Raw genomic sequence first — 41,179 nt, 5'->3', positions numbered from 1 at the left:
TCCAGCCTTTCAATTCTCGTCATGCTGGCTGCGGCGATGGCCTCGCTGTTTCAGCATCCATGGACTGAGCGTTCGTCCAGCGCGGCGCTTGAAGAAATGGCGGACCATGGATCCTGAAACAAGTTCAGGATGACGATGCCAGAAATGTCGTGCTTCGGTCGGAACCGGTCATTCCCTCATCCGTTCGTGTCGAGCGAAGTCGAGACACCCATCGACCTCACGTCACGCTAACGGGCATCTCGACTTCGCTCGATGTGAACGGCGCAAGTTAGGATCGCAACCGGCCGATCGCCGACGCCATTCCCTATCCGATATGCTTGAAGATCCAGCCGATGCTCGCGCCGCCCGCCGGCGCGATGCCGGTGACGACGAGCTGTTCGGTCGGGTGCGGACGGCCGTCGCCATCGACCCACAGGCTCTCCTCGACGTCGAGCGTGCCTTCGGAGGTGCGGAACTGCCACAGCGGCCCGCCGCTGATGCGCAGCAGCGCGCCGAGCTTGTCGGCGGTCAGGCTGGCCGAGATGTTGCGGCCGAGGTGGAAGCGCAGCGTATAGGGCTTGTCGCCCTTGCGCCGGGTACGCGGGGCCGGGAGCAGCATGTCTTCGCCGCGCAGCTCGCGCCCGTTCGGCGACAGGATCAGGAGGCGGCGGTGGATCAGCCCGTGGCGGCGCGCATAGCCGTCGTGGCTCATCTCCAGCCGGCTGCCCTGCGGCGTCTCGCGCCGGTCGAGCTCGACCTCGGTCACCCCGCGGCCGAGCAGGCCGCTCGCAAGGATCGCGGTCGAATTGGTGTCGCCGATCGTCAGCGTCGAATGCGCCGCGGTGGTGCGCAGCCCGCGCGCGAGGTCGGCGGGGATCGTCGCGCCGGTGAGCGCAGCGCCGCCGCAATTGACGACGATGCGCTCGTCGCCGTCGCTGAGTTCGAAGGCGAGGGTCGAGGCGCAGCCCGCCTCGGTCACGCGGGCGATCGGCGGCGGCGCTGCGTCGGCGAGCAGGACGACGCGGTTGGCGACCATCCGTTGATAGCCCCAGTCGCGGGCCTGCTTGAGCGGACGCGTGCGCACCCCGCTTGCGGCAACGACATATTGGATGTTGAGCGCCGAGGTCGCGCCGCTGCCCTGCCAGCTGCCCATGCCGCCGTCGGCGTGGACGAGGCCGAGCAGCGCCGGAACGGTGCGGGCAAGCGCCTCCTGCAGGAAGGGCGGGACCTCCATGCGGCGCATGTCATAGATGCGCGCGAGCATCGACAGCGCCATGATCGCGTCGAGCTGCGCCTGCGGCGCGCGCGCGATGTTGCCGCCGTCGGCATAGAAGCTGGTCTCGATCACCTTGCGCAGCCCCGCCTCGCCGAACACCTGACGCGGCTCGCCGCCGGGCATGAGGAGCGAGGCGGCGACGATGCCGATCCAAGCGACGAGCTGTCCGGTGCCGGGACGCGTCTTGTCGGCGACGCGGTCGAGATGACGCGCGGCGCGCGCGAGATGGTTGAGCACCGCCGAGCGATAGACGAGGTCGCTCGACGACAGGATCAGCGGCGCGTGCGCGGCCCAGAAGAGGATGCGCCAGCCGGTGTTGTCGGCTTTCCACGCGGGCTCGCTCACCGCCTCGCCATGGACGGCGAGCCAGTGGCGCACGACCGCCTCGGCGATCGGGGCGCCGTCGGCGCGGGTGCCGGTGGCCGCGAGGTCGCGCAGCCAGGCGAAGCTGTGCAGATAGTCGGCGAAGGGCGGCGAAACGTCGAGCGCGGCGAAGTCGAGATTGCCGAGCGAGAGCTTCAGTCCGCGATGGAGGAAATGGCCGGCGCGGATCGCGGTCCCCGCGCGCATGTCGCCGGGGACGGGATCGGCGGGGACGCCGAGCAGCTTCAGGGGAAAGCGGCCCTTGAGGCGGAAGGCGTGCAGCGGGGTGCGCCAGGTGAGGCGAGTGACGTAGTTGGCAACCCGGTCGCCAAGCGACAGCCCCTTGTCGTCGGGCAGGCGGATCAGCCGCTTGCCGGGTTCGATGCTGTCGTCGATGGGCGGCGCGTCTTCGCCGGCGTCGGGAATCGGACTGGACGGGGCAGAGGTCAATGGTCTCCCCTCCACCGGTTACGCGCCGCCGCGCAGGCGCCGGATATTGTCGGCGTAGGCGCCCGGCCCACCTTTGAAGGTCGCGGTGCCGGCGACGAGGACATCGGCGCCGGCGGCGATCGCCTGCGGCGCGGTCGCGGCGTCGATGCCGCCGTCGACCTCGAGCCGGATATCGCGGCCCGATTTGTCGATCATCTTCCGCACCGCCTCGATCTTGCGGAGCTGGCTGGAGATGAAGCTCTGGCCGCCAAAGCCCGGATTGACGCTCATGATCAGGACGAGGTCGATATCGTCGATCAGATAGTCGAGCATCTTCGCGGGCGTTGCGGGGTTCAGCGACACGCCCGCCTGCTTGCCGAGCGACTTGATGTGCTGGACGCTGCGGTGGATGTGCGGGCCGGCTTCGGGATGGACGGTGATGATGTCGGCGCCCGCGGCGGCGAAGGCGTCGAGGAAGTGATCGACGGGCGAGATCATCAGGTGGACGTCGAAGGGCAGGGTCGAATGCGGCCGCAATGCCTTTACGACCATCGGGCCGATCGTCAGGTTCGGCACGAAATGGCCGTCCATCACGTCGATATGGACCCAGTCGGCGCCCGCTTCCTCGATCGCGCGGACCTCTTCGCCCAGCCGCGCGAAATCGGCGCTGAGGATCGAAGGGGCGATGCGGACGGAAGGTACGGCGGCGGTCATGGGGACCGGCCTTAACCATCTAGAAGTTTTGGAGCAAGCGCGCCGGGCCTGCTATCGGCGGGTGTCCACAAATATTATCGCAGGCGCCTATCGCCAGCGCCAGCCGCCTTCGGTCCTGGCACGATAAAGCGGCATCGGCAGAAGCCCCGCGAGGACCACCGCGATCGTCATCATCCACGGCCGGTCGCGCAGCCACACCGTCACGCCGGTGATCAGCGCGATATGGACGAGCAGCATCACCCAGCCCTGCCAGGCGATCGGCAGGCCGGTGCCATAGCCGCGGCGCTTCGGGCGGAACCAGGGGCGATCGCCCCGCAAAAGATGCAGCATGTCAGCTCTCCTCGGTCTTCGGCGGTCGGCCACGTTTGGGCGCTTGCGACCGTTTGACGCCGACGCCGCGGCGCGTGAGCGCCTCGCGCAGCAATATTTCGATCTCGGCATTGGCGCTGCGCAGCTCGGCCGCGGCCAGCCGCTCGATCGCGGCGTAGAGCGCCGGATCGAGACGGAGGGCAAAGGCTTTCCTCGAGGACGCAGTCACCGGACGGACTCAGTAAAGCGACCCGGTGTTGACGACGGGCTGGGTGTCGCGCTCGCCGCACAGGACGACCATCAGATTCGACACCATCGCCGCCTTGCGTTCGTCGTCGAGGTCGACGACGTTTTTCTCGGACAGGTGCTGGAGCGCCATCTCGACCATCGTCACCGCGCCCTCGACCAGCTTCTTGCGGGCGGCGATGACGGCTTCGGCCTGCTGGCGGCGGAGCATCGCCCCGGCGATTTCCTGCGCATAGGCGAGGTGCGTCAGCCCGCATTCGTCGACGGTGATCCCCGCGACCTCGAGCCGCTCGATCAGCGCCTTCCTGAGTTCGACCCCGACCTCGTCGTGATTGCCGCGCAGCGTCACTTCCTGATGCTCGATATCGTCATAGGGGTAGCGCGAGCCGATCGAGCGCACCGCGGCCTCGATCTGCGCCATCACGAACTCCTTGTAATCCTCGACGTCGAACAGCGCCTGCGCGGTGTCGGTGACGCGCCAGACGACCTGCGCCGCCATCTCGATCGGATTGCCGCGCAGATCGTTGACCTTGATCTTGTCGGATATGACGTTGTTCGCGCGCACCGCGATCTTCTTGCGGGTCAACCACGGCAGCACCCAGCGCAGCCCCTCCTCGCGGTCGGTGCCCTTGTACGCGCCGAACAGCTGGATCGCCGCGGCCTCGTTCGGGTTGATCAGGTAAAAGCCGCAGAGGATGATCCCGCCCGTGATCGCCGACGCGATCAGTACGCCCCATTTCCAGGCGACCTCGACGCCATTGATATTGGTGATGACCGCCCACGCGGCGACACCGGCGAGCAGCAGCCAGACCAGCAGCATCAGATAACCGCTCTGCGTCGCGGCCCGCGTCTCGCGGCTGCGGTTCAGCGCCGGCGTTGCACTCTCGACCATGTTTCCCTCCGAATCAGTCGATATAAAGATGATATCATATTTATATCGTATTCGGTCGCAGTCAATCGGGATTTGGGTCGAAGTTCCGGATATCGGATCAAGGATGACGGCCGGCCGGACCGGGATCGAAAAACGGGATGGCTGGCAAGCGGTCGCCGGGATAATGTCCGGACATGGCGATACCGGTCAGCGAACTTGCCGAGAAGTTGGGGATGCATGGCGTCCTGCGATTTCGCGAAGGCGCGGATTGCGCCTGTACGGCCGACGGCGACGTGCTGAAGCTGTTCCAGCCGCAATCCCTCAGGCGCCTCGGTGGCCGACCGGGCGACCGAAGACTCGGCGGAAATATCGGTCTTGTTCTGCGGTCCGACCTGCCGGTGAAGGGGCGCCCGTCGTGGCGGGCGCCGCCCGTTTCGCTTGCGATGTGCCCTATCGCGAATTTTCCGTGGCTGTCAGCCCATTCGGCGCTGTCCAGCGAAGATGTTTCGCCGGCCTTTGTCCAAGGTTTACAGCAGCTCATTCAGAAACTTCCCCGAACGGTGCCTGAAATCGAGCGAGATCTGGGGTGCGATTTTATGAATGTGCCGGTAATCGACCAAGGACAGAGGCTGATCCGCCTTTTGCGCGAAGTCCGGTCCGTCTGAAGCGGCGCGTGACAGGGACAAAACAAAGGGGGCGCGGTGGCCCCCTTTGCTCCCCGGTTGACTCAAGAGATCATTCGGTCGGAAAGCCGCGCTTGCGCAGCAGCGCCTTCACGTCGGGATCGCGGCCGCGGAAGGCGCGATAGGCTTCGGCGCGGTCGGTCTCGTTGCCGGTCATCAGCAGGATGGTGCGGAATTTGTCGGCGACGGTGCGGTCCCATGGTCCGCCGGCTTCGGTGAAGGCCGCCCAGGTGTCGGCGTCCATCGTTTCCGACCAGAGGTAGGAATAATAGCCCGCCGAATAGGCGTCGCTCGAGAAGAGGTGGCCGAACTGCGGCAGGCGGTGGCGCATGACGATTTCCTTCGGCATGCCCATCTCTTTCAGCGTCTCGCGCTCGAACCGGTCGACGTCGGTCACCGGCACCTTGCGGTCGTGCAGCTTCATGTCGACGATCGCGCTCGACAGATATTCGACGGTTTCGAAGCCCTGGTTGAACTTGTTCGACGCGAGGATCTTGTCGACGAGCGCCTGCGGCATCGGTTCGCCCGTCTTGTAGTGCGTCGCGAATTTCGACAGCACCTCGGGCGTCATCAGCCAATTCTCGTTCACCTGGCTCGGATATTCGACGAAGTCGCGCGGCACGCCCGCGAGCGCCGGGTAATAGACGTGCTGCAGCAGATAATGGATGCCGTGCCCGAATTCGTGGAACAGCGTTTGCGCGTCGTCGAGGCTGACGAGCGTCGGCTCGCCCTTCGCGCCTTCGGTGAAATTATTGTTGTTCGACGCGAGGACGTTACGCTCGCCGCCGAGGCCCTGCTGGCTGCGATAGGTCGTCATCCACGCGCCCGAGCGTTTCCCGTCGCGCGCGAAATTGTCGAGATAGAGGACGCCGACATTTTCGCCGGTCTTGAGATTATAGACCTCGAAGGTCTTCACCTTGGGGTCAAACACGGGGATCTTGCCCGTATTCTCGCGGAAGCCGAGGTCGTAAAGCTGCCCCGCCGACCAGAACATCGCGTCGCGCAGCTTGTCGAGTTGCAGGTAGGGCTTCACCTCGCTCTCATCGAGGTCGTATTTCGCCTTGCGGACCTTTTCGGCGTAATAGCGATAATCCCAGGGCTCGATGGTGAGCTTCGGTCCCTTGCCGGCCCTGGCCTCGGCATCGGCGATCGCCTGCATGTCGGCGACCTCCTCATGCACGCGCGCGACCGCGGCGGGCCAGACCTTCATCATCAGCGCCATCGCATTCTCTGGCGTCTTCGCCATCGTGTCGGCCATGCGATAATGGGCGTGCGTCGCGAAGCCGAGCAGTTCGGCGCGCTGCTGGCGCAGCTTCAGGATTTCGGCGATCGTTGCATTGGTGTCGTTCGCATCGCCATTGTCGCCGCGACCCACGAAGGCGCGCCACACCTTCTCGCGCAGTGCGCGGTTGGTGGCGTTCTGCAGCACCGGCTGCGCCGACGAGCGGGTGTTCTTGATCGCCCACTGGCCGGGCTTGCCCTGCGCTTCGGCGGCGTCGGCGAGCGAGGCGACGAAGCCGGGGGCGAGCCCCGCCAGTTCGGCCTTGTCGGTGACGAAGGTGTAGAGCTTTTCGTCGCCGAGCAGCTTCGACGAAAAGGCCGAGAACAGGCCTTCGAGCCTGGCATTGAGGTCGACGAGCTTCGCCTTGTCGGCGGCCGACAGGTTCGCGCCGTCGCGCACCATCTCGTCATAACTGCGTTCGACGATGCGGATCTGCTGCGCGTTGAGGCCGCTGGTCAGCCGCTTGTCGTACACCGCCTTGTAGCGGGCGAAGAGCTTGGGCTCGAGGAACAGCTCGGTATAGAAAGTGGTGAGCTTGGGGCTCCATTCGGCGTCGATGTCCTCGACGCGGTCGTTCGACTTGTTCGAGGTCTGCACGCCCCACAGCGCGAAGACGCGCTCCATCGATTCGCCCGCGAGCTGCATCGGGACGTGGGTGTTCTCGAAGGTCGGCTCGGCGGGGTTGTCGATCACCTTCTGTACCTCGGCCTTCACCTCGGCCATGCCTTTGGCGAAGGCGTCGGGGAAGAGTTCGGGGTCGAGCTTGTCCCACGGCGGCACCCCTTCATAGGGGCCGGTCCACGGCGCGAGCATCGGGTTCGTGTCCGCCGCGGCGGCGGGTTTCGTTGCGGTGTCGGCGGCAATCGTCATCGGACTATAACCCATCAATAGGACGGTCGATGCAAGCAGCGACAAACGGACAAAGGGCTGCGCGCGGCGCGGCATCATCATAGCTCCCCGGAATTTTGGTTTCGAGCGAAACCATTCGGATCGCCTTAGCCCGAGATGGCGCGCGGGAGCAAGGGCAGCAAAATCCTCCCCGTCGTGAAGCGATGGGGAGGATCGCTAGCCTGCGAACCCCGGCTGGACCATACCCGGCACGTCGACCCGGAAGGTGAAGAGGCCGCCCGCGTGCGGCTGCGCCTTGCGGTCTTCGTCGGTCAGGTTTTTGCCCGCGCTGGTGACGAAGGCGGTGCGCAGGTCGGCGCCGCCGAGCGCGATCATCGACGGGCGCTGGACCGGCAGCTCGACGGTCTGCAGCAGCTCGCCCGTGGGCGAAAGCCGCACGACGCGCCAGCCGTCCCACAGCGCCGACCAGTAACAGCCCTCAGCGTCGACGGTGCCGCCGTCGGGGCGGCCGGCGCCGGGCTCGAACTGGTGAAAGAGCCGGTCCTCGCCGAGTTCGCCGGTCGCGGGATCGACGTCATAGGCGCGCAGCGCATGCGTCGGTGTGTCGGCGTGATAGAAGGTGCGGCCATCGGGGCTGAACGCGGCGCCGTTGCTCGTCAGCAGCCCGCCGACCATGGGGGTGATTTCGCCGTAGGGGTCGAGGCGGAACAGCATCGCCGCGGGGTTCGCCTTGTCGCTCGTCACGCTGCCGACCCAGAAGCGGCCGGCCGCATCGACGCAGCCGTCGTTGAAACGCTGCTCGGGAATGCCCGCAAGCACCGCGGGACCAAAGGGGCGCGGCGCCTCGCCCCACGCGTCGATCACCGCGCATCCGTTCTTCAAACCCATCACCAGCCCGCCGCGCGCGCGCGGGGCGACGCAGCCGACGGGGCCATCCAGCTGCATCGTCTCGGTCGCGCCCGTTTCGGGGTCGGTGCGATGGATGCGGTGCGCGTCGATATCGACCCAATAGAGGCGCGCTTCGGCAGCGTGCCAGCGCGGCGATTCGCCGAGCAGCGCGCCGGCGTCGAGGAGGAGGTCTGCCATGGCGTCGATGCTAGCGCCCCGCGTGACGGCTGCACAGGGTTGCAAAGCTATTCGTCGATCCCGCGAAGGCGGGGGCGCCGAAGTTCCCAATCACCAACATCCTTGTGCCGTAGCGGCATTTCTACTTGACGTGGACGTAAACGTAAGGTCAGGTGCGCCACGAAACCCGCACGGCATGATGCGGGGACTCGGCACAATGGCCCCACCCAACGCTGGGCCGTCCACTGGGAAAAGGAAAGACGATGTCGCTCGATAACCTCTCACGCTCCGCCTATACCGAGGATCATGAGGCGTTCCGCTCGACGGTGCGCCAGTTCCTCGAAAAGGAAGTCGCCCCCCATCAGGCGGAATGGGCCGAGGCGGGGATTGTCCCGAAGAGCATCTGGCCGAAAGCCGGCGAATTGGGTTTGCTCTGCCCGACCGTCCCCGAGGAATATGGCGGGCTCGGCCTCGATTTCGGCTATAATGCGATCGTCGACGAAGAGAGCGCCTATTATGGCCGCGTCACCACCGGCTTCTCGCTCCAGTCGGACATCGTGACCAACTATATTGTCCGCTACGGCAGCGAGGAGCAGAAGAAGCACTGGCTGCCCAAGATGGTCGCGGGCGAAGTGATCACCGCGATCGCGATGACCGAGCCCGGCACCGGCTCCGACCTTCAGGGGATGCGCACGACTGCGAAGAAGGACGGCAATCACTATGTCATCAACGGGTCGAAAACCTATATCACCAATGGCCAGAACGCCGACCTGATCCTGGTCTGCGTCAAGACCGATCCCGACGCCCAGCCCGCGTGGAAGGGCGTGTCGATCGTGCTGGTCGAGGCCGACCGCGAAGGGTTCCAGCGCGGCCGCAACCTCGACAAGATCGGGCAGGACGAGGCTGACACGTCGGAGCTCTTCTTCAACGACGTGCGCGTGCCGATCACCAACTGTCTCGGCGAAGAGGGGCAGGGGTTCATCTATCTGATGAGCGAGCTTCCCCAGGAGCGGCTCTCGATTGCCGTCAGCGCGCAGGCGTCGGCGCAGCGCGCCTTCGACGACACGGTCGAATATACGCGCGAGCGCAAGGCGTTCGGCAAGCCGATTCTCGACTTCCAGAACAGCCGTTTCGTCCTTGCCGATCTGAAGGCCAAGCTGCAGGTCGGCTGGGCGCACCTCGACTGGGCGCTCGCGCGGCACCTCAAGAAGGAGCTGACCCCCGAAGAGGGCGCGGCGGCGAAGCTGTGGCACACCGAATTGCAGTGGGAAGTCATGGACAAATGCCTCCAGCTGTTCGGCGGCGCCGGTTACATGAACGAATATCCGATCGCCCGCGCCTGGCGCGCCGCGCGCGTGACGCGGATTTTCGGCGGCACCAACGAGATCATGAAGGAACTGATCGGGCGGAAGCTCTGACGAAAAACGCTCTCCCCTTGCGGGAGAGAAAGACTTGGCTTGGCGGCATGCCGTCTTGCAAGTCTTGCGAGGGGTTTTGACGCGCGACCCCTCACCCAGCTTCGCCCCGGATCGAGTCCGGGGCTCCACATCCCTCTCCCGCAAGGGGGGAGGGAAGAAGGTGAAAGGAACTCCCCAATGGCCACAGCCTATATCGTCGACGCCGTCCGCACCGCCGGCGGGAAGCGCGGCGGCAAGCTCGCCGGCGTGCACCCCGTCGACCTCGGCGCCGCCGTGTTCGACGCGATCGCCGACCGCAACGATTTCGACACGAGCGCCATCGACGACGTCATCACCGGCTGCGTCAGCCAGGGCGGCCAGCAAACGATGGACGTCGGCCGCAACGCGGTGCTCGCCTCGAAGCTGCCCGACTCGATTCCTGCCGTCACCATCGACCGCCAGTGCGGCTCGTCGCAGCAGGCGATCACCTTCGCGGCGCAGGCGGTGCTGTCGGGGACGCAGGATATCGTCCTTGCCAGCGGCATCGAAAGCATGACGCGCGTGCCGATGGGGTCGGTCGCGACCTTGTTCATGAAAGAGGGACTCGGCAACTACAAGTCGCCGCGGCTCGAGGAAAAATATCCCGGCATCATGTTCAGCCAGTTCATGGGCGCCGAGATGATCGTCAAGAAGCACGGCTTCACCAAGGACGACCTCGACGCCTTCGCGCTCGAAAGCCACCGCCGCGCGAAGGCGGCGACCGAGGCGGGCGTGTTCGAGCGCGAGATCGTGCCGGTCGAGATCGAGACTCCCGAGGGCAAGGAATGGCACAAGGTCGACGAGGGGATCCGCTTCGACGCGACGCTCGACGGCATTGCCGGCGTCAAGCTGCTGCAGGAAGGCGGATCGATCACCGCCGCGACGTCGAGCCAGATCTGCGACGGCGCCTCGGCGGTGCTCGTCGTCTCCGAACAGGCGCTGAAGGATCACGGCCTGACGCCCCGCGCGCGCATCCACCATGTATCGGTGACCGCGGGCGATCCGGTGATCATGCTCGAAGAGCCGCTGTTCGCGACCGAAAAGGCGCTGAAGAAGGCCGGGCTCAGCATCGGCGACATCGACGCCTATGAAGTCAACGAGGCGTTCGCGCCGGTGCCGCTGGCGTGGCTCAAATATCTGGGCGGCGACCATGCGCGGCTCAACCAGCATGGCGGCGCGATCGCGCTCGGCCACCCGCTCGGCGCCAGCGGCGCAAAGCTGATGGCGACGCTCCTCGGCGTGCTCGATGCGACCGGCGGCAAATATGGCCTGCAGACGATGTGCGAAGGCGGCGGCCAGGCCAACGTCACGATCGTCGAGCGACTTTAACGATCTTGTGCTCCGGCGGACGCCGGAGCCCAGGGCGGCCTGACGCGGGCGTCAGTTGTTCACGCTCTGGGTTCCGGCTTTCGCCGGAACACGCATTTTTCAGGGAAAGGACATGACATGAAACTCGATTCCACCGTATCCGCCGTCGTTACCGGGGGCGCCTCGGGCCTTGGCGCCGCAACCGCGCGTGCTTTGGCCGCCAAGGGCGTCAAGGTCGCGATCTTCGACCTGCAGGAAGAAAAGGGCAAGGCGATCGCCGCCGAACTCGGCGGCGTGTTCTGCGAATGCAACGTCACCGACGACGCCTCGGTCGATGCCGCCTTCGCCAAGGCGCGCGCCGCGATCGGGCAGGAACGCATCCTCGTGAACTGCGCCGGCACCGGCAATGCGATCAAGACCGCCAGCCGGTCGAAGGAAGACGGCAGCATCAAGCATTTCCCGCTCGATGCGTTCAACTGGATCATCCAGATCAACCTCGTCGGCACCTTCCGCTGCATCGCGAAGTCGGCGGCGGGGATGATGACGCTCGACCCGATGGAAGACGGCGAGCGCGGCGCGATCGTCAACACCGCCAGCGTAGCGGCCGAGGACGGCCAGATGGGCCAGGCCGCTTACTCGGCGTCGAAGGGCGGCGTCGTCGGCATGACCCTGCCGATCGCGCGCGACCTTGCGGCCGAGAATATCCGCGTCAACACGATCCTGCCCGGCATCTTCGACACCCCGCTGCTCGCGGGTGCGCCGCAGAATGTCCGCGACGCGCTCGGCGCCTCGGTGCTCAACCCGAAGCGTCTCGGCAATCCGACCGAATATGCCAATCTCGCGCTCTGCATGATCGAGAATGGCTATTTCAACGGCGAGGACGTCCGCCTCGACGGCGGCATCCGCATGGCGCCGCGCTGATGGCGAAACCGGAGAGCTGGCGGCTCGACGCCGCCAGCTACCCTGTCCATATCGACCTGCAGACGCGGTTCCAGGACATGGACATCAACGGCCACCTCAACAATGTGGCCTTTGCCGCGCTGTTCGAAAGCGGCCGCGTCTTGCTGAACCGCGAAGTGCGGCCGCTGGAAGAGCGTCCGGCGAACGAACGCACGATGGTCGCGGCGGTCGAGATCAATTATCTGGCCGAAGGCAATTTTCCCGATCCGGTCCAGATCGCGACCGGCATCGGTCGCCTCGGCACGTCGAGCTGGACGATCGTCCAGGCGATGTTCCAGAACGGCCGCTGCATTGCGACCTGCGACACGGTGGTTGTGTGCCGCACCGACGGGAAGGCGAAACCGCTGCGGGCGGAGATGGTCGCCGAGTTGGAAGCCAGGCTGGCGAGGGCGGCCTAACGTCCCAAAGCCTCGTCATTGCGAGCGAAGCGAAGCAATCCAGAGCGGTTTACGCACACTCTGGATTGCCGCGTCGCTTCGCTCCTCGCAATGACGATGTGTGTTAAAGCTTCCTGTCCGCGTCGGGCACCGAGCGGATCAGGTCGCGCGCAAAGCCGATCAGCCCGATCTGGCGGCGGCGCTTCAGCCGCTCGGCGCGCAGGATCGCCATCACCTCGCCATAGCATTCCTCGACCGCGTCGTTGATCAGCACATAGTCATAGCCGTCCCAGTGGCTGATCTCGTTCGCGGCGCGCTCCATCCGCGCGGCGATCACCGCGTCGCTGTCGGTCTTGCGCGCGCGGAGGCGGCGTTCGAGTTCTTCCATCGTCGGCGGCAGCACGAAGACGCGCACTACGTCGGGGCCCGCTTCCTGATAGAGCTGCTGCGCGCCCTGCCAGTCGATGTCGAACAAGACGTCCTTGCCCGCCGCGAGCATTTCCTCGACCGGCGCGCGCGGGGTGCCGTAGCGGTGGCCGAAGACATGCGCCCATTCGAGGAACTCGCCGTCGGCCGCCATCTTCTTGAAGGTGTCGGTATCGACGAAATGATAGTGGACGCCGTCGACCTCACCCGGGCGCGGCGGGCGCGTGGTCGCGGAGATCGAGAGCGCGATGTCCTTGTCGGCTTCGAGCATCATGCGCGATATGGTGGTCTTGCCCGCGCCCGAGGGCGAGGAGAGGACGAAGAGCACGCCGCGGCGGTTCAGATGGACGCTTTCGGTCATGCGCGCTATTCGCGCGGGTGAGGGCAGCGGTCAAGGGGGAGACACGGATGGCGGGGATGTCGCGCACGGGCTGGTTGGTCACCGCAGCGCTGCTCGCGCTGCTGGCCGCGATCCTCTTCGCGATGGGGCGCCCGCCGATCTGCCCGTGCGGCACGGTCAGCCTGTGGCACGGAATCGTCCAGTCGAACCAGAACAGCCAGCAGATTTCGGACTGGTACAGTTTCAGCCATATCATCCACGGCTTCATCTTTTTCGGCCTGTCGCGCTGGCTGATGCCGTCGCGGCCCTTGTGGGTCGCACTGGCGCTCGCAATCGGGATCGAGGGCGCGTGGGAGATATTGGAGAATTCGCCGATCATCATCGACCGCTATCGCGAGGTGACGATGGCCTATGGCTATTCGGGCGATTCGATCCTGAACTCGGTCAGCGATACGGCCTTCATGGTGGTGGGCTTCCTCGCCGCAAGCCGGATGCGCTGGTGGGTCACCGTGCTGATCGCGATCGCGTTCGAGCTGTTCACGCTGTGGACGATCCGCGACAATCTGACGCTCAATGTCCTGATGCTCGTCGCTCCGGTCGAGGCGGTGAAGGAGTGGCAGGCGGGCGGTTAGTGGATGGCCGCGTGCCCGTTCGCATCGATCGGGATTTCGGGCGGGAGTGCGTCGCCCAGCATTTCGCCGTCGGTTGGTGCCTCGCCGCTCGCCACGCGTTTCGCGGTCGCGGCCTGCATATCCGCGGCCGCCTGCCGCGCTTCGGCGCGGTCGGCCCATTTCTTGGTGAGATAGGCGGCGGCGGCGGTCGCGGCGAGTACCGCATAGCGCTGCGGAAACAGCCGCCGCGCCGCGAACAGCGTTCCCGCACCGATCACCGCGCCCGCGATGGGGTGATTATTTTTTTGGCGTCCGATCGCGCTTCCAAGCACGCCGCCGATGATCCGTCCCATCATCTTTCTCTCCTTCCCCTCCATAAATGCCTCGCGCGCGCTCAGGGTTCCGGTCCCAGCATCGTGCGCGGATCGACGACGCGGTCGAACGTCTCGCCATCGACATAGCCGAGTTCGAGCGCGGCGTCGCGCAATGTCGATCCGGTCTCATGCGCGTGCTTGGCGATCTTCGCGGCCTTGTCATAGCCGATTTCGGGGGCGAGCGCCGTCACCAGCATCAGCGACCTGTTCATCAACTCGTCGATGCGCGCGCGATTGGGCTCGATCCCGACGACGCAATGCTCGGTGAAGCCCGCCATGCCGATGGCGAGCAGCTCGATCGAACGCAGCACATTCGACCCCATCAGCGGCTTGAAGACGTTGAGTTCGAGATGCCCCTGGAGCCCGCCGACGGTGACCGCCTGATGGTTGCCGATCACCTGCGCCGCGACCATCGTCAGCATCTCGCACTGCGTCGGGTTGACCTTGCCCGGCATGATCGAGCTGCCGGGCTCGTTCGCGGGCAGGTCGAGCTCGCCGAAGCCTGCGCGCGGCCCGGAGCCGAGCAGGCGGATGTCGTTCGCGATCTTGGTCAGCGCGACCGCCAGCGTATTGAGCGCGCCGGAGAAGAAGACGAGCCCGTCGTTCGACGCCAGCGCCTCGAACTTGTTGCGCGCGGGTTCGAACGCGATGCCGGTGCTGCGGCCGAGTTCGTCGGCCATCGCCTGGTCGAAGCCCGCGGGGGCGTTGAGGCCGGTGCCGACCGCAGTGCCGCCCTGGGCGAGCTTGCAGATATTGTGCGCCAGCGCGCCCTCGATCCGCGCGCGCGCGGAGACAAGCTGCGCGACATAGCCCGAAAATTCCTGCCCCAGGGTCAGCGGGGTCGCGTCTTGCAAATGGGTGCGGCCGATCTTGACGATATCGTGCCAGACGGCGGCCTTTGCCGCGAGCGCGTCGGTGAGTTCGGCGAGTGCGGGAAGCAGCCGCACCGTCGTTTCGACCGCGACCGCGACGTGCAGCGCGGTGGGGAAGCTGTCGTTCGACGACTGGCCCATGTTGACATGGTCGTTGGGGTGGACCGGCGCCTTGCCGCCGCGCGTTCCCGCGAGCCTTTCGTTGGCGATCCCCGCGATCACCTCGTTCGCATTCATGTTCGACTGGGTGCCACTGCCCGTCTGCCAGATGGCGAGGGGAAACTGGTCGTCATATTCGCCCGCGACGACGGCGTCGGCAGCGGCGGCGATGGCGTCGGCGAGCCTCGCGTCGAGGCCGTGGGTCCGGTTCACCCGCGCCGCCGCGCCCTTGATCCGCGCCAGCGCGTGGACGACCGGCAGCGGCATCCGCTCGTGCGGGGGGAAAGCGAAATTGTGCCGGCTGCGTTCGGTCTGCGCCCCCCAATAGGCGTCGGCCGGCACCTCGATCTCGCCGATGCTGTCGCTTTCGATCCGCGCGGTGCTCATCGCAGCATCATCCTTGTCACCAAAATCGCGCTGCCCCAGGTCATCGCCACGAGCGCGAGCATCTGCCAATAGCCGGTCTCGCCGACGCGGCGGCGCAGCCATGCGGCGGCGAGCCATAGCAGCACCAGCGCGGGGGTCAGGACGAGCAGGCTGAAGCGCAGCAGTCCGTCGGCGATCTGGCTTCGCGCGTAGCCGCCCTCGAACAACGCATAGCCCTCGACCCCCCACCAGAAGGCGCCGGTCAGAATCACCATGCCCGCGAGGGCCCAATATTGCCAGAAGCGGCTGGGAGGCCAGGCGGGGCCCGGCACCTTATCTCTTCTTGCCGAAATCCACGGTCACGACGTTCGAGCCATCCTCGCCCGACACCTCGGGGCGGTCGTTGTCGGCCTCGTCATGCGGCTCGGGCGCTTCGATCTCGTCGTCGCTGACCTGGAACTGCAGCCCGAAATCGACCGACGGATCGACGAAGGCGGTGATCGCCGCATAGGGAATGACCAGCGTCGACGGCGTCTGGTTGAACGACAGGCCGACACTGAAACGATCCTTTTCGACCGTCAGGTCCCAGAAGCGGTTCTGGAGCACGATCGTCATCTCGTCGGGGAATTTCGCGACCAGATGCGCGGGGATGTCGACGCCCGGCGCCTGCGTCTTGAAGGTGATATAGAAATGATGTTCGCCGGGCAGGCTGTCGTGCCCCTCGATCTGGCTCAGCACGCGGCCGACCACGGCGCGCAGCGCATCCTGCACGATTTCGTCATAGGGAATCAGGCTGTCGCGGACATCGTCACTCATGCGCGGGGGATGAACGTCGCACGAGCGCCGGTCAAGAGGCCTCAAAGGGGGAGAATCGCCTTGCAACGTGAAACGGAGGCTCTAAGGCGTGCGCCATGCGAACCGCCACCGTCCAGCGCACGACCAAGGAAACGGATATCGCGATCACCGTCAATCTCGACGGCACGGGCGATTATTCGGTGTCCACCGGGATCGGTTTCCTCGACCATATGGTCGAGCAATTGTCGCGCCATTCGCTGATCGACATTGCCATGAGCGTGAAGGGCGACCTCCACATCGACCAGCACCACACAGTCGAGGATTCGGCGCTCGCGCTGGGTGAAGCGGTGGCCAAGGCGCTCGGCGACAAGCGCGGCATCGCCCGCTATGGCGAGGCGCATTCGCCGATGGACGAAACGCTGACGCGCTGCGTGCTCGACATTTCGGGGCGCCCGCACTGCGTCTGGAAATCGGGCTTTTCGCAACCGCGGCTCGGCGAGATGGATACCGAGATGTTTCCGCACTGGTTCGCAAGCTTCGCGCAGACCGCCGGGATCACGCTGCACATCGAGACGCTGTACGGCGAGAATAATCACCACATCGCCGAAAGCATGTACAAGGCGCTGGCGCGCGCGCTGCGCCAGGCGGTCGAGATCGATCCGCGCAAGGGCGACGCCATCCCCAGCACGAAGGGTGTGCTATGACCTTCCCCCTCCCGCAAACGGGAGGGGTAGCGAGACTTGCGGACGTGTCCGCTAGTCGCAGCGGGGTGGGCAATACCGCCCTCGCTGCTGCCCACCCCACTGCGGCTAGCCAGCAAGCTGGCGAGCCTCGTTGCCCCTCCCGCTTGCGGGAGGGGAATTAAGTGACCATCGCCCTGATCGACTATGGCGCTGGCAATCTTCGCTCGGTGCATAATGCGCTCGTCGCTGCGGGCGCGGAGGGCGTCGCCGTCACGGCCGACCCCGATATTGTCGCCAAGGCCGATCGCATCGTGCTGCCGGGCGTCGGCGCCTTCGCCGCGTGCATGAACGGGCTGTCGGCGATCGACGGTCTGGTGGACGCCATGGAACGCCGCGTGCGCGGCGAGGGCGTGCCCTTCCTCGGCATCTGCGTCGGCATGCAATTGCTCGCCGATGCGGGCGAGGAGCATGGCGCGCACCAAGGGCTCGGCTGGATCGGCGGCACGGTGCGCGCCTTCGACCCGGCGCCCGGCCTCCGCATCCCGCACATGGGCTGGAACGACGTGATCCCCACAGGCGACCATGCAGTGATCGCCGCGGGCGAGGCCTATTTCCTCCACGGCTATCATTTCGCCGAAACGGCCGACGTCGCGGCGACGAGCGACCATGGCGGTCCCTTCGTGGCGGCGGTCGCAAGGGACAATATCGTCGGCGTGCAATACCATCCCGAAAAGAGCCAGACCTATGGCCTCGCGACATTGGAGAGATTCCTCGCATGGCGGCCCTGACCATCTTTCCCGCGATCGACCTCAAGGGCGGGCAGGTGGTGCGGCTCGCCGAGGGCGATATGGCGCGCGCGACCGTCTATGGCGACGACCCCGCGGCGCAGGCGCGGCTGTTCGCCGATGCCGGTGCGACGCATCTGCATGTCGTCGACCTCGACGGCGCCTTTGCGGGCGCGAGCGTCAACGGCGGCGCGGTCGAGAGCATCATCGCGGCCTTTCCGGGCAAGGTGCAGGTCGGCGGCGGCATCCGCGACCGCGCGGGGGTCGATCGCTGGCTGGAGCTCGGCGTCAGCCGCGTGATCATCGGGACCGCCGCGCTGAAGGATCCCGGGTTTGTGAAGTCCGCCGCGCGCGACCTGCCCGGCCGGATCGTCGTCGGGGTCGACGCGCGCGATGGCATGGTCGCGACCGAGGGCTGGGCCGATGTGTCCGACGTGCGCGTCGAAGACCTTGCGCGGCGGTTCGAGGACGCGGGCGTCGCGGCGCTGCTGTTCACCGACGTCGGGCGCGACGGGTTGCTCAAGGGCTGTAATGTCGAGGCGACGGTGGCGCTCGCGCAGGCGGTCGATATCCCGGTGATCGCGAGCGGCGGGGTTGCCGATATCAACGATATCCACGCGCTGCGTCCGCATGTCGCCGACGGCATCGAAGGCGTGATCACCGGCCGCGCGCTTTACGACGGCCGTCTCGATCTGGCCGAGGCGATTGCCATCGGAAATTCCCCGCCCGCTGGCGGGAGGGGTTAGGGGAGGGCATTTGATGATGGTGCGCGCCCGAAACATGCCCTCCCCCAACCCCTCCCATAAATGGGAGGGGAGCAGGTGACCGTGCGCGTCCGCGTCATCCCCTGCCTCGACGTCGCCGACGGGCGCGTGGTCAAGGGCGTGAATTTCGTCGACCTGCGCGATGCAGGCGACCCGGTCGAGGCGGCGCGCGCCTATGACGCCGCGGGCGCCGACGAGCTTTGCTTTCTCGACATTTCGGCCAGCCATCAGGGGCGCGGGACGTTGCTCGACATGGTCAGCCGCACCGCCGAGGTCTGCTTCATGCCGCTGGCCGTGGGCGGCGGGGTACGCAGCGCCGACGATGCGCGCGCGCTGCTGCTCGCGGGCGCCGACAAGGTCGCCGTGAACAGCGCCGCGGTCGCACGGCCCGAACTCGTCGCCGACATCGCCGACCGCTTCGGCAGCCAGTGCGCGGTCGGCAGCATCGACGCACGCCGCGTCGAAGACGGCCGCTGGGAAATCTTCACCCACGGCGGGCGCAAGCCGACCGGGATCGACGCGCTCGACCATGCCGTCCGGCTGGCCGCACTGGGCGCGGGCGAGCTGCTGGTCACCAGCATGGACCGCGACGGGACCAAGGACGGCTATGATCTGGCGCTCACCCGCGCGATCGCCGATGCGGTCAGCGTGCCGGTGATCGCCTCGGGGGGCGTCGGCACCCTCGACCATCTGGTCGCGGGGGTGATCGAGGGCGGCGCGAGCGCGGTGCTCGCAGCCAGCATCTTCCACTTCGGCGAAGCGACGATCGCCGAAGCGCACGCGCTGCTCGCCGCCGCCGGATTGCCGGTCCGCGCGCATTAGAGACAGCCGTGTGTCCCCGCCTTCGCGGGGGAACATTGGTTTATGCTACGGCCTTGCATTAATTTTCTGTGGGGGTGGCCATCGGAAAAGGCGGCTGCAATAGACATCCCATGACCCAGACGCTTCGCCTCACAAGCCGCGCCAACGATATTTTCCCGATCCTGGGCTTCGTTACCGCGATGGCCAGCCTTGCCCTGCCGCTGAACCCGGTCCTCGTCGGCGTGATCCTGGCGGGGGCCGTCGTCGCCGCGGTCCATCATGCCGAGGTCATTGCGCACCGCGTCGGCGAGCCTTTCGGCACGCTGATCCTCGCGCTCGCGGTGACGGTGATCGAGGTCGGGCTGATCCTGACGCTGATGCAGGCCGAGCCCGAAAAGGCGCAGACACTGGCGCGCGACACGGTGTTCGCTGCGGTGATGGTGATCCTGAACCTGCTGATGGGCCTCTGCCTCCTGAGCGGCGCGATCCGCCATCACGAGCAGCGCTTCCAGCGCACCGGCATAGGCGCTGCGCTCGCGACCCTGACGGTGCTCACCGTCGTGACGCTGGTCCTCCCCAATTTCACGTCGAGCGTCCCGGGACCCTTTTATTCGGCGACGCAGCTCGGCTTCGTCGCGGCGGTTTCGCTGATCCTCTATGCGACCTTCGCGCTGGTGCAGACGGTGCGCCACCGCGACTATTTCCTTCCCGACGGCGATGTCGACGGCGACGGAGAGCCCGACGCGCACGCCGCGCCGCCGAGTGCGCAGCGCACCGCCGTTTCGGGCGCGCTGCTGCTCGCCAGCCTGTTCGCGGTCGTCCTTCTCGCCAAGGCGCTGTCACCGGTGATCGGCGCGCTGCTCGCCGACTGGGGCGCGCCGCCCGCGGTGCTCGGCGTGCTGATCGCGGCGCTGATCCTCGCGCCCGAGGGGCTGGCCGCGGTGCGTGCGGCGAAGGCCGACCGCCTGCAGACCAGCCTCAACCTCGCGCTGGGCTCGGCGCTGGCGACGATCGGGCTGACCATCCCGGCGGTGGCGGTCCTGTCGATCGTCACCGACCTGCCGATCAGCCTCGGCCTCGATGCCAAGTCGGCGGTGCTGCTGTTCCTGTCGCTGATCGTCGCGTCGCAGACGCTCGCGAACGGACGGACCACCGTTTTGCAGGGGGCGATCCATCTGATGCTGTTCGCGGTTTACCTGTTCACGACCTTCGTGCCGTAGAACAAGTCCACTTTTATCTTCGTCATGCCGAACGTGTTTCAGCATCCATCGCCGATGTTCCCGTTCGACGCCGCGCTCAGGGCGAGGTCAGCCCATGGACCCTGAAACGGGTTCAGGGTGACGAGGGAAAACGGGCGGGTCAGGTCTTGCGGACGAACACGGTCCCCGCCGAATAGCCCGCCCCGAACGAGCAGATCAGCCCGGTGTCGCCCGCGGCCATATCCTCATGGTTCAGGTGGAAGGCGATGATCGAGCCCGCGCTCGAGGTGTTGCCATAGGTGTCGAGCACGGTCGGGCTCTCGTCCTCGCTCGCCTCGTGCCCCAGCACGCGGTGCGCGATCAGCCGGTTCATGTTGGCGTTCGCCTGATGGAGCCACAGCCGCCGCATATCGGCGCCTTCGAGGCCCAGCACCTCCATCTGCTCGACGATCAGGTTTGCGACCCATGGCACAACTTCCTTGAACACCTTGCGGCCCTCCTGGACGAAAAGCTTGTCGCTTTTCGGTCCCGACTGGTCGATCCCGCCATGGCTCCGGTTCAAAAAGCCGAAATTGTTGCGGATGTTGTTGCTGAACTGGGTTTTCAGCTTGGTGCCGAGGATGTCCCAATGGCCCGCGGGAGCGATGTCCTTGGCCTCGACGAGGATCGCGGTCGCGACGTCGCCGAAGATGAAATGGCTGTCGCGGTCGCGCCAGTTCAGGTGCCCCGAACAGATTTCGGGGTTCACGACGAGGACGCTCTTCGCATGACCGGCGCGGATATAGTCGGCGGCGGTCTGGATGCCGAAGGTCGCCGACGAGCAGGCGACGTTCATGTCGAAGCCGAAGCCGTCGATGCCGAGCGCGTCCTGGATCTCCACCGCCATCGCGGGATAGGGGCGCTGCATGTTCGACGCGGCGCAGAGCACGGCGTCGACGTCGCCTGCGTCGCGACCGGCGCGGGCGAGCGCGTCCGTGGCCGCAGCGACGCCGATTTCGGCGAGAATCGATATCTCGTCGTTGCTGCGCTCGGCGATGCGCGGCGCCATGTGGCGGGGGTCGAGAATGCCCGCCTTGTCGACGACGTAGCGCGATCCGATACCGCTCGCCTTCTCGATGAATTCGACGCTCGATTCAGCGAGTTCGATGACGTCGCCTGCCGCGATCGCTGCCGCATTTTCCCTATTGTGCAGCGCAACATATTGGTTAAAACTGGCGACAAGTTCTTCGTTGGAGATCGCTTCGGCGGGGGTGAAGAGGCCGGTCGACGAAATGACCGGTTGCGGTATGTGCGACATGGTGCGTCCTGCGTGTCCTGTTCCTGGCTCGGCACGCTGATTAGGCCCGGTCGCGCGGCCGCGCAACGCCCCTCGCGATGCTGAACGATCGCCGACAGCATGGTTAACCTGCCACTAACCCTTTTCGTGGCAGATTGTCGGATGCAGGCCTCCGGGGGGATGGCTCCCCGGGCGCTGTGCGGGAGCATGACCATGGCGACGCGTTCGGGACCGGCCGCAGGGGACCTGTCCATATCCGAGATCAAGGAATTCGCGGGCTTTCCCGCCGCGACGCAGCGGTACATCCGCCGCTCGCTCGATATCGGGCTCGAGCGCGAAGACGCGATCGCCCGTTGGTCGCGCGATATGGTCGAGGAAACCGCGATCCGCGTGCAGGCGAAGGTCTATCAGCGGATCGGCGATATCCGGGCGCATATCCCCGACGACAGCGGGCTCGATGCGCTCGAAGGCTTCATGGCGCCGCTCGTCGCGGTTTCGGCGTTCGACCTCGGGCAGGACCGGTTGCCCGGCTTTGCCTCATACCGTTTCCTCTATGAGCGGCTGCTCGGCGCGCACGCGCGGCCGTGGCTGCCCGGCGCTTTCTGCGCCGCGGCCTCGCTGCCGCATCTTCACCCCGACAAGCGCAAGACCCTGCTCCAGTCGATCAGCGAAGCCGCCGCGACCGCGCCGGGTTGGTCGGCGCGCGAGCCCACTTTCTATCCCGAATGGGTCGACAAGATCGACGAGACCAAGCCGGCGAACTGAGCGGAAGGTCAGCGGCCCAATAGTCGGGCCAACGCCACCCATTCGGCGACGCTGACCGTTTCGGCGCGGCGCGTCGGATCGATACCGAGCGCATCCAGTGCTTCGATCGCGCCCGTGATCCCCTTCAGGCTCTGCCGCAGCATCTTGCGGCGCTGGCCGAACCCCTTTTCGGTGAGTTTCGACAGGATGCGCGGATCGACGCCTTCGGGCTCGTCGGCCGGGGTCACATGGACGATCGCCGACATCACCTTGGGCGGCGGGGTGAAGGCCGAACGGTGGACCTTCATCGCGATCCGGGCGTGCGAGCGCCACTGCGCGAGGACGGCGAGGCGGCCATAGGCATTGGTGCCGACCGGCGCGACGATGCGCTCGGCGACCTCGAGCTGGAACATCAAGGTCAGCGACCGCCATTGCGGCGGCCACGCCGCGGGCTCGAGCCAGCGCGTGAACAGCGCGGTCCCGACATTATAGGGCAGGTTCGCGACGATATGATAGGGTCCGCCCGCGAGCGCGTCGGCATCGATCGCCATCGCGTCGTCGGGCACCACCGTCAGCCGCCCGTCGAACGCGTCGGACAGTTCGGCGAGCAGCGGCAGGCAGCGGTCGTCGCGCTCGACCGCGATCACCCTCGCGCCCGCGCGGAGCAGCGCGCGCGTCAGTCCGCCGGGGCCCGGCCCGACCTCGAACACCGTCGCGCCGTCCAGATCGCCCGGCAGCGCGGCGATCCGGTCGAGCAATTGCTCGTCGAACAGGAAATTCTGGCCCAGCGCCTTGCTGGCCGACAGCCCGTGCGCGCGCACCGTCTCGCGCAGGGGGGGCAGGGGGACGCTCGGTTGGACGCTCACTTCGCAGGCGCGCAGCTGCGCTCGCGTGCGGCCGCCATGCGCGCCGCCATCGCGATCGCCGCGATCGTCGGCCCGGCATCGGCCCTGCCCGTTCCCGCGATATTGAACGCCGTCCCATGGTCGGGCGAGGTGCGGATGATCGGCAGGCCCAAGGTCAGATTGACGCCGTCGTGGAAATGCAGCGCCTTGAACGGCGCCAGCGCTTGGTCGTGATAGCCGCACAGGATCGCAGCATAGCCGTCGCGGATGCCGGGCGCGAACAGCGCATCGGCCGCGAGGGGCCCGTCGACGGCAATCCCCTCCTCGGCAAGCTGCGCGACGGCGGGGGCGATGATCCGCCCTTCCTCGTCGCCGAGCTGGCCGTTCTCGCCCGCGTGCGGGTTCAGCCCCGCGATCGCGAGCCTTGGCGTGGCGATGCCGAAATCGCGCGCCAGCCCCCGCGCGACGATGCGCGCCTTGGCGACGATCAACTCGCTCGTCAGCCGTTCGGGCACCTGCGCCAGCGGGATGTGGACGGTCAGCGGCACGACGCGCAAGCCCGGCCCCGCGAGCATCATCACCGCGTTGGTCGCGGTGACGCCGCAGCGTTCGGCGATGAATTCGGTCTGCCCGGGGTGCGTGTAACCGATGCCGTGCAGCGCATGTTTCGACACCGGTCCGGTGACGAGCGCGGCCGCCGCCTGGTTGCGGGTCAGTCCGATCCCCGTTTCGAGCGCGTGGAGCGCCAGCGCCGCGCCGGCGGGGGTCGGCGAGCCGGGGGTCAGCGGGCCGCTGTCTTCGAGATGCCAGACCGGCAGCGCCGTCTCGAACGCGGCGGCGACTTCGTCCATCTCGCCCACGCGCGCGACCGGACCGTCCCAGACCGCTTCGATCGCGGCGGCGTCGCCGATCACGACAAAGGGGGGCAGATCGTGCTTGCGCCGCGCCGCCCACGCGCCGGCCGCGACTTCGGGGCCGACGCCCGCCGGGTCACCGATGGTGACCGCGATCGGGCGCCGCTGGCAGGAATCGCTCATCAGCTATATTCGATCACGGCATCCCGGCGCAGGTCGCGCAGATAGCGTTGCGCCCGCTTGTTGACCTTTTCCTCCAGCAGGCGATTCTCGATCTCCTGCAGGTCGGGCGCGGTCGCGGTCTGCGGCATGTCCCGGCCGCACAGCACCAGCACGCTGATGCCTTCGTTTGCGGCGCCGAAGGGCTGCGTCGTCTGGCCGATCTGCATCGATGCGAGCGTCGCCTGCAGCGGCGGCGGCAGCGCGCGCATCTGGATATTGTCGCGCGACACGACATGCGCGCCGAGCGCGGCCGCGACGCTGTCGGCGCCGCCGCAACCGGCGATCGCGCGCGTCGCCTCGGCGAACTTGCCGGCGAGGTCGGTGGCCTGCGCCTCGGTCGTGCCGGCGGGGAAGTCGAGCGAGACCTGCTTCAGGCTGAGCACCGCATCGCGCGGATCGGCGGTCAGCACCTGGCGCCGGTCGATCATCAACATGATCGAGATGCCGCCGGGCACCTCGACCGGGCCGACGAGCTGGCCGGGCGCCATCTGCGCGGCGGCTTCGGCCATTGTCGGCGGAAGCTGCGCCGCCTTGACCCAGCCGAGGTCGCCGCCGACGACCGCGGTCGAGGCTTCCGAGAACTGGCGGGCATAGGCCTGGAAGCTGCCGCCGGCCTGCAGCGCCTGGATGATCTTCTGGGCGTTCTCGGCCACCGCGGCGGCGGTTTCGGGGGTCGCCGACAGATAGATTTCGCCGAGGTGGAACTCGTCGAGCCCCTTCGATTCGTTCATCTGCTTGACGATCGCCTCGACCTCTTCGGTCGACACGTTGGTCGACGACTGGATGTTGCGCTGGAGCAGGCGGTCCCAGGCATATTCGCCGCGGATCTGCTGCTTCACCGCGCCCGCCGACGAGCCCTTCGAGGTCAGATATTTCGCAAACTGGTCGGGCGACTGCTTGAAGCGCGCCGCAAGCCGCGCGAACTGGTCGTCGACCAGCTTTTCGTCGATGTCGATCTTCGCCGCCTTGGCTTCCTGGATCTGCAATTTCTCGTCGATCAGGTTGCTGAACACCTGCTGGCGCAGCCGCTGTTCTTCCTCGGGCGGCAGGTTGATATTGTTGTTCGCGATACGGATCAGCGCCATCCGCTGCTCGATATCGGTCGCGGTGATGATCTCGCCGTTCACGGTCGCGGAGGGGCGATAGACGTTCGGCTTGGCATCGCCGTAAAGCTGGACATTGCCGGGGATGTTGAGGCTGGTCGTGGGGACTTCATTGTCCGGGACGGTCTGTGCCGCCACCGGCGTCGCGATAACGGCGGCCGAGACGATCAGCCCGATCATGGTCGAAAATTTGGTCATCTTCACCCTATAACAGAGGTTCCGGCCCGCTCCGTATCAGCGGATGGGTCCGATGGTCCAGCGCAAACGCGCGCCAGCATGTCATAACTGACCTCTGCGTAGGGATACGACGCTGAACGCAGGCTGAGCGAAGCCTTGATGACGGCCGTCCGGCCGGCCCCCGGCCGACCCTATGCCAGCGCGCGATAGAGGCCGAAGGCGCTGGTCGCGGTCAGAACGACGCCGACCAGCGTCAGCATCAGCTTGACCGAAAAGCGCTTCGCCATGAAGGCGCCGAGCGGCGCCGCGAGCACGCCGCCGATCAGCAGCCCCAGCGTCGCGCCCGCGATCTGGTCGAAGCCGAGATGATAGATGAACGTCGCCGATACGGTGAGCGTCAGGAAGAATTCGACGCTGTTCACCGTGCCGACCACCTTGCGCGGTTCCGCCCCCTGGACGAGCAGGTTCGAGGTTACGACCGGCCCCCAGCCGCCGCCGCCCGCCGCGTCCAGAAAGCCCCCGATGAGGCCCAGCGGCGCGATCACCGTCGGCTTCTGCACCTTTGGCGGATAGAGGATGCCGCGCACCAGCAACCAGATGCCGATCGCGACGAGATAGGCGAGCACGAAGGGCTTTACCGCATCGGAGTGAAGCGAGGTCAGGACATAGGCGCCGAGCACGCCGCCGATCACACCGGGGATAAGCAGCCTCCAGAACAGCGGCCATTCGATGTTGCGATGGATCAGGTGGCTGATCCCCGACACCGCGGTGGTGAACATCTCGACGACATGGATGCGCGCCGACGCCTGCGCGGGCGGGACGCCCATCACCGCCACGAGCAGCGTGTTGCAGATTACGCCGAAGGCCATGCCCAGCGCGCCGTCGACGAGCTGCGCCGCGAAGCCGATCAGGATGAAGGGTAACAGCGAAGAGGGGTCCAGCACCGCCAGATCGAACATGACTTCATCCCAACCATATTAATTGACAACCGGCTGCCGCTTTTCGCGCGCATTTGCCAGCCCAATTTTTCTGCTGGCGGTGAAGGGATTTGTTTTCGCGGCCGGTGAAACCGTCAGGCCGACCGTCCCGAAAGGTCGTCAGGCAGATATTCGCGGACATAGTCGATGAACGCCCGCAGCTTGGGCATCACCTGCTTGCGGCTCGGATAGTAGAGGAACAGGCCCGACGTCGTGCCCGCAAATTCGGTGAGCACCAGTTCGACCTCGCCGGTTTCGACCATCGCCTTCGCAACCGGCTCGGCGGTCATGATCATCGCGATGCCGCTGCGCATCGCCACGGTCGCCGCGATCCAGTCGTTGACGATCACCGGGCCGGTCACCGCAACGTCGAATTCGCGGTTCCCCTTTTCGAAGGTCCAGGGCATCAACGCGCCGGTCGCGAGCCGGAAGCGGACGCAGCGATGATTGCGCAGATCCTCCGGCGTTTCGGGGCGGCCATATTTCTCGAAATAGGCGGGCGTCCCCGCGACGACGAAGCGGAACGGGCCGGTCAGGCGCACCGCGATCACATCGGCATCGAGCGATTCGCCCATCCGCACGCCGGCATCGAAGCCGCCGGCGCTGAGGTCCGACAGCGCGTCGTCGGCATAGATTTCCAGCTCGATTTCGGGATAGGCCTCGCAAAAGCCGGCGATGATCGGCTCGAACAGCGGCTGCACCGCGCCGCGCATCAGATTGATGCGCAGCCGCCCGGCGGGGCGGTTGCCGAGGTTGCGCGCGGCTTCATAGGCGTCGGCGATCCCCGAATAGGCGGGCGCGGCGCGTTCGAGGAACATTTCGCCGGCCTGCGTCAGCCCGACGCTCCGCGTCGTGCGCATGAACAACGGGGCGCCGATGCGCGCCTCCAGCGCTTTCACCGTCTGGCTGATCGCCGAGGGAGAGACGCCGAGGTCGGCGGCGGCGGCGGAAAAGCTGCGCCTTTCCGCAACGCGAAGAAAGGCTTCGATCCCGTCGAGCGCCCCATGGGGGATTGTTAAATCCTGCTTCAAAGCACTTGCAGATTAGAGAGGATTATCTATTTGCGCAACAGCACCTAGAAAGGTTGCACAACGAAACGAAAGGAACCTCTCCCATGACCAATCAGCTCTCCTCTTTCCGCCGCTTCCCCTCGGCCTTCGCGATCGTTGCGGCTTCGGCCCTCGCGTTCACCGGCCTGATCGCCTCGACCTCGCCGGCTTATGCCCAGAGCGGCAGCGACTATCGCTGCGCGGGCCTCGCCGACCAGGCGAACAGCGCGGCCGACAGCGCAAGCGCCGCCCAGAAGGCAAGCGCGAAGCGCTTCGTCTCGACCGGCAAGAAGCTTTGCGAGGCCGGCAACGAACGTGCCGCCGCCAAGCAGTTCCGCGCGGCCCTGAAGGTCGCCGGCGTCGCCGAAGTCGAAGCCGACAGCCAGATGGCGGCGCGTTAACCGATAAGCCCAAGACACCAATCTCCGGTCCGTCCTCTCCCTCTCCCGACGGACCCCACTAACTGGGGCGGCACTCACAACGAGGCCGCCCCATTTGTTTGCGCGGACAGGCTTTCCGGCGGCAGCGTTGACGCGCTCCCGTGAAATGTGACCGATTCAGAGGGGAGTCCGACGCGAAAGAGTCAGACAGAATGAAGCGAAGCAGTCTCCGCTCCTCCATTTCGAATCAGCGTTTCAGGAGCTTGCCCATCGAAATCCGGGCTTCGGCCGTGTAGCCAAGCCGACGATAGAAAGCCGCTACCCTATCGTTTTCTGCCCTCATTTGCAGGTTGATCTTGCGGCATCCAAGCGTCGCGAGGATTTCTTCGGCGTGGCGGACAAGCATGGTGCCGATGCCCGTCCGCTGCTGATCGGGATGAACCGCGATCGCGTACAGCCAACCGCGGTGCCCGTCGTAGCCAGCCATAGCTGTTCCGGCCACGTTGCCGTTGATCTCGGCAACGAACAGAAGACCTGGTTGGAATTGCAGCTTGTCGGCGACGGAAATGGCGGCCCTATTCCATGCCGGATCGTCAGGAAAGCATGTCTTCCACAAGCCATCGACCCCCGCGAAATGACGAGGGTCATAAGGCAAGATCTGTACGGAAGACGGGTCGGACGAACCATCATTGCGACCCTTCTGCAGCGCACAGTCTTGCGATGCCGCCCCTTTCGGCGGCGGGTTTCGTTCATGGAGAGGAATCGCGTCCGGAAACGTGAGCCATTGATGCTTGTCCGCTGTCCATACCGCTTGGGCCGGCATCGGAAAGGACGGGTCCGCGAAGGCTCCGACGGCGACCCCAACCAGATGCGGCATCCTTTCCGGAGCCCACCAAAGCGAGGATCCGCATCGACCGCAGAAGTGAAACGTCACCGGATGGCCGCTTGCCGACGACCGAGAAAAGGAGGCTGCCTCTCCCTTGACGATCCTGACTGCCTCGCGAGGGAAGAAGGCCGCAACACTGAAAAGCGAGCCCGTGCGTCGCTGGCAGTCGAGGCAGTTGCACAGCGATATCTTTGCCGGCTCCCCTTCGCATTCAAGCTCGAGCCCGAGGCAGTGACAAGAGGCAAGGCGTGCCATGCAGCCGTTAGATCATGAAGGCTCAAGTTCGGCAACCGGCAAGGCAAAGTTCGCGGACGACCGTGCGATTGATCGGTGCCAGCCGACTCGGCATTCCGATTCTGCTTTCCGAAATGTCCGCTTTTTGGAGCTCGCGCCTGATTGTGAACACTTCGCCCAAGCCACTGGCAGATGAAGCGGCGCCGGTCCTCGCAGCCCAGGGTCCCGAGCCCAGGGTCCTGACCCTAGAATGAGGCGCCCGAGCGCGCCAGCTCTGCCAGTTTCCGCTGGACGAACGCGGGGTCCGGGGACCTGACGACGGTGCCATCGGCGAATAGAGCCGTTGGCTTCGAGCCGCCCAACATGCCGCTCAGCGTTTCGAAATAGCGTCGATCGTAGCGGCAGCCCGCTGCGGCGCGCGCCGGACGGACGCCGGTGCTGATCGCGCGTCTCCATGCCATAGAACGGTCGGGGCTACACCAGATGTCGGGAAGGAAGGGCTTGTTCGCGGTACCGATTGTGCTGGGTACGATCGCATAGCGGGTGCCGGCAGCGGCGAGCGCGGCCTCAAGCCTTTTCGAATAGGGACAATCATAGGCAGACAGCAGCAGCATCCGCAGCGGCCCGGTGCCGCCCTGCTGGATCAGATCCCCATAGCGGATCTGGCTTCGCCACTGCAGGATCAACGCGCCCCATTCGGATGCCGAAAGTGGAGCGCCCGTGTCGCCGCGTTGCGCGCCAAGCTTCCCGTTGTTGAAACTGTATTCGCCGCCGCGCGTCACCAGTATCGGCGCCGTCTCGCGCGGGGAATAGGGGATAGGACGGTCGATCTGGTAAAGGCCGGGAAACGCCGTCGGAACGAAACGTTCGTTGTACAGGCGTTGCAGGGCCTCGATATCGGCGCCCACGGTCGCCGCGGGCGACGGGGCCCGCGCTTTGGCCGGGCAGGCAAGGAGCGGAACGGCAAGGCCCGCGAGAGCCAAGACGGCAAGGCGGCGCATCGGAATCTCCTATCGATAGCGGAAATGGGCAGGGCAAGCGGGGTAGCTGCGCTTGCTGTTGCGCATTGGTTTGAACCCCGGGACGCACCGGCTCATGTTTGGCATCAGTTCTGCCCTGAAACGGCCATCGGCCTGGAACACCCAGAAATTGAGGAAGCGGTCCTTTGGCGGATCGAAGAACAGATAGTTGCGGATCGTCCGGGCGTCGCCATAGGATTGCCCCGGGGCCAGCATGATGCTGCCATGATCGCCGACGCGCCCGGCATAATCGTCGGTCTGGCTGACGAGCAGGACGCTGACCTCGCGGCCGCATTTGTTGACGAAGCGAAAATAGACAAGTTTCCGCTCGGGGCTCTTGTGCCCCGGTTTCGCGAGTGTCTGATGGCTCCACTCGATGCAGCCGGCGGCGCTGCCCCCGCTTTCGAGCGTCGTCGTCACGCCCGATTGCTGGGCGAATGCCGACCCCGCTGCGGCGAGCGCCAGCGCCCCGAGGGCGGTGCATAGCGCGCGGTTCATGGCGCCACCCTCACGGTTTCGCGGTCGATGCGGCTATATTCGGACGGTTCGATGCCGAACTCGACAACCTCGGCCTCGATCGTGCCGCCGTTGCCGCTGGGTCGCGAAGCGACGAGACGGGCGCGAATGACGAGGCCGAGATTGCCGAGCCAGCTGTCGGCCTTGAGCGCCGCAGCCTTGTCCGAGGTCATTTTCCAGACGCGTGCCTTGTCGGCGTTGCGGAGCTTGAGTGCGATCTGCATCGAGCCGTCGCGGAACGGAAAAAAGGCGTCGGGCGCAAAGGCCCCGAGCGGGATGCCGCCGAGCGCGGGATCATATTCCCCGGGATCGGCTCGGGTGCGCAACGTGACGCATCGGATGTCCTTCACGGCATTCCATTGCGCGTCGACCTGGGCATTGGCGCGCTTCCAGGCCTCTTCGGCGCCGAGCCCGCGGTCGAGACCCGCCAGTGCTTCATCCGCCCATTTCTCGCGCGGCGGGGAAAGGCCGGTCATGGCAAAATAGATGATCGCCCAGTCGCGATCGCCGAGGTTGTCGGTGTAACTGTCGCATTTGACCGGCGGCGCTGCGGGCGGCGGTGGAGCATCGGCTGCCGCCGTCGCATCTGAACCCGTGGTCGCCGTCGACGAGTCGCCCGCAGGGTTGCCGGCCGCCTGTTTGTCGCTGCATCCGCTCGCGGCCAGCGCAAGCCACAGCGCGGCGGCGGAGGTCGTCAGGGGACGGCGCATCAGAATTTGCCCCCTTCATTGGCGCCGGCAGCGGCGGCTTGGGACGCGCGATATGCGTCGCGTTCCCGGGGGAAGCGGTTGACCTCATAGTCGTAATAGGCCGCGGCATCGATCATCGCGACACGCACCGCCTGCGCCAGTTGGGGGTTGTCATAGGCGGGCTCGATCAGCGCGACGATCGTCAGCCCGCAATCGGGACGCCAGTTCATCTGGGTGCCATAGATCGCTATGCCCGCGCTGCATTCGCGCAGCTTGTCGCGGTCGAAGTCGGGCAGCGGCTTGCCGTCTGGCCCTCGCAGCCAGAACATTTCGCCGCGGTCGCCGTTCAGGGACGGCTTGCCATATTTCTTTTCCAGCGCTGCCTGCTGCGACGCGATCGTCGGTTCGCCGCCCTTCGCGAAAGGCTGGGTCAGCCAAAGCGCATAAAGTTTTTCCTGACCCGGCATACCGTCGGCGTAGAGGCTCCACTCGGCATCGACCGTGTCGAGGCGATTGCGCGGATTATAGTTCAGCACATCTGTCGAACTCCACCGCGCCTGATGGCGGCCGGTTGCGATGCGAACAAAGCTCCGGATTTTGAGACCGGCCTCGTCGCGCGACAACCGCGGTCCGTCGCCTTCCAGCATCACGCTGTCCGCTTCCTTGCCGTCGGGGCACTGTGCAAAGCGCACCGCGGTGTCGAGCGGGACGCCGAGCCGCAACCCGCGCAGATCGTCCACAGCGCCGCCATCGGCCCGGGGCGGGATCGCGATGCCGTCGCAGTCGACCTCGATCTTCTTGCCATAATAGGTCATCGCTCCCGACGGACCTTCGCCGGCGGCGAGATCGCGCGTTTCCGACGGTTTCGCCCCATCGCCGCCGCTGCCGCAACCGGCGAGCGACAGCGCGGCGGCCGCGAGCACAAGTTTCGTGGCATGAGTCATCGCTTCAATCCTTTGCAAGCGGGTTGCGGAGCCTTCCGAGGCCGGCGGCGACCAGCGCAGCGCCGAGGAGGAAAAGCAGCCAGGTTCCGATCCCGAGGCCGATCCCGTCGGCCATCCGGTCGCGGACGAAATCGGGCACCATCGACAGGATCGCCGAGCGCAGCATGATGACGAGCAGACCGGCGCCGATCGCCGCCGCGCCGGTCGCCAGCATCGGCAGCCGTTCCGCCTTGCCCGACCATGCCGTCCAGATGAGCCACAGCGCGGCAAGCGGCGCGGCGAAGCGCAGGAACAGCAGCGTCTGGATCGTGTCGAAACCCGACTTGCCGCCGCCCAGCATTGCCTGCGCCGCGGCGACGCGTCCCAGATCGTCCATCGCATTGCCAAGGCCGATCAACGTGGCGCTCTGGACCGGCGTGGACAGGGCCGGAAGGAAGCAAGCGAGCAGGAGGAGGAGCGCAAGGGGCGCCGCCAGTGTCCGCGTCATCAGTGCCGCGATCCGCGCGCCCTGTTCGGATTCGGTGAGCGCGCCGAGGTCGGCGCCGATTGTGCCGAGCGCGGCCATCGCCGAACCGGCGACGGGATAGACGTCGCGCGCTGCGCCGTCCTCGCTCTCGAAGTCGACCGTCATCCCCGCCGTCGGCGCCTTTTCGCCGCCGCGCCATTCGGAACGAGCGAATTTGTGGCGCGTACCGTCCTCGGCGGATATCGCGCCGCTGCCGGTCGCTTCGTCAAAACCGAGTATCTTTCCCTTCATCGACCGCCCCCCGGTATGCCGGCCAGCGATTCTTCGGGAACGCGCGCCGGACAGTTGAAAGCCCGAGGCGCCGACAACGGCAGCCTCGAGCGCTGGAGGGGTATTCTGGTGCATCCTCAAAGTCTTGAAGGCGCTCTAAAGAATTTCTAAAGTCGGTCGTCAGGGGGTCGATATGACGCAATCAAGCTCTTCTCGCCGCAGGCGCAGGCTTTGGAAGTTCGCGGGGGCGGAGTTCGACGAAGCAAGCTGGACGCTGCGCGTGGACGGTCAGGCGGTCACGCTCGAGGGCAAGCCGCTCGAGGTACTGCACGAATTGCTGCTTCGCGCAGGCGAGGTTGTGACCAAGGACGAAATCCTCGACGCGGTCTGGCCGGGCGTCACCGTCGTGGAGGGGTCGCTGACCACCGCGATCTCGAAACTGCGCAAGGCCTTGGGTGAGGCGCGCGAGCAGATCGTCGAGACGGTTCCGCGGGTCGGGTACAAGCTCGCCGCCCCGGTCGCGATCGAGAGTGTCGAATCGCCTTTGGCGCCGCGCTTTACATTCGCAGCGAACGATGCGGTGCCGGGTCGGCGGCAGTGGCGGCTGGTGGAGCCGCTCGGCGACAGCGGCGCGCAGGACGTCTGGCTGGCGCGGCACGACAAGACCGGCGAGACGCGGGTGTTCAAATTCGCCGACGCCCCAGACCGGCTTCGCAGCCTGAAGCGCGAGGCCGCGCTGACCCGGCTGCTGTTCGCAGGGCTGGGCAAATCGGCGCCGCTTCCCGCGCTGCTCGAATGGAATTTCGATGTCTCGCCTTTCTTTCTTGAATATAGCTTTGGCGGGCAAGACCTGACCACATGGGCCTCCGGGCAGGGCGGGCTTTCGGCGATCGCGATCGAGACGCGGCTGGCGGTCGCCGCGGCGATCGCGCGCGCGGTCGCGCGGATGCACGACCTTGGTGTGCTGCACAAGGATCTGAAGCCGGCGAACATCCTCATTGCGCCCGAGCAGGGCCCCGAAAGCATCCGGCTGGCCGATTTCGGAAGCGGGCGCCTTCTCGACGATACCGTCCTCGCCAGCTTCCAGATCACCGATCCGGGCTCGCTCGATCCCGACCTGGCGCGGGACGAGCCCCGGTCGGGCACGCTCGCCTATCGGGCCCCCGAACTGGTCGGCGATGCCATGCCGACGGTGAAGAGCGATATCTATGCGCTCGGCATGATACTCTATCAGCTGGCGGTCGGCGATTTTTCGGCGTCGCTCGCGCCAGGCTGGGAAAGCCGGATCGCCGATCCGGTGCTGCGCGCCGACATATTCGCGGCAGCCGAAGGCGATCCGGACCTCCGCCTCGCCAGCGCGGCTCAGCTTGCCGAGCGCCTGGAGACGATCGAGCGGCGCCGTGCCGATGCGGTCGCGGCGGCGCAGCACGAAGCGGCCGCGGAAGCCTTCAGCCGCGCCGAGGAACGCCGCGCGGCCCGGCGGCCATGGGTCCGTGCCGCCTTTGCCAGCCTTGCGGCGGGCTTCGTCGCGTCGAGCGGCCTCGCCGCCTATGCCTGGCATCAGCGCGGCGCGGCGCTGGCGGCGCGCGACCAAGCCGAAACAAGCTATGCCTTCATTGCCGAGGATGTCCTCTCCAGCCCCGATCCCGCCAAGTCGAGCGCCGACGAGACGGTGCTGGAGGCGGTGAAGCGTGCGAGCGCCAGCATCGACACGCGTTACGCCCGGTCGCCCGGCACCGCGGCGCGGCTTCATCTGGCGGTCGCCCGCGCTTTTCACCAGCGCAGCGATTTCGACACCGCCCGCGCCGAATATGCGCGCGCGGCGGCGCTGTTCGCCAGGGCGGGGGAGACCGACAGCGAAGCCGCCATCCTCGGCCGGCTTGGCAGCATCCATATGGATTCGACCTCGGGTCAGCCGGGACGTCTGGAGGCGGCGGGCGCCGCGATCGCGAAAGAGACAAAGGCGCTCGGCGACCGGGCGAGCAGCGGGCGCATCGGTTTTGCGCTGGCGCAGGCCGAGGGAGCCTATGCGTACACCGCCGACATCGGGCGCGCCGAGCGCGCGATCCGGCGGGCGGTGTCGATCGGTTCGATGCCGGGATCGGGCGTATCCCCGACACAGTTGCTGAAAGCGCGGTCGTCGCTGGCGCTGGTGATGATGCGGCAGGGCAAGGTCGAGGAGGCAGAACCGCTCGCACGGGCAATTGTGGCCGATTCGATCCGGATCAGGGGTGCCGACAATCCCGACACGCTGGTGACGCGGCAGCACTGGGTCACGGCGCTGTCGATGCTCGGAGAGAACCAGCGCGCCCTCGATGAAAGCGGCCCGCTGCTCGCTGCCCTCGAAAGGCGCTTCGGCAGCGATCACCGCTTCACGCTTGCGATGCACTCGACGCGTTTCGAAAGCCTCGCCGCGCTCGGCCGATACGACGAGGCGGCGGCGGAAGCAAAGCTGGTCTGGGACGGCGCCGCGGCCCAGGCAGGGCCGCGGTCGCATCAGGCGCTGGTCGGGCAGAACGACTATGCATCGGCTCTCTGCCAGACGACGAAGCGCCGCATGGCGCTTCCGATTCTCGAAGACGCGGTGGCGCAGGCCCGGCGGGCATTCGGGGACGATTACGGGCTCACGCAGACGATCCAATTCTATCTGGGCGAATGCGATCTTGCGAACCGGCGCTTTGCGGACGCCGATCGGGCCTATGCATCGGTCGATCCGAAGAAGGTCGCCGAGCTGACCGGACGTCCCGATTTCGACGCGATGCTGAAGGTCGCGCAGGGCGAGGCGATGCTGGGGCTGGGCGACCGCAGACGCGCAAGCACGCTGCTCGGCGCCGCAGAGGCGGCCGCAAAGACGTCCGAAGACCCCGAACTCAGGGGCCGGCTGAAGCGGCTTCGGCTTGGCCTCAAGGATTAGACCGGGGGGCGGTCCCACAGACTTGAGAAGTTCTTGAGAAGGGCGTGAAGACTTTCGGAACCGGCCGCTGCAAATCTCCGGAGCCGGTCCCGGCGGGCGGGACGGACCGGAGCGGGGACGCCATTGTGGGGACGTCCACGGCTTCCGAAGATCGTGGAGTGGAGGACGATGCAATGACAGGTGGACGGTTACGGGTTGCAGCGCTGTTGCTGCCGCTGCTTGCGATGGCGCAATCGCAGGCGGCGGCCCGTGCGGCGGAATGGCCGCGCGAGGTTCAGGCGGTCTACGACGGGCTGAAGCAGGAATGCCGCGCCGAAGGCGGCAAATTCGTCGCCGATCGCGCCGCCTTCGCGACGCAGACGGAGGTCACGAATGACGGCAAGCCCGACTGGATCATCGCCTATGCAGCGACGCGCTGCACCACGTCGGGCTATTCGGCATGGTGCGGCACCGCAGGCTGCGTGATCGGAATTCTGGGATCGGGGCCGGCCGGATTGCGCGAGATTTTCAACGACAATCTGCGCGACTGGAAGGTCGTTGCGGTCGATGCGAAGCGCAAGGGGCTGGAAACCTCGGTCCACGGCAGTGTGTGTGGTGGTGTCGGCGCGGAAATATGCATGCAGACGCTGGTCTGGAACGGCAAGAAATGGGCCGTCGCGAAACAGCGGCGCTGGACCGATGCCGACTATGCGGCGGCGGAGAATGGCGAGGCCGGCGGCGGGGCCCCGCCGCCGATGCACGCGGCGCGCTGGCAATTTGGCGGCAGCGGCATGGGAGCCATCGCGGCGACGACCGACCATCCCGATTTCGTCGCGCTCGGACTGCGCTGCCAGCCCGGCGGCGGCGTCTATATGACGATGATGCCGAAGCCCGGCCTTGCGCTGCCCGCGGCGGGACAGGCGTTGCTCGTCGATTTCAAGGGCAGCGCCAACGGCGATTACGACGCGGTTCAGTCGCTGGTTCAGGAACCCGGAAAGCCCGATCTGAGCGGGCCGCTCGATCCGGGGGTGGAGCAACTGCTTGTCGGCGCAGATACGGGCCTCGAGCTTATGGCCAGCACCGATGGCGGCGACGAGTGGCGCGATCTGAACTATATGTCGCTGGCGGGCTCGACGGCAGCGATCCGGTCGCTGCGCCAGCAATGCGCCGGCGCCGCCGGAGCATCGGCCGGACAGCAGTCCGTCGGCAAGAAGGCGGCGCCGCCTCTCGGCATCGTTCCCGGATATTATGTGCTGGAGAGCGAATCCTGCGCGGCGCCGAGCTTCGAGGCCGTCTATTACGACGGCCGCAGGCTGGGTCTTATGCGCGGGGGCGGGGCGCCCGGTAGCGAAAATGAAAATATCGTCGGACCTCTCGGCCCGGTCGAGAAATCGGGCAAGGCCTTCTTCCTTCCCGAATGGGAAATGGAAGTCAAAATCTTGTCGCCCACCCGCATCCAGCTGACAATTCAGGACACCGAAGCGCCGCGGCGCTGGTGCTCGGACAGTCAGATCGGCGCCAAGTGGAAAGCGAGATGAACTCGCGGCGCCCTCGGCGGCAGCACGCTTCGAATGTCAGCGCCATGGACGGCGTCCGCATAGAATTTGTGTGCTGCCCCGAGTTGCGCTCGCCACTTGTCGCGCAGTGAAAGTCTTCGCTGTCCTAACCGCGGCGGTCATGGGCGGAGCTATGGAGAAAGCTGTTTTTTGCTGGTGGCGGGATAGCCCGATGCCACCCAAAAGCGGACAAGCGGATCTTGATATGGCGATGTCTGCTTTTGGGCAGCGCTGGCTCGAGCGGGTCCGCAGCTCTCTTATTTACGCCGCCAGCGGAAATACCAGATTTCGTGTCCAAACGCAATCATCATATTGAAAATACGTGATTTATATTCGATTTCTATCCGCATAAATTGGTGCAGCAATCACCGAGCAATCACCATTTTTTCGGGTATTGAAAGCGTGCGGTGGGTAGAAACCGTGTAAGGCTCCTTTCCCTTTGGCGCGACTAAGGAACATTCCGATGCGGTTTGCTGAAAGTCCGTTTTACACCCGAATTCGGACGGATCGGCAATAAACCCGAATCCCCGATAGCAAACATTCGCTGCGAACGTTGCCAAGGTTGGGGTCGAGGGTTCGAATCCCTTCGCCCGCTCCAGTTTTCCTAACAATTTCAGATACTTACGCCGAATGGCGGCGTAATATGCGTCGTTACGCGGGCTCGATTTTTGCCTCGCGTAATAAGGACGTAATATGATGGGAGCGAGCTGTCAGGTGCCTCTAGGGCAGGATCGGCGACGTTGTTCGCAGAGGTCCGAACATTCTTCCGCCGATCCGACATGCCTCACATGCTCTAATCTCTCTGCTGTTTGGCCTCTTGCCGGGCGTCGCGAAGGATTTCGATCCCGCCCTTGATCGCGATCAGCGCAGTCGCAAATCCAACCAGAAGGTCCGGCCAGTTCGTACCGAGCCACCAGACGAGGACACCCGCGATCAGGATGCCGCCGTTCGAGATGAAGTCGTTGTAGCTGAAGGTGGTCGCGGCTCTGAGGTTGACGTCCGGATCCTGAATACGCTGCAAGAGCTTCAGGCAAGCATAGTTCACCACCGCAGCGACCGCCGACATGATCATCATCGTCGGACCGATCGGTTCGCTACCTTCGAAATAGCGGCGTCCCACATCGAACAGGACGCCGGCTGCGAAGACCAGCAGCATGATGCCCGATGCCGTGGCAGCACGGGTTTTCCATTTCAGGCCGTGGCTGAGCGCAACGAGGCTCAACGCATAGACCGCGGCGTCGGACAGATTGTCGAGCCCATTGGCGATGAGCGCGCTCGAATCGCCGAGCCCGCCGGTTACGAGGAAGGCGATCGCGATAGCTGCGTTCAGGACGAGAACGATCTGGAGCGTTCGCTTTTCGCGTTCGCTCCCGGATGCTTTTTCATTCATTGCAAGCTCCTCAATCCTCACCATCCCTAAAAGGAGGCGGAACCCGCTTGGGTTCCGCCTCAGTCAGCACTCCCGGTTGCCGCCGACAGGGGGGAATGGCGGCTGACCGGGAGGTGCTCAGCCTGCGGGGCTGGGCACGCCGCTCGGGTGCGCCAACTCTTCCTCTTCAGCCTTCGCGGTCCGTCGATGGACCAGGAGGTACAGCGCCGGCAGCACGAGCAGAGTCAGGATCGTCGACGAGATGATCCCACCGATGACGACAGTTGCCAGCGGCCGTTGCACCTCGGACCCAGCCCCGACATTGAGCGCCATCGGTACGAACCCGAGCGATGCCACCAACGCGGTCATCATCACCGGCCTGAGGCGGGTCAGTGCGCCTTCACGGATCGCCTCGACAAGCGCTTTTCCGCGTTCGCGCAGATCCTTGATGAAGGATAGCATCACCACGCCGTTCAGCACCGCGACCCCCGAGAGCGCGATGAATCCAACGCCCGCGGAGATCGAGAGCGGAATGTCGCGCAGCGCTAGCGCCGCGACGCCTCCCGTCAGCGCCAGCGGCACGCCTGAGAAGACGATCGCAGCATCGCGCACCGTGCCGAACAGCATGAACAGCAGGCCGAAGATCAGCAGCAGTACCAGCGGCACGACGATCTGGAGGCGCTCGGTTGCGGACTGAAGCTGCTCGAACGTCCCGCCATATTCGATGTAGTAACCATCGGGCAGCACGACCTCGGCTTCGACCTTTTGCGTGAGCTCGTCGATGAACGAACCCAGATCGCGCCCACGAACATTCGCCGTGATCACCGCGCGGCGCTTGCCATTTTCACGGCTGATCTGGTTCGGTCCCGCCGCGAGCGATATCTCCGCCAGCTCCGAAAGCGGCACGAAGCCGCCGGCCGGAAGTGCAACGGGAAGATTGCCGAGCGACGCGAGATCGGTGCGAATGGCTTCGGGAAGCCGGACGATCACATCGAAGCGGCGGTCACCCTCGAAAAGCTCGCCCGCCTGGCGGCCGCCGGTCGCGGTCGAAACCGCGTCCTGCACCGTTTCCATGCTGACGCCGTAGCGCGCAAGCTTGTCGCGGTCGGGCGTGACCGAGAGCATCGGCAGGCCGGTGACCTGTTCGAGCTTCACGTCCTGCGCGCCCGCAATCCCGCCGGCGACTTCCTCGATCGCCTGCCCCGATTCGAGCAATTGATCGAGGTCGTCGCCGAAGAGCTTGATCGCCACATCGGCGCGAACGCCGGCGATCAGCTCGTTCATGCGCATCTTCACCGGCTGGGTGAACTCATAATTATTCCCCGGTACCTCGTTCACCGCCTTGTTGAGTTCGGCGACGAGCTGGTCGCGGGTCTTTCTCGGATTGGGCCATTCCTTCCGGTCTTTGAGCATGATGAAATTGTCGGCGACCGATGGCGGCATCGGATCGGTCGCGACTTCGGGCGTGCCGATCTTCGCGAACACCCGCTCGACTTCGGGAAACTGCCTGATCCTCTTCTCCAGCGCCTCTTGCATCGCGATCGACTGGGTGAGGCTCGTCCCGGGAATACGCATCGCGTGCATCGCGATATCGCCTTCGTCGAGGTCCGGGATGAACTCGGACCCGAGACTGGTCGCCGCCACGCCGCTGAGCGCGACAAGCGACAAAGCACCAGCCAGCGCAGCCTTCGGCCAATTGAGGACGCGATCGAGCATAGGGCGATAGCCCTTGCCGAGACCGCGCATCAGCCAATTTTCCTTTTCCTCGACCTTGCCGGTCACGAACAGCGCCACCGCGGCCGGAACCAGGGTGAGCGACAGCAGCAGAGCGGCGGTAAGCGCGAGGACGACGGTGATCGCCATCGGATGGAAGGTTTTGCCCTCGACGCCCTCGAGCGCGAAGATCGGCAGATAGACGGCGGTGATGATGATGATGCCGAAGATGCTCGGCTTGATCACCTCTGCACTAGCCGAAGCGACCAGACCGAAGCGTTCGTCGCGGTCGAGCAGGCGCCCGAGCCTGTGCTGGGCCTCGCCGAGCCGGCGGAGGCAGTTCTCGACAATGATGACGGCCCCGTCGACGATGAGGCCGAAGTCGAGCGCCCCGAGGCTCATGAGGTTCGCCGATGTCCGCGTCTGGAGCATGCCCGTCAGCGTCATCAGCATCGCGACCGGAATCACCGCCGCCGTGATCAGCGCCGCGCGGAAATTGCCGAGCAGGAGGAACAGGATCACGATGACGAGCAGCGCGCCCTCGGCGAGGTTCTTCTGCACCGTCGAGATCGTCCGCTCGACGAGCGCCGTCCGATCGTAGAGCGGCTTGGCAACGACGCCCTTCGGCAACGCACGCGAGGCTTCGACGAGACGTTCGGCCGAGGCCTGCGCCAC

Annotated in this window: 41 protein-coding genes (1 of these 41 running past the window's edge); 15 read left to right on the top strand and 26 right to left on the bottom strand. The window is 65.9% G+C overall.

The annotated features are described in order from the left end of the window. Positions 1 to 304: 304 nt before the first annotated feature. From J1N50_RS08450 to J1N50_RS08430, 5 genes are all read right to left on the bottom strand, one after another. A complete protein-coding gene (locus J1N50_RS08450; RefSeq protein WP_215352775.1) occupies positions 305 to 2,068 on the bottom strand; it encodes a heparinase II/III family protein in 1,764 nt (587 codons plus the stop codon). Between the two features lie 18 nt (positions 2,069 to 2,086). Further along, a complete protein-coding gene (gene rpe, locus J1N50_RS08445) occupies positions 2,087 to 2,761 on the bottom strand; it encodes a ribulose-phosphate 3-epimerase (protein WP_215352764.1) in 675 nt (224 codons plus the stop codon). 87 nt (positions 2,762 to 2,848) lie between these two features. Then, the gene (locus J1N50_RS08440) at positions 2,849 to 3,091 is read right to left on the bottom strand and encodes a hypothetical protein (RefSeq protein WP_215352762.1); all 243 of its coding nucleotides are present in this window, start codon (positions 3,089 to 3,091) and stop codon (positions 2,849 to 2,851) included. A 1-nt stretch (position 3,092) separates the two neighbouring features. Then, positions 3,093 to 3,299 carry a type II toxin-antitoxin system antitoxin gene (locus J1N50_RS08435; protein ID WP_215352760.1) on the bottom strand — a complete coding sequence of 69 codons (207 nt, stop codon included), beginning with the start codon at positions 3,297 to 3,299 and terminating at the stop codon, positions 3,093 to 3,095. Between the two features lie 9 nt (positions 3,300 to 3,308). After that, on the bottom strand, positions 3,309 to 4,208 hold the full coding sequence (locus tag J1N50_RS08430; protein ID WP_215352751.1) for an SPFH domain-containing protein: 900 nt from the start codon (positions 4,206 to 4,208) through the stop codon (positions 3,309 to 3,311). Between the two features lie 173 nt (positions 4,209 to 4,381). Between J1N50_RS08430 and J1N50_RS08425 the strand changes: the two genes are divergently transcribed. After that, positions 4,382 to 4,852, top strand: a complete 471-nt coding sequence (locus J1N50_RS08425) for a hypothetical protein (RefSeq protein WP_215352749.1) — start codon at positions 4,382 to 4,384, stop codon at positions 4,850 to 4,852. A 70-nt stretch (positions 4,853 to 4,922) separates the two neighbouring features. Here J1N50_RS08425 and J1N50_RS08420 read toward each other — a convergent pair whose 3' ends face one another. Both J1N50_RS08420 and J1N50_RS08415 read right to left on the bottom strand, forming a co-directional pair. Beyond that, a complete protein-coding gene (locus J1N50_RS08420) occupies positions 4,923 to 7,022 on the bottom strand; it encodes a M3 family metallopeptidase (RefSeq protein ID WP_343227858.1) in 2,100 nt (699 codons plus the stop codon). A 195-nt stretch (positions 7,023 to 7,217) separates the two neighbouring features. Continuing rightward, on the bottom strand, positions 7,218 to 8,087 hold the full coding sequence (locus J1N50_RS08415; protein ID WP_215352747.1) for an SMP-30/gluconolactonase/LRE family protein: 870 nt from the start codon (positions 8,085 to 8,087) through the stop codon (positions 7,218 to 7,220). 242 nt (positions 8,088 to 8,329) lie between these two features. Between J1N50_RS08415 and J1N50_RS08410 the strand changes: the two genes are divergently transcribed. The 4 genes from J1N50_RS08410 to J1N50_RS08395 all read left to right on the top strand — a co-directional run bounded on the left by J1N50_RS08410 (position 8,330) and on the right by J1N50_RS08395 (position 12,168). Next, entirely contained in the window at positions 8,330 to 9,484 is a 1,155-nt protein-coding gene (locus tag J1N50_RS08410; protein ID WP_215352744.1) for an acyl-CoA dehydrogenase family protein, read from the top strand. A gap of 177 nt (positions 9,485 to 9,661) precedes the next feature. Further along, positions 9,662 to 10,831 carry an acetyl-CoA C-acetyltransferase gene (locus J1N50_RS08405; protein WP_215352742.1) on the top strand — a complete coding sequence of 390 codons (1,170 nt, stop codon included), beginning with the start codon at positions 9,662 to 9,664 and terminating at the stop codon, positions 10,829 to 10,831. A gap of 117 nt (positions 10,832 to 10,948) precedes the next feature. Continuing rightward, positions 10,949 to 11,731 carry an SDR family NAD(P)-dependent oxidoreductase gene (locus J1N50_RS08400; RefSeq protein WP_215352740.1) on the top strand — a complete coding sequence of 261 codons (783 nt, stop codon included), beginning with the start codon at positions 10,949 to 10,951 and terminating at the stop codon, positions 11,729 to 11,731. Next, positions 11,731 to 12,168 (top strand): acyl-CoA thioesterase, encoded by a 438-nt coding sequence (locus J1N50_RS08395; RefSeq protein WP_215352738.1) that lies wholly within the window; start codon positions 11,731 to 11,733, stop codon positions 12,166 to 12,168. The genes J1N50_RS08400 and J1N50_RS08395 overlap by 1 nt, the downstream gene beginning before the upstream one ends. Before the next feature lie 103 nt (positions 12,169 to 12,271). On the opposite strand, the gene gmk is transcribed toward J1N50_RS08395, so the two are convergent. Beyond that, positions 12,272 to 12,934, bottom strand: coding sequence for a guanylate kinase (gene gmk, locus J1N50_RS08390; RefSeq protein ID WP_215352736.1), 663 nt, complete (start codon positions 12,932 to 12,934; stop codon positions 12,272 to 12,274). A 56-nt stretch (positions 12,935 to 12,990) separates the two neighbouring features. On the opposite strand from gmk, the gene J1N50_RS08385 reads away from it, so the two are divergent. Further along, complete coding sequence (locus J1N50_RS08385; protein ID WP_215352832.1) at positions 12,991 to 13,545, top strand: DUF2585 domain-containing protein; 555 nt, start codon at positions 12,991 to 12,993, stop codon at positions 13,543 to 13,545. Here the strand turns inward: J1N50_RS08385 and J1N50_RS08380 are convergent. From J1N50_RS08380 to J1N50_RS08365, 4 genes are read right to left on the bottom strand one after another with little or no spacing between them, the layout of a single operon-like run. Continuing rightward, the gene (locus J1N50_RS08380; RefSeq protein WP_215352734.1) at positions 13,542 to 13,880 is read right to left on the bottom strand and encodes a hypothetical protein; all 339 of its coding nucleotides are present in this window, start codon (positions 13,878 to 13,880) and stop codon (positions 13,542 to 13,544) included. The genes J1N50_RS08385 and J1N50_RS08380 overlap by 4 nt on opposite strands. A 38-nt stretch (positions 13,881 to 13,918) precedes the next feature. Next, on the bottom strand, positions 13,919 to 15,316 hold the full coding sequence (gene fumC / locus J1N50_RS08375) for a class II fumarate hydratase (protein ID WP_215352727.1): 1,398 nt from the start codon (positions 15,314 to 15,316) through the stop codon (positions 13,919 to 13,921). Continuing rightward, positions 15,313 to 15,627, bottom strand: coding sequence for a hypothetical protein (locus J1N50_RS08370; protein ID WP_343227857.1), 315 nt, complete (start codon positions 15,625 to 15,627; stop codon positions 15,313 to 15,315). The genes fumC and J1N50_RS08370 overlap by 4 nt, the downstream gene beginning before the upstream one ends. 1 nt (position 15,628) lies before the next feature. Then, positions 15,629 to 16,111 carry an SspB family protein gene (locus J1N50_RS08365; RefSeq protein WP_215352719.1) on the bottom strand — a complete coding sequence of 161 codons (483 nt, stop codon included), beginning with the start codon at positions 16,109 to 16,111 and terminating at the stop codon, positions 15,629 to 15,631. A gap of 95 nt (positions 16,112 to 16,206) precedes the next feature. Between J1N50_RS08365 and hisB the strand changes: the two genes are divergently transcribed. The 5 genes from hisB (at position 16,207) to J1N50_RS08340 (ending at position 20,343) form a co-directional block, all read left to right on the top strand. After that, positions 16,207 to 16,794 carry an imidazoleglycerol-phosphate dehydratase HisB gene (gene hisB, locus J1N50_RS08360; protein WP_215352716.1) on the top strand — a complete coding sequence of 196 codons (588 nt, stop codon included), beginning with the start codon at positions 16,207 to 16,209 and terminating at the stop codon, positions 16,792 to 16,794. A 161-nt stretch (positions 16,795 to 16,955) separates the two neighbouring features. After that, a complete protein-coding gene (gene hisH, locus J1N50_RS08355; RefSeq protein ID WP_215352713.1) occupies positions 16,956 to 17,561 on the top strand; it encodes an imidazole glycerol phosphate synthase subunit HisH in 606 nt (201 codons plus the stop codon). After that, complete coding sequence (hisA, locus tag J1N50_RS08350) at positions 17,549 to 18,304, top strand: 1-(5-phosphoribosyl)-5-[(5-phosphoribosylamino)methylideneamino]imidazole-4-carboxamide isomerase (RefSeq protein WP_215352711.1); 756 nt, start codon at positions 17,549 to 17,551, stop codon at positions 18,302 to 18,304. The genes hisH and hisA overlap by 13 nt, the downstream gene beginning before the upstream one ends. 75 nt (positions 18,305 to 18,379) lie before the next feature. Next, a complete protein-coding gene (gene hisF, locus J1N50_RS08345) occupies positions 18,380 to 19,144 on the top strand; it encodes an imidazole glycerol phosphate synthase subunit HisF (RefSeq protein WP_215352708.1) in 765 nt (254 codons plus the stop codon). Positions 19,145 to 19,254: 110 nt separating this feature from the next. Next, positions 19,255 to 20,343 (top strand): calcium:cation antiporter, encoded by a 1,089-nt coding sequence (locus J1N50_RS08340; RefSeq protein ID WP_215352698.1) that lies wholly within the window; start codon positions 19,255 to 19,257, stop codon positions 20,341 to 20,343. A 139-nt stretch (positions 20,344 to 20,482) separates the two neighbouring features. Here J1N50_RS08340 and J1N50_RS08335 read toward each other — a convergent pair whose 3' ends face one another. Beyond that, positions 20,483 to 21,619 (bottom strand): beta-ketoacyl-ACP synthase III, encoded by a 1,137-nt coding sequence (locus J1N50_RS08335; protein ID WP_215352691.1) that lies wholly within the window; start codon positions 21,617 to 21,619, stop codon positions 20,483 to 20,485. A gap of 192 nt (positions 21,620 to 21,811) precedes the next feature. On the opposite strand from J1N50_RS08335, the gene J1N50_RS08330 reads away from it, so the two are divergent. Beyond that, entirely contained in the window at positions 21,812 to 22,363 is a 552-nt protein-coding gene (locus J1N50_RS08330; RefSeq protein WP_215352688.1) for a hypothetical protein, read from the top strand. Positions 22,364 to 22,371: 8 nt separating this feature from the next. On the opposite strand, the gene rsmA is transcribed toward J1N50_RS08330, so the two are convergent. The 5 genes from rsmA to J1N50_RS08305 all read right to left on the bottom strand — a co-directional run bounded on the left by rsmA (position 22,372) and on the right by J1N50_RS08305 (position 27,551). Beyond that, complete coding sequence (gene rsmA, locus J1N50_RS08325) at positions 22,372 to 23,184, bottom strand: 16S rRNA (adenine(1518)-N(6)/adenine(1519)-N(6))-dimethyltransferase RsmA (protein ID WP_215352821.1); 813 nt, start codon at positions 23,182 to 23,184, stop codon at positions 22,372 to 22,374. Between the two features lie 20 nt (positions 23,185 to 23,204). Beyond that, entirely contained in the window at positions 23,205 to 24,224 is a 1,020-nt protein-coding gene (pdxA, locus tag J1N50_RS08320) for a 4-hydroxythreonine-4-phosphate dehydrogenase PdxA (RefSeq protein ID WP_215352680.1), read from the bottom strand. Further along, positions 24,224 to 25,564, bottom strand: a complete 1,341-nt coding sequence (locus J1N50_RS08315) for a peptidylprolyl isomerase (RefSeq protein WP_215352678.1) — start codon at positions 25,562 to 25,564, stop codon at positions 24,224 to 24,226. The genes pdxA and J1N50_RS08315 overlap by 1 nt, the downstream gene beginning before the upstream one ends. Before the next feature lie 170 nt (positions 25,565 to 25,734). Beyond that, the gene (locus tag J1N50_RS08310) at positions 25,735 to 26,502 is read right to left on the bottom strand and encodes a sulfite exporter TauE/SafE family protein (protein ID WP_215352669.1); all 768 of its coding nucleotides are present in this window, start codon (positions 26,500 to 26,502) and stop codon (positions 25,735 to 25,737) included. Between the two features lie 113 nt (positions 26,503 to 26,615). Beyond that, positions 26,616 to 27,551, bottom strand: coding sequence for a LysR family transcriptional regulator (locus tag J1N50_RS08305; RefSeq protein WP_215352667.1), 936 nt, complete (start codon positions 27,549 to 27,551; stop codon positions 26,616 to 26,618). 83 nt (positions 27,552 to 27,634) lie between these two features. Between J1N50_RS08305 and J1N50_RS08300 the strand changes: the two genes are divergently transcribed. Beyond that, on the top strand, positions 27,635 to 27,970 hold the full coding sequence (locus tag J1N50_RS08300; protein WP_215352665.1) for a hypothetical protein: 336 nt from the start codon (positions 27,635 to 27,637) through the stop codon (positions 27,968 to 27,970). Positions 27,971 to 28,196: 226 nt separating this feature from the next. On the opposite strand, the gene J1N50_RS17780 is transcribed toward J1N50_RS08300, so the two are convergent. The 6 genes from J1N50_RS17780 to J1N50_RS08270 all read right to left on the bottom strand — a co-directional run bounded on the left by J1N50_RS17780 (position 28,197) and on the right by J1N50_RS08270 (position 32,994). After that, a complete protein-coding gene (locus J1N50_RS17780) occupies positions 28,197 to 29,090 on the bottom strand; it encodes a GNAT family acetyltransferase (RefSeq protein ID WP_246553244.1) in 894 nt (297 codons plus the stop codon). A gap of 224 nt (positions 29,091 to 29,314) precedes the next feature. Continuing rightward, entirely contained in the window at positions 29,315 to 30,070 is a 756-nt protein-coding gene (locus J1N50_RS08290; protein ID WP_215352663.1) for a thioredoxin domain-containing protein, read from the bottom strand. Positions 30,071 to 30,079: 9 nt separating this feature from the next. After that, positions 30,080 to 30,586: a hypothetical protein gene (locus J1N50_RS08285; RefSeq protein ID WP_215352660.1), complete on the bottom strand. Its 507-nt coding sequence runs from the start codon at positions 30,584 to 30,586 to the stop codon at positions 30,080 to 30,082. Beyond that, complete coding sequence (locus tag J1N50_RS08280) at positions 30,583 to 31,314, bottom strand: hypothetical protein (protein WP_215352657.1); 732 nt, start codon at positions 31,312 to 31,314, stop codon at positions 30,583 to 30,585. Before J1N50_RS08280 ends, J1N50_RS08285 begins: the two co-directional genes overlap by 4 nt. Then, on the bottom strand, positions 31,314 to 32,237 hold the full coding sequence (locus J1N50_RS08275; RefSeq protein WP_215352655.1) for a hypothetical protein: 924 nt from the start codon (positions 32,235 to 32,237) through the stop codon (positions 31,314 to 31,316). Before J1N50_RS08275 ends, J1N50_RS08280 begins: the two co-directional genes overlap by 1 nt. A 4-nt stretch (positions 32,238 to 32,241) precedes the next feature. After that, positions 32,242 to 32,994: a S1 domain-containing protein gene (locus tag J1N50_RS08270; RefSeq protein ID WP_215352652.1), complete on the bottom strand. Its 753-nt coding sequence runs from the start codon at positions 32,992 to 32,994 to the stop codon at positions 32,242 to 32,244. Between the two features lie 172 nt (positions 32,995 to 33,166). Between J1N50_RS08270 and J1N50_RS08265 the strand changes: the two genes are divergently transcribed. Both J1N50_RS08265 and J1N50_RS08260 read left to right on the top strand, forming a co-directional pair. Continuing rightward, entirely contained in the window at positions 33,167 to 35,887 is a 2,721-nt protein-coding gene (locus tag J1N50_RS08265; protein ID WP_215352650.1) for a protein kinase domain-containing protein, read from the top strand. 173 nt (positions 35,888 to 36,060) lie between these two features. Next, positions 36,061 to 37,404, top strand: a complete 1,344-nt coding sequence (locus J1N50_RS08260; protein WP_215352643.1) for a hypothetical protein — start codon at positions 36,061 to 36,063, stop codon at positions 37,402 to 37,404. Positions 37,405 to 38,215: 811 nt separating this feature from the next. On the opposite strand, the gene J1N50_RS08255 is transcribed toward J1N50_RS08260, so the two are convergent. After that, positions 38,216 to 38,812: a cation efflux transmembrane domain-containing protein gene (locus J1N50_RS08255; protein ID WP_215352640.1), complete on the bottom strand. Its 597-nt coding sequence runs from the start codon at positions 38,810 to 38,812 to the stop codon at positions 38,216 to 38,218. A gap of 117 nt (positions 38,813 to 38,929) precedes the next feature. Next, positions 38,930 to 41,179, bottom strand: the 3' portion of a protein-coding gene (locus tag J1N50_RS08250; RefSeq protein WP_215352632.1) for an efflux RND transporter permease subunit. 912 nt of this gene lie beyond the right edge of the window; only the last 2,250 of its 3,162 coding nucleotides appear in the window; the start codon falls outside the window, past its right edge — the gene reads right to left on this strand; it ends in the stop codon at positions 38,930 to 38,932.

It is taken from the genome of Sphingopyxis soli (assembly GCF_018682675.1).
Lineage (GTDB): Bacteria > Pseudomonadota > Alphaproteobacteria > Sphingomonadales > Sphingomonadaceae > Sphingopyxis > Sphingopyxis soli.
This window is presented reverse-complemented; position numbering and strand designations above follow the sequence as displayed.

Excerpts from the sequence above, each read along its gene's own strand:
- rpe (WP_215352764.1), bottom strand. The coding sequence starts at position 2,761 with ATGACCGCCGCCGTACCTTCCGTCCGCATCGCCCCTTCGATCCTCAGC.
- J1N50_RS08440 (WP_215352762.1), bottom strand. The coding sequence starts at position 3,091 with ATGCTGCATCTTTTGCGGGGCGATCGCCCCTGGTTCCGCCCGAAGCGC.
- J1N50_RS08430 (WP_215352751.1), bottom strand. The coding sequence starts at position 4,208 with ATGGTCGAGAGTGCAACGCCGGCGCTGAACCGCAGCCGCGAGACGCGG.
- J1N50_RS08425 (WP_215352749.1), top strand. The coding sequence starts at position 4,382 with ATGGCGATACCGGTCAGCGAACTTGCCGAGAAGTTGGGGATGCATGGC.
- J1N50_RS08420 (WP_343227858.1), bottom strand. The coding sequence starts at position 7,022 with ATGACGATTGCCGCCGACACCGCAACGAAACCCGCCGCCGCGGCGGAC.
- J1N50_RS08415 (WP_215352747.1), bottom strand. The coding sequence starts at position 8,087 with ATGGCAGACCTCCTCCTCGACGCCGGCGCGCTGCTCGGCGAATCGCCG.
- J1N50_RS08410 (WP_215352744.1), top strand. The coding sequence starts at position 8,330 with ATGTCGCTCGATAACCTCTCACGCTCCGCCTATACCGAGGATCATGAG.
- J1N50_RS08405 (WP_215352742.1), top strand. The coding sequence starts at position 9,662 with ATGGCCACAGCCTATATCGTCGACGCCGTCCGCACCGCCGGCGGGAAG.
- J1N50_RS08400 (WP_215352740.1), top strand. The coding sequence starts at position 10,949 with ATGAAACTCGATTCCACCGTATCCGCCGTCGTTACCGGGGGCGCCTCG.
- J1N50_RS08395 (WP_215352738.1), top strand. The coding sequence starts at position 11,731 with ATGGCGAAACCGGAGAGCTGGCGGCTCGACGCCGCCAGCTACCCTGTC.
- gmk (WP_215352736.1), bottom strand. The coding sequence starts at position 12,934 with ATGACCGAAAGCGTCCATCTGAACCGCCGCGGCGTGCTCTTCGTCCTC.
- J1N50_RS08385 (WP_215352832.1), top strand. The coding sequence starts at position 12,991 with ATGTCGCGCACGGGCTGGTTGGTCACCGCAGCGCTGCTCGCGCTGCTG.
- J1N50_RS08380 (WP_215352734.1), bottom strand. The coding sequence starts at position 13,880 with ATGATGGGACGGATCATCGGCGGCGTGCTTGGAAGCGCGATCGGACGC.
- fumC (WP_215352727.1), bottom strand. The coding sequence starts at position 15,316 with ATGAGCACCGCGCGGATCGAAAGCGACAGCATCGGCGAGATCGAGGTG.
- J1N50_RS08365 (WP_215352719.1), bottom strand. The coding sequence starts at position 16,111 with ATGAGTGACGATGTCCGCGACAGCCTGATTCCCTATGACGAAATCGTG.
- hisB (WP_215352716.1), top strand. The coding sequence starts at position 16,207 with ATGCGAACCGCCACCGTCCAGCGCACGACCAAGGAAACGGATATCGCG.
- hisA (WP_215352711.1), top strand. The coding sequence starts at position 17,549 with ATGGCGGCCCTGACCATCTTTCCCGCGATCGACCTCAAGGGCGGGCAG.
- J1N50_RS08340 (WP_215352698.1), top strand. The coding sequence starts at position 19,255 with ATGACCCAGACGCTTCGCCTCACAAGCCGCGCCAACGATATTTTCCCG.
- J1N50_RS08335 (WP_215352691.1), bottom strand. The coding sequence starts at position 21,619 with ATGTCGCACATACCGCAACCGGTCATTTCGTCGACCGGCCTCTTCACC.
- J1N50_RS08330 (WP_215352688.1), top strand. The coding sequence starts at position 21,812 with ATGGCGACGCGTTCGGGACCGGCCGCAGGGGACCTGTCCATATCCGAG.
- pdxA (WP_215352680.1), bottom strand. The coding sequence starts at position 24,224 with ATGAGCGATTCCTGCCAGCGGCGCCCGATCGCGGTCACCATCGGTGAC.
- J1N50_RS08315 (WP_215352678.1), bottom strand. The coding sequence starts at position 25,564 with ATGACCAAATTTTCGACCATGATCGGGCTGATCGTCTCGGCCGCCGTT.
- J1N50_RS08310 (WP_215352669.1), bottom strand. The coding sequence starts at position 26,502 with ATGTTCGATCTGGCGGTGCTGGACCCCTCTTCGCTGTTACCCTTCATC.
- J1N50_RS08300 (WP_215352665.1), top strand. The coding sequence starts at position 27,635 with ATGACCAATCAGCTCTCCTCTTTCCGCCGCTTCCCCTCGGCCTTCGCG.
- J1N50_RS17780 (WP_246553244.1), bottom strand. The coding sequence starts at position 29,090 with ATGGCACGCCTTGCCTCTTGTCACTGCCTCGGGCTCGAGCTTGAATGC.
- J1N50_RS08290 (WP_215352663.1), bottom strand. The coding sequence starts at position 30,070 with ATGCGCCGCCTTGCCGTCTTGGCTCTCGCGGGCCTTGCCGTTCCGCTC.
- J1N50_RS08285 (WP_215352660.1), bottom strand. The coding sequence starts at position 30,586 with ATGAACCGCGCGCTATGCACCGCCCTCGGGGCGCTGGCGCTCGCCGCA.
- J1N50_RS08280 (WP_215352657.1), bottom strand. The coding sequence starts at position 31,314 with ATGCGCCGTCCCCTGACGACCTCCGCCGCCGCGCTGTGGCTTGCGCTG.
- J1N50_RS08275 (WP_215352655.1), bottom strand. The coding sequence starts at position 32,237 with ATGACTCATGCCACGAAACTTGTGCTCGCGGCCGCCGCGCTGTCGCTC.
- J1N50_RS08270 (WP_215352652.1), bottom strand. The coding sequence starts at position 32,994 with ATGAAGGGAAAGATACTCGGTTTTGACGAAGCGACCGGCAGCGGCGCG.
- J1N50_RS08265 (WP_215352650.1), top strand. The coding sequence starts at position 33,167 with ATGACGCAATCAAGCTCTTCTCGCCGCAGGCGCAGGCTTTGGAAGTTC.
- J1N50_RS08260 (WP_215352643.1), top strand. The coding sequence starts at position 36,061 with ATGACAGGTGGACGGTTACGGGTTGCAGCGCTGTTGCTGCCGCTGCTT.
- J1N50_RS08255 (WP_215352640.1), bottom strand. The coding sequence starts at position 38,812 with ATGAATGAAAAAGCATCCGGGAGCGAACGCGAAAAGCGAACGCTCCAG.